Here is a 57,671-nt window from a genome sequence, read left to right on the forward strand (position 1 = left end):
ATCGCATTCAGCCGTTCTGCAAATTCATCAGCCGTCTCGGCCGTCACTTCATTTAACGGAATAATGCGGCTACTGTAATGTTTTGGCGCTTGCATGGGTAGCATAAATATCAGCCAAACAGCACTGATCAACCCGGCGGACCAGAAAATCCAGCTGATATCACCAACACTGTAAATGATTCCCCCCAGAATGCCGCCGAGAAATGCACCGATAAATTGCGCGCTGGAATAGATGCCCATTGCAGTGCCTTTATTTCTAATGGGACTGAGCTTGGACATCATCGAAGGCAGGCTGGCTTCAAGAATATTAAAGGCGGTAAAAAATAACCACAAGCACACCATCAATATGGCTAACGAGCTTGGCAGCAATGCCCAACCGACCTGGGCAATGGCCAATACGGCGATTGCGCCGGTAAAGACCATTTTCATTTTGCGTTGTTTTTCGGCCAGCAGAATAAACGGCACCATCGTGATAAATGCCAGTAGCAACACTGGCAAATAGGTGAGGGCTAAATCAGCTTTGGCCACGCCAGCAAAATCCTGCAAGGCAATCGGCAAGGCAAAAAAGCTTAAGGTCAGTAATAAATGCAGCACCAGAATACTGATGACCAGTCGCATAATAGAAGTATTTGCCAATACCTCACCAATCTGTGCGCGGGCAGGTTTCATATCCTGATGTTGCTTATGCTTAAATGGAGTGGGCACCCACCAATGCAAGATGATCATGCCGAAAACCGCCATTAATGCGGTGGCCCAGAAGATACCATCCAGTCCAATCCAGCTTTCCAATGCGGCACCACCAGCCAATGCCACAGAAAATGACAGGCCAATGCTGATGCCAATAGCTGCCATGGCTTTGGTGCGATGCTGGTCGCGAGTCAGGTCAGCCGTTAAGGCCATTACCACCGCAGCAATCGCGCCACTGCCTTGCAATAAACGCCCAAGAATCACGGTATAAATAGAATCTGCCATCGCGGCCAATAAGCTGCCAAAAGCAAATAAAATTAACCCCAGATAAATGACCTTCTTACGACCAATTCGATCGGAAAGCATGCCAAACGGAATTTGTAATACAGCCTGCGTTAAACCGTAGGCACCGATGGCCAGACCGATTAATAGCGGCGTGCTGTGTGAATACTGTTGAGCGGAGAGCGAAAATACCGGCAAAATCATAAATAACCCGAGCATTCGCAGGGCGAATATGAGTGATAAACCGGAAATAGTTCGTTTCTCCAGCGCACTGAGTGCGTCAGATGTGGCTTGCTTTTGCGTCATGATAGGGTGACAGAGTATATTGATCCGTTGGATTTTACTACGGAACAGGCATGAAAAAAATCAGTATCCGCGGCGCCCGTACGCACAACCTGAAAAATATTGATCTGGACCTGCCCAGAGATGCGCTGATTGTCATTACCGGCTTGTCCGGATCAGGCAAATCGTCACTGGCTTTTGACACCTTGTATGCAGAAGGGCAGCGCCGTTATGTGGAATCACTATCGGCCTATGCCAGACAGTTTTTATCGATGATGGAAAAGCCCGATGTTGATCATATTGAGGGACTTTCTCCAGCCATTTCCATTGAACAGAAATCGACATCGCATAATCCGCGCTCTACCGTCGGTACGATTACTGAAATCTATGATTATCTGAGATTATTACTGGCGCGAGCCGGTGAGCCACGCTGTCCGACCCATCATCTGCCTTTGGAAGCGCAGACAGTCAGCCAGATGGTGGATACCGTATTAGCGATGCCGGAAGGCAAACGGTTAATGTTGTTGGCTCCGGTCATTCAGGATCGCAAGGGCGAACATTTATCGGTATTTGAAGGTTTGCGAGCACAAGGTTTTGTGCGTGCAAGAGTCAACGGCGAAGTGGTTGAACTGGAACAGCCACCAGAGCTGGAGTTACGCAAAAAACATACTATTGAAGCTGTGGTAGACCGATTTAAGGTACGGGAAGATATTCAGCAGCGTCTGGCTGAATCATTTGAAACCGCTTTAAAGCTGGCGGACGGTGTGGCTAAAGTCGTATCAATGGATGATGACTCCGATCAAACCCTGTTTTCCGCACGCTTTGCCTGTTCCGAATGTGGTTATTCGATTGCCGAACTTGAACCACGCATGTTTTCGTTTAATAACCCGGCTGGAGCCTGCCCTACCTGTGATGGACTGGGAATAAAACAGTTTGTCGATCCTTCCCGCGTCGTTGCACACCCTGAACTGAGCCTGGCGGCCGGCGCGATTAGAGGCTGGGATCGTCGTAATGCTTATTATTACCAGATGATTCTGTCTCTGGCGAAGCATTATCAGTTTGATATTGATGCGGCGTTTGATTCATTACCGGAAAATGTCCGCCAGGTCATTTTGTATGGCAGCGGTCGCACTGATATTGATTTCAGTTATATCAGCGACCGCGGCAAACGGGTGACCCGTAAACATGCCTTTGAAGGCATTATTCCGAATCTGCAACGTCGCTATCATGAAACCGAATCCGGCAGTGTGCGTGATGAACTGGCGAAATTTCACTCCATCAGAGCCTGTCCGGATTGTCATGGCACCCGATTAAGAGAAGCCTCACGTAATGTCTTTATCAACGAAACCAATTTACCGGCGATAACGGCAATGCCGATAGGCGAGGCCACTCAGTTTTTCCAGGAATTACAATTGCCCGGCAAACGTGGCGAGATCGCCAGTAAGATCGTCAGTGAGATCAGTGCACGCCTTAGCTTTCTGGTGAATGTCGGACTGGATTACCTGTCTTTGGCGCGTAGTGCGGATACCTTATCTGGTGGTGAAGCCCAGCGTATTCGTCTTGCAAGTCAGATTGGCGCCGGTCTGGTGGGGGTGATGTACATACTTGATGAACCTTCCATTGGTTTGCATCAGCGTGATAATGATCGTTTGCTGGCAACGCTGACCCGATTACGCGATCTGGGTAATACGGTAATCGTAGTTGAGCATGATGAGGATGCGATCCGCAGTGCTGATTATGTGCTGGATATCGGGCCGGGCGCCGGTGTACACGGTGGTGAAATTGTGGCCCGTGGAACACCTCAGGATATTATGAAAAGTGAGCATTCGCTTACCGGCCAATACCTGTCAGGGCGGCGCAAAATTGAGATACCAGTTAAGCGAGAAGCTTATCATGCCGGTAAGGCGATTGGTCTTCGTGGTGCCTGCGGCAATAATCTGAAACATGTGGATGTGGATATTCCGATTGGTTTGATGACCTGTGTCACCGGTGTATCAGGGTCCGGTAAATCCACATTGATCAATGAAACATTGCTGAAACTGACATCCAAAACCCTCAACGGTGCTTCCGATGAACCGGCTCCGCATACGGAAATTCTGGGCTTGGAACAGCTGGATAAAGTGGTGGCGATTAATCAAAGTCCCATTGGTCGCACGCCACGCTCCAACCCTGCCACCTATACCGGCTTATTTACCCCGATTCGTGAATTATTTGCTGGGACTCAGGAAGCTCGGGCCCGGGGTTACGGCCCGGGGCGTTTCAGTTTTAATGTCAAAGGCGGCCGCTGTGAAGCCTGTCAGGGTGATGGTCTTATTAAAGTGGAAATGCACTTTTTACCGGATATCTATGTGCCGTGTGATGTCTGTAAAGGCAAGCGCTATAATCGCGAAACCCTGGATATTCGCTACAAAGGCAAGACCATTACTGAAGTGCTGGATATGACCATTGAAGACGCCAATGTGTTTTTCGAAAATATCCCGGTGGTTGCGAAAAAACTGCAAACCCTGATTGATGTTGGCTTGACATATATCAAGCTGGGACAAAATGCCACGACGCTTTCCGGCGGTGAAGCGCAACGGGTCAAACTGGCAAAAGAACTCTCCAAACGGGATACCGGTAAAACGCTTTATATCCTGGACGAGCCAACTACAGGCTTGCATTTTTATGATATTGAGCAGCTGCTGAAAGTGCTGCATCATTTGCGTGATCGTGGCAACACTATCGTAGTGATTGAGCATAATCTGGATGTGGTGAAAACCGCGGATTGGGTAATTGATATGGGGCCTGAAGGTGGTGCGGGAGGCGGCGAAGTGATTGCGGTCGGCACGCCAGAACAAATTGCTGAATATCCGAATTCACATACCGGCCATTATTTAAAGCCTTTACTGAAATGAGTCTTGAACAGGAAATCAAATTAGCCGTTGCAGGGTCTGACAAGCTGGATCTGTCAGAGCTTGACTGGTTGCAGGCCATCACCACGGAACAGCAGCAGCTGCATTTGCGTACCGAATATTTTGATACACCAGAGTTAAAGCTGAAAAATCAGGGTATTGCTTTACGTATGCGGCAAATTGGTGATCAGTGGGTGCAAACGGTAAAGAGCAGTGGCCAGGTCAAAGATGGCTTGCATCAGCGTGAAGAGTGGGAACATCCCATCATGAATAGCGAGTTTGATCTACCATTATTGCGGCAGACGCCATTAGCACCGATTGTTGATGACAGTGGCAGCTGGAGACAATTAACGTGTCTGTTTTATACCGAGTTTCAACGTGATGTGTATTTGCTGGAAGCACCGCAGGATACGCTGATAGAACTGGCATATGATTTTGGTGAGGCGGGTTCAGCTGACAACACGGCTGTCATCCACGAAATTGAGCTTGAGTTACGTCATGGGGCGCTTGAAGTGTTACGGCAAATTGCCGAAAGGTTGAGAGAAGAACTGAGTCTGACCTATAAAAACAGCAGTAAAGCAGAGACGGGCTATCAGCTCTATCAGCAAAACCAAAGTAAATAATACTGCTTAACGGGCCGACATGCCGCGGGCGCTTTCAAATTTCCAGGTACGGATAATGGTTAACATATCACTGCCCTGTAGAACATCCTCAGGGATGGCAGCATAGGGCGCACCCAAGCGAACAATGCGCACCGCCGCATCATCCAGTACTTTATGCCCGGAAGAGCGTGACACGACAATTCCATCGGGAGGCACGCTGCCATCTGGTTTAATATCAACGGATAACATCAAGCTGCCGTTAACACCCTTATCTTTGGCTTCCTGAGGGTAATTCATATTGCCGATGCGCTCGACTTTCATTGCCCACGCCCGCATATAGGCCGCAGCAGAATATTCTTTAGTGGCTGCCGAAATGCGGCGTTTTTTCGGTGTTTCACTCAGGGCTTTGCTGTTATTGTTCAGTGTGTTTTGCAGCGAACCGATTTCGGTTCTTGCCCGCGCAATCAATTCTGCGCCGGAAACGGTTGGTTGGAGGGCTTCTGTTTCCTCCGGTGCATCGACAATATCATCCGTCTTAATTTCACTGGTTTCGACTTTACGCTCTGCGTTTTCAGCAGTGATTTTCTTACTGGCGGTTTCAGGCTCTGGTTTGGACTCAACTGGCTCGGCAGGTGGCTCAACCACAGGTGGTTCTGGGGCTGCCTCAACCACGGCAGGCAACTCTTCTGCTGTTGGGGTTTCATCCAGAACGGGTTCTGGAGTCACGGATTCAACCGGAACAGGATCCCGTTCTGTGATTGGAGCAGGCAAAGGTGCTATAGCTGCTGGAGGTTCTTCAGCAATGGGTACCGACATATCCGGTGTCGGTTCTGGCGATTTTTCTTCTGTTTCCCCGCCGCCTTCATTGGTGACTTGAGCTAAATAGCTGGGCTCTTCCGGAGCCTGCTCAGTTTGTTGTTTCACCAGGGTAATATCAAGTTGATTTACCGGGGCATTGGTTGGTGGAGACGTCACATTAAAGCTGATAGCAAACACCACTATCGCATGCAGAATGACCGACCCGATAAGGGTCAGAATCATACGATCAGTGGCGCTCGAAGTGCTAATCATTCACTTACTCTTGCGGGATTTCACGAATCACAGGGTCACGATCATGTCCGGTTAATCTGACACGCTTTTGCATCGAAGGACTCATTTCGACTTCGCCATCTTCAGTCACTAACATTACCATATCAATTCCCATTTCAGCAGCGATGGTTGGCCAGTCGCTGCCGGCAACAAAAATAGCGGTGGCCGCAGCGTCCGCCATTGAGGCATTTTCGTGAATAACGGTTGAAGACATGGCTTGATCAGCAGGATATCCGTTACGAGGATCCAGAATATGCGGGTAACGTTTACCTTCATAGGTGAAAAAGCGTTCGTAATCTCCGGAACTGAAAACACTTTCATCACCACTCACCGCTACAGAAGCCAATACCCGGTCATGCCTTGGATGTCGAATACCAATAATCCAGGGACGTTCACCATGCGACCCTATGGCGCGTAAATCGCCGCCGATATTGATGACGGCATTTTCGATGCCTTGCTGTTTTAATACAGCTATGGCGTTATCTACGGCATAACCTTTGGCAAAACCACCGAAGCCTAACCGGACATTGGTGTTGTTGCTGCTCAAAACACCATTTTCAATCACAATATCTTCCATCGTCGGACTGTCTGCAAGCCATGCATCAATATCCTTTTGTGATGGTGGTGGACGGGATTCAAACCAGTTATCCTGTTCGTAACCCCATAGCTGAAACAGATTGCCGGCTGCCGGGTTGAATAACTGACCACTTTCACCGGCCAGTTTCTGTGCAAGAAGGATAACTTTGGCCACGTTGTCATCGACTTCAATGGATTCCCCGGCAGTAATTGCTTCATTGATTTTGGTTAACACACTGGGTTGCCAGGCGTGCCACAGATCATTTACCTCTGAAAAAGACTGCTCAAGTGTGTCTATGGTTTTAGACGCTGTTTCTTCATCAACGCCATATAGACTGACGTCAATTTCGGTTCCAAACGCATAAAACTTGGCTTGTAACGCCCGATCGCTATCTCCACAAGCACTCAATAAAGCTAAACCAATTAATAATAAAAGGCTGTGTACAACAGTCTTCATAAATGGGCCTCAATACAATTCATTAAATCACCGGCAATATTCAGATTGAACTGCCGATCAAGCTCACGGATACAGGTCGGACTGGTGACATTAATTTCGGTAAGGTAATCACCAATCACATCCAAACCGACAAATAACAGGCCTTTTTCGCGTAATTTCGGTCCGACTTGCTGGCAAATCCAGTGGTCTCTTTCAGTCAGCGGGCGACCTTCTCCGCGACCACCTGCTGCCAGGTTTCCGCGGGTTTCTCCGGCTGCCGGGATGCGGGCCAGGGCATAGGGCACCGGCTCACCATTGATCAGCAAAATGCGTTTATCACCGTCTTTAATTGCTGGCAGGTATTGCTGCACCATCACCGATTTTTTACCTAACTCAGTCAATGTTTCAACAATCACCGAAAAATTCGGATCGTCCTGACTGACTTTAAAAATTGAAGCACCGCCCATGCCGTCAAGCGGTTTGATAATAATATCGCCGTGTTGTTGCTGAAACTCACGCATCAGTGATTTTTTGCGAGTGACCAGAGTGGGGGGGCAACATTGGGGGAACCAGGCGGTAAACAGTTTCTCATTGGCATCCCGAAGGCTTTGTGGTGGGTTGACTACCAATACACCTTCTGACTGGGCCTGTTCAAGCAGGTAAGTGCTATAGATATATTCCATGTCAAATGGCGGGTCCTTGCGCATCAGAATCGCGTCAAGTTCACTCAGCCGACGTGTTTTCGGCTCGCCTAATTGATACCAGTTTTCAGCATCATCATTGACCTGCAAATCCCGCATGCTGGCCATGACTTTGCCCTGGCTCAGATAAAGATCCTGTTGTTCCATATACTGGAGCTTCCAACCTTTGGCCTGAGCCGCCAGAAGCATCGCAAAACTGCTGTCTTTTTTGATATTGATGGCCGAAATGGGGTCCATCACGATGCCGATAAGTCGCGACATAATTATGCTCTTTAACGATTAATGGGTGGCTGCATTGTACCGTATCTGTTTCTTTGCGGTGACAGTCGCACATGTCAACTTGGCAAGGCCATCAATTCATTACCGAGTTGTCTCTACATGCCACTGCTTTATTCGCTATAATCAGTGCATTTTTAGTGATGTGAAGACAATTTTCTCAATGAGTGATTCTGCGGCAACTGTGGCGGCCACGCCAAAAACCTTTCAGGAACTGATCCTGCGCCTGCAACAATACTGGGCGGAACAAGGCTGTGTATTACTGCAGCCCTACGATATGGAAGTAGGTGCAGGCACATTCCATCCGGCAACCTTCTTACGCGCCATTGGCCCGGAGCCATGGAGTGCGGCTTATGTGCAGCCCTCGCGTCGTCCGACGGATGGCCGTTATGGCGATAATCCCAATCGCTTGCAGCACTATTATCAGTTTCAGGTACTGATCAAACCGTCACCATTAAATATTCAGGAACTGTATCTTGGATCGCTGAGAATGCTGGGGATTGATACCAGTATTCACGATATTCGCTTTGTGGAAGATAACTGGGAATCACCGACATTAGGGGCCTGGGGGCTGGGCTGGGAAGTCTGGTTAAACGGTATGGAAGTAACACAGTTCACCTACTTCCAGCAGGTTGGCGGTCTCGAATGTAAACCGGTCAGCGGGGAAATTACTTATGGCCTGGAACGTATCGCCATGTATCTGCAAGGTGTAGCCAGTGTCTATGATCTGGTCTGGGCTGACGGTCCGTTAGGTAAAGTGACTTATGGTGATGTGTTCCATCAAAACGAAGTCGAAATGTCGACCTACAACTTTGAACATGCCAATACCGAACATCTGTTTCAGCAGTTTGATACCTGTGAAAAAGAGAGTGAGAGAATGATTGCAGCGGGCTTGCCGTTACCTGCTTATGAAATGGTGTTGAAAGCGTCACATACCTTTAACTTGCTGGATGCGCGTAAAGCCATTTCGGTTACTGAAAGACAGCGCTTTATTTTGCGGGTCAGAACGTTGGCCAGAGCGGTCGCTCAGGCTTATTACGACAGACGTGAATCCTTGGGTTTTCCGATGTTAAGCAAACAGGATGAGGTGCAGTCATGAGTGATGTACGAGATTTCCTGTTGGAGCTGGGTACTGAAGAATTGCCGCCCAAAGCGCTTTCGACATTGAGTGATGCTTTATTGGAAGGCATCGAAAAAGGTTTGGCGGCAGCAGAACTGAGCTATTCGGCTTCGAAGGCCTATGCCAGTCCACGCCGTTTGGCACTCGTGATTACTGGACTGCAAACCCATCAGGCTGATCGTAATGTCGAAAAGCGTGGTCCTGCGGTCACCGCTGGTTTTGATGAAGATGGCAACCCGACTAAAGCCTTACAGGGTTTTGCCCGTTCCTGTGGCGTTGAGGTTGATGCACTGGAGACACTGGAAACTGATAAAGGAGCCTGGCTGGTCTATCGTGAAAAACAGTCTGGACAGGCGGCTACAGAATTACTGCCGGAAATTGTCAAACAGGCGTTGGCGGCATTGCCCATTCCCAAACGTATGCGCTGGGGAAGTCTGTCAGAAGAGTTCGTCAGGCCGGTGCATTGGCTTATATTGATGCTGGGTGATGAGATTATTCCTGCCAATCTGCTTGGTGTGCAATCCAATCAGTTGAGCTACGGCCACCGTTTTCATCATCCTCAGGCAATTCGCATCAGCAGCCCTCAGACTTATGCACCGCAATTGCTCAGCGAAGGCCATGTCATGGTGGATTTTAAAGAGCGTCGTGAAGCCATCCGGGGACAGGTCAGTGAACTGGCCACGCAACTGGGCGGTCAGGCCATCATTGATGACGAATTACTCGACGAAGTGACGGGGCTGGTGGAGTGGCCAGTTGCCTTATCCGGTAAATTTGACAAGCGTTTTCTGGAATTACCATCACAGGCATTGATTTCCTCAATGCAGGGCCATCAAAAATATTTTCCGGTAGAAGACGCTGCAGGTAAGTTACTGCCCTATTTTATTACCGTTTGTAATATTGAAAGCCGTGATCCTGCACAGGTCATTGCGGGTAATGAACGAGTAATTCTGCCTCGTTTAAGTGATGCGGCATTTTTCTGGGATACCGATCGGAAACGGCCATTAGCCGATCGTCAGGAGCAGCTCAAAACTATTGTATTCCAGAAACAATTGGGGACGGTGCATGACAAATCACAGCGTGTGGCAAAACTGGCCAGCTTTATTGCGGTAAACATTGGTGGCGATACTGCTTTGGCGGCGCGCGCAGCAATGCTGGCTAAATGCGATTTGGTCACTGAAATGGTTGGTGAATTTCCTGAGCTGCAAGGCATTATGGGCAGCTTTTATGCACGCCTGGATGGTGAGCAGGAAGAACTCGCAATGGCAATGGATGAACAGTATCTGCCTCGCTTCGCTGGCGATGTATTGCCACAAGGTAAAACTGGTCAGGCACTGAGCCTGGCTGAAAAAATCGATACCCTATGTGGTCTGTTTGGTATTGGTCAACCACCATCAGGTGCCAAGGACCCGTTTGCCTTACGTCGCGCTGCGCTTGGTGTATTGCGAATCATTATTGAAAATGATCTGGATCTGGATCTGGCCGAGCTGTTACAGCAGTCGGTACAAAGTTACGACCAACAACTGACTGAAACCGATATTGTTGAACCGGTGATGCAATACCTGTTTGACCGATTACGCGGCTATGCCGCGGATGCAGGACATCATGGTGATGTATTTGAAGCTGTGCTGGCTTTGCAACCGACACGCCCTTTAGACTTTATGCATCGAATGCGGGCTGTATCGGCATTTCGGGAAATGGAGCAGGCTGAAGCGCTGGCGGCGGGGAATAAACGGATTGATAATATTCTTCGCAAAAATGCGGCATATGAAGCTGATCTGCAATTGAATCCGGATTTGCTTGAAGAAACGGCAGAGCAGCAGCTGGCTGAAACGTTAAAACGTGTTTCTGCAGATGTTGGTCCGATGATGCAAAACGCGGATTACACCGGCGTATTACGTCGACTGGCTGACATGCGCGACAGTATTGATGCCTTTTTTGACGAAGTCATGGTTATGGCAGAAGATGAAGCTATTCGTCATAATCGTCTGGCGCTGTTAAATCAGACACGGGCATTGTTTTTGGGTGTGGCGGATATTTCCCGATTACAAAATTAGGATGCATATATGTCGCTGATAATTCTTGATCGTGATGGTGTGATAAACCATGATTCCGATGAGTTTATTAAATCACCGTCTGAATGGGAGCCTATAGAGGGCAGCCTGGAAGCCATTGCGAGACTGAATTATGCTGGTTATCGGGTGGTGATTATTACGAACCAGTCCGGTATCGCAAGAGGTTTACTGGATGTAGAAACACTAAACCGTATCCACAGCAAAATGCGGCGCATGCTGGCACAGGTTGGCGGACGCATTGAAGCCATTTTTTTCTGTCCGCATGGACCGGATGATAATTGTGATTGCCGTAAACCTAAAGATGCTGCATTTAAAGATCTGGCTCATCGCCTAAGGGTTAATCTGGGTCATGTGCCTGCTGTGGGTGACTCACTTCGCGATATCCAGGCAGCGCAGTCTGCTGGTGCCAAACCCATTCTGGTGCGTACCGGAAAAGGTGAAAAAACTGTTAAAAAAGGTATTCCGAAAGGGGTGCCGGTCTATGACAATCTGGCTGCAGTTGCCGACGCCTTATTGGAAGCCGATATTTGATGCAGACTTTCCGTTCGTTCATTTTTCTGATTATTTATGCGACAACTGCCATACTTTTTTCAGTGGTAGGGGTGTTAATCTGGCCATTACCTTTTAAACAACGCTACTGGGTAGTCAGCCGCTGGGCGGTGATGAATATATGGCTGCTGAAAATTATTTGTGGTCTTAAGCTGGAAGTTGAGGGGCGAGAAAACATACCGAATGAACCTTGTGTGGTTTTATGTAAACATCAATCCGCTTGGGAAACGCTGGCATTGCAGGCCGTATTTCCACCACAGGTCTGGGTGTTGAAACGCGAATTATTGTGGATTCCGTTTTTTGGTTGGGGACTTGCTTCATTACGCCCCATCGCCATTGATCGTAATGCCGGTCGTCAAGCTCTGAATCAGGTGATTGAGCAGGGTAAGGAACGGTTACAATCCGGTGCCATGGTGGTGGTATTTCCTGAGGGTACCCGTTTACCTCCCGGAACCATTGGGCGGTTTGGCATCGGGGGAGCACGTTTAGCCGTAGATGCTGGGGTTCCAGTGGTGCCGGTAGCCCATAATGCCGGTAGTTTTTGGGCAAAAAGCGGCTTTCTGAAACGGCCGGGCGTGATCCGGATGGTGATTGGCGCTAAGATTGATACTCAGGTTTTGTCGGCGACTGCCGTTAACCAGCAAGTGTATGACTGGATGGCATTAACCATGACCCAACTGGAAGGGAGTGCACCGGTGCAATTCAATAAAGGTGAACAGCGTGGCGAGAGCTGAAGGTATTTTACGGCTATTAATTGTTGATGACTCGCTGACCGAAGCTGATGCCATCATTAACGTCTTACGAAGTGCTGGACATGCGGTCCGCGCCGGGAGAGAAGATGAGTATGATGCACTGGAACAGTGTTTAAGTAATCAAAGCTGGGATCTGGTTATCTGCCGTGATGCGCTTCCATCACTGGCACCCATCGAAATAGTGAACTTAATCAAACATCTTGGCAAAGATCTCCCCTGCATTGTGATAACCGAAAATAAAGCGGCTGAAAAAGAGTTATTTCGAACGGGCGTTCAGGATGTCATTTTGAAAGATGATGTTGAGCGCCTGAAATTTGTTGCCGAACGGGAGCTGGATAACTTATTCATGCGGCGTCTGGGGCGACGAAATGAACGGGCTTTACGTGAAAGTGAAAAACGTTCACGTGCATTGCTGGAAAGTTCACGGGATGCTGTGGCCTATATGCATGAGGGCATGCACATATATGTCAACGGGGCTTATCTCAATCTGTTTGGCTATGAAGAACAGGAAGATATTGATGGTTTGCCCATTCTGGATTTGATTGATAGTGAAGATCATGCCAAATTCAAAATGGTATTCCGCCAATTCACCGAAAAAGTTGATGCAAGTCCGGCAATACTGACAGCCCAGTGTCTGAGAAATGATGGTTATGCGTTTGATGCGGATATCGAATTCAGTCATGCACAAGTGGAAGGAGAAGACTGCACTCAGGTCGTTGTTCGCGAACGTAGTGAAGACATTACTGAAGATGATGAGCAATTAAAACAATTACGTGATTTTGATTTACTCACTGGAGTATACAGCCGCACTCGTTTTGTCGACGAGCTTCAACACGCGGTTAATCAGGCTGCTGAAAATCAAAGTGATTCAGCATTGCTTTACCTGGTGTTAGATGATTTTCAGCAAATAAAAGAATTAGTAGGACTGACTAACAGTGACATAGTAATTAAAAGTGTTGGTGAACAGTTACAAAAAACTGCCCAGGAGGGTGAAAAGCTTGGCCGTTATGGTGACCAGATCTTTACGATTATTGTGCCGAGTGCTGATGAAAGTACGGTGAACCAACGTGCTGAAGCCTTTCTGAAAAGTGTTGATGAATTTGTATCCCATGCCAACGGTAAAATCATTGATTTACATTGCAGTATTGGTATCGCACGCGTCAGTGAAAATGTAGCTTCCGCGCAAACAGCATTGGAAAATGCAGACAAGGCCTGCACTCTGGCGCAACATGCCGGTGGTAATCAAACGGCCCGATTCGAAGAAAAAATCACCCAACCGGATAAAGAAGATCTTTCTGCCTGGCAGTCGATGTTACAAAATGCCTTACAGAAAGATTTATTCAGTATTCACTTTCAGCCAATTGTGGGGTTACATGGTCCTCAACAAGAACTGTATGAAGTTTTGTTAAGACTACAAGACGGTGAAAAAACCTTACTTGCTGAACAGTTTATTCAGTATGCCGTTGATCTGCAGATGATGACGGAAATTGATAAATGGGTGATACGTACGGCCCTTAAAAAGCTTTCTGAGCACCGTAAAACATATCCGAAAACGCGGTTTTTTATTAAACTTTCTGAACAAACATTACATGATAAAGATTATGTAGACTGGTTATCGGTCAGCTTGTCAGCACACAATTTAACTGGTCAGGCTTTGATATTTGAAATCAGTGAAACAGCCGCGTTGGATAATATCGAAGACACAAAAAATACAATTGCCAAACTTAAGGCCATTGGCTGTGAATTTGGATTAGAACATTTTGGATCAGGTATTGGGTTTTCGCATAGTTTGAGTGTTCTGGATGTGGACTACCTGAAGATCAACGGTAATTTTGTTGAGAATATGGCGCATGATACTGAAAATCAGGCCGCTATTAAATCGATAATTGATATGGCAAAACAGGCTGGAAAACCCTGCATTGCCGAGTTTGTATCCGATGCTGTGAGCCTGGCTCTACTGTGGCGTCTGGGGGTGGATTACGCTCAGGGATTTTATATTCATAAACCTTCAGATAAGCTGGATTACAACTTTGAAGACGAAGATCTTTAGATTGAGAGATTAATGAACGGATAAAGGCCGGCTGTATTAAATGCAGCCGGCCTTTTTTTACAGGGTTAGATTCGGCCTGTACGCAAAGCTTCAATGCGTTTTTCAAGCGGAGGATGGGTCATAAATAAGGCGCTGATGCCACCACGACCACCGGAGATTCCCATTGCATGCAGTTGATCTGGTAGAGGTTGCTCAGAGGTTTTTGCAAGCCGCTGCAAGGCAGCAATCATTTTTCCTGAACCGACTAAACGGGCTGCACCGGCATCGGCGCGAAATTCCCTTTGGCGACTAAACCACATCACAATAATGCTGGCCAGAATACCCAGAACCAATTCGGCGATGATCGAGGTGATCCAGAAAGCCGGACCATGACCACGTTCCGTTTTAAATACTGTACGGTCAATCAGATGACCAATAATCCGTGATAGAAAGATAACGAATGTATTTACCACACCTTGAATTAATGCCATCGTCACCATGTCTCCATTGGCAACGTGGCTCACTTCATGCGCTAAAACCGCCTCAACTTCATCTTGTGTCATCGATTGCATCAGCCCAGTGCTTACCGCGACCAGGGCGTTGTTACGATTCATTCCGGTGGCAAAGGCGTTCGGTTGAGAGGATTGATAAATGGCCACTTCAGGCGAGCCTATTCCCGCTTGTTGAGCCTGGCGCTTTACAGTTTCAACCAGCCATTTTTCCGTTGGATTTTTAGGTGAAGTGATCACTTCTGCACCGGTCAGGCGTTTTGCTGTCCATTTGGATATAGCTAATGAAATTAATGAACCACTGAAGCCAATAACCGCAGCAAAAATCAGCAATGAAGTCATATTCAGGTCAGAGCCCTGTTCATCCAGCAGACTCTCAATACCCAATAACCGCATGGTTATACTTAAAACCGCCAGTACGGCAATATTGGTGGCGAGAAACAACATGATTCGTTTCATTTAACATTCCCTCAGGTTAACTTGCTTTTAATATGGGTAAGCCGAAGCCTGTTTTCAAGCTGCCGAAGATAAATTTTCAATCAATTTATTTGCAAACTGATGACCATCATTCAGCTCTGTTTTGTCCTGAGTTAGCAGTAAAGTGCAAATGATGCCTCCTGCTTGGATATAACTTCCATCAGCAGGCAGATCATAACAATAGTCAGGCCAGTTAAAGTCAGCCGGGATCGTAATGTTCTCTGGTGCAAAACAAAACCATAAGATTCGCTTTTTTGGCGGAAGTTCAGCATGAATTTCCGGCATAACACCCTTGGAACTCATCAGCTGCCAATCGATTAAAGGAGCGTCGCCTGGTAATAACTGACAAGAAGAAGTTGGACGTGGATTGATTTCCAGCAGAAATATTTCACCGGAGGGACTGATCTGAAAATCCAACGACATCAAACCTGATAATCCGAGTCGCAGTGTCAGTTGTTGTAGGATTTGCTTAAGAAACTGTTGTTGTTTTGAATCAAGTTGTAAGCCGCTGGTAATCGCTTGCAGGCAAAAATCATCCTTGCGGGTATCACGACTGTATTGCTGGTTGAACAGTAACAACTGACAATCAATACCGTTAGCCAGAAATACAACAGAAGCACTGATACCTTCAATGTACTGCTGATAATATATGTTCAATCGTCCAGCAGCCGATCCGGCATCGACAATATGGGTTCCACCCCAGGCCGCGGCAGATTTGGCTAACCATTTACCTTTAAAGCTCTGGTTGTTATCAAATACTGTTGGCGGATGAGGGAAAGAGAGTTGATCAAGTAAGGCTATCCAATTTACCGGTTCACAAAGTTGACTGAAACTGTTTATTGAAATACCGGCAAATTTGATATGAGAGGGTAATTGGGACAGTAGCGGATAGAAGCGTTCGATGCCTGTACCGCAAATTAATGAACAAGCCTGACCATCACTTAATGTCATAATGGTTTGCCGCCACTCATCGTTAAGTATTTTGTCGAGGGGAGGGAGCTTGAGATATTTATCAGCGACCCGAAGAGTATCAGTGTCTGCATAGCAGTCAGCAACACGGACGATGTAACCTTCCCGTGAAGCTGATTGCGCCAGCATTCTTCCACTTTGAGCGAGAATTAACAGGAGTTTTGGATGATCAGCCATGTCCTGTTTGATGACAATTGTATTCAGACCAGTTTACGGGCACCTTCAAAGGCATTACGGAAATCCAGATAAACAGGCACATCACTTTCCAGTGTTTCTCTGAGCAAGGCCTGTTGCAGTTTATATTTCACGTTGCCTACAGCCAGCGCACCGATGCCAACAGCATCAGGGCATTGTGGGGCAAACTTTAGCGGTTCACCGTTATGCATCAGCTCAACACCTTCAATACCTAAGGGTGAAACGGCATTCACATCGCCAGCGACTTTGAGCTTTTTGGCATCGCCAAGTACAGAAGCATTCAAAACCTGTACGCCGGCTTTTGCTGTACAGAAAACCACATCGGCATCACTTAACAGACGGGCCTTATCCGCATCAGATGCCGCAGTCGTTGCTCTTAAATTAACGCCATAACGTTTACGCGCTTCGTCAGAAAATTGTAAGGCAGTATCTAATGAAAAATGATCAACAATGGTTGTTTCAGCACCTTGCAGTGCCGCAATAACGGCTGTAGCCAGCCCCACCGGACCTGTACCACCAAATACGACTGCCTTGCAGCCTTTATAATCTTGATCGAAATGTTTCTTCAATTCGCGTTCGACGCAGGCAACCAGCGCTGCTGCTGTCGTAAATGCACCGCTGGGATCAGCAAATACCGGAATTTCAAAAGGAGGAACCATGGCTGACTTCGCGGCATCCAACATATCCATTGCCAGGCCTATATCCCTGCCACCGATAAACATGCCCGTTTTTTTTACGCCAGCCGGACCACGGGAAAAAATAGCGTCTTGAGTCAAACCGGCAACTTCATTCAATTCAACATTATTGTAAGGCATCAGAATATCGTAACCGGCATCCAATGCCATATTGATATCAAACGGACTGTTTTGTTTCATTGGGTTAATCATATGAATGATGGAACGTTTGGACATGTTAATCCCTCACTGTTTTATTAAAATGTAAAGTCTGGTTATCGATTGTAATGTCAGCACCCTGATTTACACCAGCAGCACTCAGTAATTCAATATCCTGCAACGGTAGATTAGAGTCAATCATGCCCCGTAGTCTGGCTATCAGGAGATCTGCCTGAGTTTGGCTCTCAGTAAATATACAAGCTGTTGGGCCCCATGAACTTTGTGCCATGCCGGTAAACCCCATTGCTTTTGCATGTTGTAATAACGTTGCTATTGGTTTGCTGGTGTATTGGCCACCTTGTGCCGGGGCAAAATGTTGTCCTATTAATGCCTGAATCTCAGTAACTGCGCTACCGAACAACTCAATATCCTGCTCAATTAACGCAGGTAATAGCTGCATTAAGGTCAGATGGCAAATGTGTTGACTATGGTTCAAAGGAAATTTTGGAAGCGTCCGGAATGCCTGGATTTCTGTCTGACCATGAATTCCCTGATGATTTTTATCCATTAGCATCACCAGCCGCCATTGAGATGGGAAGGCTTGCTGAAATAATCGGGCAGGAGTCAGTGAATTAGCCCCTAAACCAGCATCAACAACAAATCCGCCACTATCAAAAGTACTGATACCAATGCCTGAGCGTTTTCCCCGGTCCAGTGCCTGAGCAATTTTTGGCGTTGGGATATCGAGCTGATGGTAAGTTGCCAGTAACCGACCGATGACCAGCGCGAGTTGAGTTCCCGACCCCAGGCCGGCATGTTCTGGAATCAGGGAGTGAACCGTGACACTTGTTCGTCTTGAACTGGTCGGGATATGTGTTCCCAAAGAGAGATAAAACTGATTTATCAAATTCGAGATCTTGTGCTGGACTGAATCAGAAATCGAGATGCCCGCTGGTTGCTGGCTATCTGTGTCACTCAGGCTTAGCCTGGTGTGGTGGCTGTTTACTGCTAAGCCAATGCTGCCAAAATGGCGGCCTAAGCCACCATTCAGGTCCAGAAATCCAAGGTGGAGTCTTGCCGGCGCCTGTACGTTAATTGTTTTTAATCGGACAGGTGATACCGGTTGTTGCATTCTTATCACTAAGCGTTATCAATTTTGCAGGCAATATCGTAAATAGTGGTTTCATCCAGAAATAAATCATTGCTGTCAAACAGGGAGGCTACCGCACCACGATGCACTTTCATTTTGAAATTGCCAATGGCGATCGCACCGTAGAAACGCACACCTTGTTTTTCCGTGCCGTTATCCATCACTTCCATGCCTTCAACACCCAGTGGCGGTACCGCATTCACGTCAGCAATGACTTCCAGGGTTTTGCTGGCAGACCAGGTGATTTCAGGCACGATACAAACACCCGCTGGCCCTGCTGCTATAGCGACATGGGCATCTTTGAGTAAGGCTGCAACTGCTTCGTCGCTACGTGTTTCACCTGGGATGACGTCAACGCCATAAGCCTTTTTCATATGATCAACTGTCGACTTGCTGCGAGCCATACTACGGCAGGTTAGTACTACTTTAGCGGCGCCTTCTTTTAATAAATACAGTGCAGTACGTTGACCAACGGGGCCTGCACCCATAATCACGACATTTTTGCCCGTGATGTCATAGTTTGTCATCACTTTACGGGCAATGGCTGCGGCAGTTGTATTAGAGCCATTTGGATCCTGCATTACCGAGACACGAACAGGGCCGAAGAATGCTTTTTTTACGGCTTCTCCTACCAGTTCACTGGCTGCTACATTGGACCCACCTATGAATATTGCGCTGTTTTTAAGGTTTTTTCCGCCACGCGTAAAAATCATACCATGCACATGGGCGGTGACATTATCACGGGTTGCTCCACCATGAGCGATAATGTTGTCGACCCCGGAATCATAGGCAACGGCTTGGTCAAAAGTGCTTGCAACGGCATCTGTATCGAGATGAAGCAGTATTTTTTTCATTATGTTCTCCTGCGATGCGCATGGTTTTACGCGGATAAATAAACTCTGAATTTTACCCTAAGTTGCTTGACTGAGGAAATTTAACTGCCTGGGGCATTCATTAAAAATGCTTGAATGGTAACCTGCTTAAGTGGCAATATCCTTTTTTTCTGCAGGAACTTGTCTTGCAAGTTCTGAGTCATAGCGGAACCATAATTAAAATATTTGGAGTAGAGAATGAAGAAAAGCAGTCTGACAGTCCTTTTTGCCAGCATCACCATGTTAAGTGCCACTGCTATGGCAGATGACAAAATGGATTTTTCAACAGTCACCAAAGTGCAATACGTTAACGATTGCATGCAGGCTAATACAAAATTAAATATATATGAAGGTGTGCACAAATGTTCATGTGTGGTTGATAAGCTTGATGAAGCATTTACTCAGACTGATTTCGAAGACATCAGTACAGCTTATATGTATCGCAATATGCCAGCAGATAAAGGCGCACAGTTTCGTGATCATAAAGAATTAAAAGGCGGCATAAAACAATACGAAGAAGTCTCTTCATCAGCCTATAAAGAATGCCGTATTCAGTAATTTCTGGTATACATTTTTATTCAAAAAAAAAGGCCGTTAAACGGCCTTTTTTATTTCGGCTCTAATCTGAGTCAAATCTGTTTATCCATGCTGTAAGTCATGTCTTTACTGTCATTAACCATTGCTTTTAATACACCGTGTTTTAGCGGAGTGAAGTTAAAGCGAACGCTTGGATCTTCGCTGATAGATATACCAGCCTCAAGTTTAATCAAATTTTCGTCTGCAAAATTTATGATGATTTCTTTCACATAGTGTGGCGGGATATAGCCGCGAGTCTTTTGATCAAACTGTAAGCCGCTATTGTTCGGATGACTTACAACAACCTGTGCTTGAGTGGTTTCACCAATATTGGCATCACGCATACGAATCTGCATTTTGCCAAGACGAGCCATAGCGGCTTCCATATCCTTGCCCGCTGGTGCACTGCAACCGCCGGAAGCTTTCACATAACGTGAAACCATATGCAGGGAACCGTCATTCATCTCTGCGATGGCACGCATATCAGTGTATTGATCAATCCTCACGCGAGTGGCTATGTCAATTTCACCAAGCGATGGTGACAGGTGAAAATTGGCCGAATACGGCATGGGGTTTTTATCAATGATGATATGGATATTCTTAATATATCTTTCACTGGTTTGTGGTTGGAGTGACTTGACGCTGATTGGAACTATTGCCGCATCCTCGGCTCGTGTCGGTGCTTCAAGAACCAACAGGTCGTCCGCATTCTCACGAATTTCACGATCCCCAAAATAGGTTTGTTTTAGTCCTGCCCAGATATCTTCATCAGCCGTGGCTGAATGAGCTGTAAAGCTATGACTGATGAGCATGATGAACATGCCCAGAAAAATTGAATTTCGCCCCATCATTTTCTCTCTCCCGGTTATTATTATTCCCACTCTAATTCTACGAATGCAGCGGTAACATTTCGACGATGATATTCTTCAAAAAGTTTCCATTTTTCAGCTTCTTGTGTTCCTACGGCGGCGATGGCTTCTTCAATGGTTCCCATATCATTAATGATAAATCTTATTTCTTCGCGAATGGTGGTCAGATAACGAAGTAAATTTTGCCATGCCTCGGATTTCTGACCATCAAAAGCCGGTCCATGACCGGGAATAATCATCTCCGCATCAAGTTCTGTCAGCGTATTGATGGCATCAATCCAGCCATTGATACTGCCATCCAATGCCGGTATGCGCTCAACAAATAACAGATCGCCGGTCCATAAAGTACTGGTCTTAACATCGTAAACCGTTAAATCATGATCGGTATGTGCCGTGGTGTATGCGGTTAATAACAATGGGCGATTACCTAAATCAATACGCAGTGGTTTGCCGATACTGACCAGGTTGTCTGCCTCGATAAATTCAGTACCCTGATAAGCCTCTCCGAGAATCTCAGAGAACTGTTTGGCAAAATGTTGTTTTCGACTGGCCATGGCGGCCGGTAGTTTTTCATGACCTATAAATTTGGGATTATCGGCTTTAAACGCAGCATTGCCCAATATATGGTCGGGATGGACATGGGTATTAATGACATAACAGATCGGCAGATCGGTTTGCTGGCGGATGGCTTCACGCAATAATTCACCCTCACGAAAACTGCCGCCGCTATCAATAACTGCTACGCATTCATCACCAGTGATAAACCCAACATTGGCAATCGCGCCGAGATTTTCGTTATCGGCTTCTTCATGACTGCCCTGATGATAATAAACACCATCAGATACGTGCTGGAGCGGATAATTACCTGCAGCAGCATTTGAAGCTATTGCCTGCACTGGAAGAAAGCTGGAAAGCAGTAAAATCAATAAATGCATAACTCTGTCTCACTAAATGACATCTCATGAACTGTTACAATAGCGCACTTTATCGCAATCCATCTACACAGCTAGCAGAGAACTTTTGATTATGACAATTCGCACGCGTTTTGCACCCAGCCCAACCGGATATTTACATGTGGGCGGCGCTCGTACCGCTCTTTTTTCCTGGTTATATGCCAGAAAGCATGGCGGCCGCTTTGTTTTAAGGATTGAAGATACGGATCTGGAACGTTCCTCAGCAGAATCTGTTAATGCCATTCTGGAAGGTATGACCTGGATGGGATTGGATTATGACGAAGGCCCGTTTTATCAAACGCAGCGTTTTGAGCGTTACAAAGAGATTATTCAACAGTTAATGGATCAAGGCGACGCTTATTACTGTTATTGCAGTAAAGAAGAATTGGAAGCCATGCGCGAAGAGCAGCGAGCTAATAAGCAAAAACCTCGCTATGATGGACGTTGCCGTCACCTATCGACACCGCGTGAAGGGATACAGCCGGTCATTCGTTTTAAAAATCCTACTGTGGGGCAAGTTGTTGTCGAAGATGCCATTCGGGGTAATGTGGTTTTTGAGAACAGTGAGCTGGATGATTTGATTATTGCCCGTCCGGATGGCACGCCAACCTATAACCTGACAGTGGTCGTGGATGATTTGGATATGCAGATGACGCATGTCATTCGTGGGGATGATCATTTGAATAATTCACCACGACAAATCAACATTTTTAAAGCACTGGGTGCTAAACCGCCTGTCTTTGCTCATGTACCGATGATTTTAGGTGATGATGGCGCTCGTCTTTCGAAAAGACATGGAGCGGTCAGTGTGATGAGTTACCGTGATGCAGGATATCTTCCTGAAGCGTTATTGAATTATCTGGTCAGGTTGGGCTGGTCACATGGCGATCAGGAAATATTTTCGCTGGCTGAAATGACACAGTTATTTGATATTCAGGACGTTAACAAAGCAGCCTCGAGCTTTAATACCGATAAATTACTCTGGCTTAATCAGCATTACATCAAAACCAGTTCACCGGAACATGTTGCACAACATTTAAGCTGGCACATGGGCGAGTTGGGAATTGATCCAGCGAATGGGCCCTCACTGGTTGATGTTGTTGTATTGCTTCAGGAACGCGCCAAAACACTTAAAGAAATGGCGGAATCCAGTGTGTATTTTTATCGGGACGTAGATGCCTATGATGAAAAAGCCGCACAGAAAAATCTTAATGAAACCAGCTTGCCACTATTGGAAGCTGTACTGCAGGAGCTAAGCCAGCTGAATGAATGGCTGGCCGAACCGATCCATACCGTCATTAAAAATTGTGCTGAAAAACATGAGGTTGGTATGGGTAAGGTGGCTCAACCCATTCGTGTCGCCATTACCGGTAATACGGTCTCACCCTCTCTTGATGCCACGCTGCAACTCTACGGTCGTGAGCGCGCACTGGCGGCAATTGAGCGGTCGATACACTGGATCAAAGATCGTGCCTGATTTTTAGTAAAAATATAAAGTCCTTTATTTTCAATAGCTTAATTATTCGGGAAATTATTCCCGAAAACTAGATGGAAATACTCACAAAAAACTTGAGTAAAGTTCTTGACGAAGCCGGGAAGTGGGGTTAAGGTTCGTCATACGCATGAGGTTCATTCGAACAAGTCGTGACGTAAATACTAAAAAGCAATAGAGGACAACTTTATGAAGCTGAAAACATTATCAATCGCAATGATGGGGTTAGCCGCACCAGGTCTGGTCGCTGCTGATGAACTCCTTGAAATGCAAAAAAATGACAATAACTGGGTTATGCCAGCTGGTGACTACGCTAATACGCGTTACAGCGAACTGACTCAAATCACGAAAGACAACGTTAAAGATCTGAATATGGCGTGGTCTTTCTCAACAGGTGTTTTACGTGGCCACGAAGGTAATGCTTTGGTCATGGACGGCACCATGTACGTTCATACAGCGTTCCCAAACATCGTTTTCGCACTTGACCTGAACAACGATGGCGCCATCAAATGGAAATATGAGCCAAAACAAAACTACGATGAAACTGTACCAGTCATGTGCTGTGATACCGTTAACCGTGGTCTGTCTTATGGCGATGGCAAAATCTTCCTGAACCAGGCTGATACCACTCTGGTGGCATTAGATATGGAAACAGGTGAAGTGGTCTGGTCTGACAAACGTGATGATCCAAAAGTTGGTGCAACCAGCACCGCGGCGGCTCACGTATTCAAAGACAAAATCATCGTCGGTATTTCAGGTGGTGAATTTGGTGTCCGTGGTTATGTACAAGCTTACGATTTAGACGGTAACGTGCAGTACAAAGCTTACAGCGTCGGTCCTGATGATGAAATGCTGGTTGACCCGGAAAAAACCATGTCTATGCTGAAACCGGTTGGCAAGGATTCTTCATTGAAATCCTGGCAGGGCGACCAGTGGAAAATCGGTGGTGGTACCACTTGGGGTTGGTATTCTTATGACCCTGACCTGAACCAGTTCTACTATGGTACAGGTAACCCTTCTACCTGGAACCCGGTACAACGTCCAGGCGACAACAAATGGACAATGACGCTGTTTGGTCGTGATTTAGACACTGGTATGGCGAAATGGGTTTACCAAATGACCCCATACGATGAGTGGGATTATGACGGTGTAAACGAAAACATCCTGGTAGACCAGAAAATCAAAGGCAAAATGCGTAAAATGTTAGTGCATTTTGACCGTAACGGTTTTGCCTACACCATGGATCGTGAAACAGGTGAATTGCTGGTTGCTGAAAAATATGACCCAGCGGTTAACTGGGCAACTGGCGTTAACCTGAAAACCGGTCTGCCTGATCGTGTAGCGAAATACTCTACTGCACGTAACGGTGAAGACGTGAACACTACTGGTATCTGCCCTGCAGCATTGGGTACAAAAGATCAACAGCCAGCAGCGTTCTCACCACGTACCGGTCTGTTCTATGTACCAACCAACCATGTTTGCATGGACTACGAACCATTCGAAGTTGAATACGTAGCGGGTCAACCATACGTTGGTGCTACTCTGAGCATGTACCCACCAGAAGGTGATACACACTTGGGTAACTTCATTGCCTGGGATGCGCGTGAAGGTAAAATCGTCTGGTCAAACCCAGAGCGCTTCTCAGTCTGGTCAGGTGCTTTGGCAACTGCCTCTGATGTTGTGTTCTACGGCACACTGGAAGGTTACCTGAAAGCAGTTGATGCGCAATCTGGTCGTGAGCTGTGGAGATTCAAAACAGCGTCTGGCATCATCGGTAACGTCAACACCTACAAACACAACAACAAACAGTATATTTCAGTACTGTCTGGTGTAGGTGGTTGGGCTGGTATCGGTATGGCTATCCCAAGTTTGGAAAATGACTCAGACGGTCTTGGCGCAGTTGGTGCATATCGTGCACTGTCTAGCTGGACTAACCTGGGTGGTATTCTGAGCGTATTTAGCCTGTAAGACCAATAAGTGTATTAAAAATATACTTAAGTTAGACAAGAAAACCCGGTATCTTTAATAGATGCCGGGTTTTTTTTTGAACAAAAACGGCATATGAAGTGTCACACTTATTCCCATAAGAAATAAGGAAGAGAGAATGATTAAGCTACAGAAAATGGCAATCCTGGCATCGGCTTTACTGGGTGCCTCGTTTGCAGTCAATGCAGAAAATTTGAAACCTTTACCAGGTCAAGAAGTACTGAGAGTCTGCGCTGATCCAAACAACATGCCTTATTCAAATAAGAACAAGGAAGGTTTTGATAATAAAATTGCGGAGTTATTAGGTGAGCAACTGGGAATTCCAGTTGAGTATTACTGGTTTCCGCAACGAATTGGTTTTGCACGGAACACCATTAAAAAAGAACATCCAGAACGTGGTGGTTACATGTGTGACTTAGCCATGACTGTTCCAGAACATACAGATTTTATGCTGCCCACCAAACCGTATTTCAGTTCAATTGAAGCAATCGCCTATCGTAGCGGTGAAGGTTATGAAATTACGAAACTTGCCGATTTGAAAGAAGTAAATGAAAAACATGGACCACTAAAAATAGGTTTGTTTGACAGGGCTGTTTCAACTGAAGCACTTATCGAGATGGGATTGGGCGATCAGATATCTTATTATCAATTAATGAGTGGTGATGTGAATGCCAGTCCAGGAAGAGCAATTGAAGATCTAGCTGCAGGTAAAATTGATGTTATTCCAATGTGGGGACCTGTAGCAGGATACTATGCGAAGGTTTCTGATGTGCCGATTACAGTTAATCCATTAAATGAATTGGGTCAGCTGCATGTATTCAGTTTCAGCATGGCAACTCGCTACTCAAGCAGAGAATGGAATAAATTATTGAATACATTCATCGATCAGAACAAAGATAAGATTGATGCCATCATTGCTGAATATAATTTACCATCGCTTGAAAACGTCAGTCCTACACCAGCCAAAAAGCCGCGCAAGGATGACGATGATTAGTAGAACGTTCGATTAAAGTGATACCCGAAAATTAATGGTGGCTACAAAACTGTAGCCACCATTATTTTTTTCAGGTTGTCATTTATTCGTGCAGCAAACTCAGCCTGTTTTTTATCGGCAACGTTTTCGTCCATTAAACGGGTACCAATAATGACTCCATTACTACTTTCCCGAACCGTCATAATGCAGGGCATATCATTAATCAATTGTTCATTAATCAGCATCATTTCTTTTGCATAAGTAATATTGCAAAAACTGATGACAATGGATAAAGGAAAGTCTTCATCCCCGCGTTCGCGGATAGCAGAGCCTATGTCACTTTTATGAATAATTCGATAGTTGTGTTCCGATATCGCAATATTCAGGTTTTCCAAGGTTTCCTGGTAACTATAAGGGCTATTTATTTCAATTATTCGGTTAGTATTCGCAGGCTGACATGCGATAATAAAAAACAGACTGGAAATCAAAATTCCGGGAATCTTTAAGTGAGTAAATAGAGTCATAAGCAGATAAAAATAATAATTGAAATATAAGTTTAAGCATAACACCTATAAAAAATCGTGAGGTAACAAACAGTGAGAATAAATCAATACATCGTGTTTTCGCTCGGATTGATGCTGCTGTTAACTGGTAAAGCGTTTGCAGCTCCGGGTATGTCAGAGATTAATAATGAGTTATTTGATAAGTCCCACCTTAAAAACATCGACCAGCCAGGCGTGTTGGAATATAAATTTACTAAAACCAGCTTTGTTGATGGTGATTACACCGATACCATTGATGTCATTGTTAAAAATATTCGTAATACCGGCCGAGCGGATACCTACTTTGAATTTTTTACCGGTCAGAACAAACGTCCATATCAGGAACGGTTAGATCAACGTGGTAATAGTGTATTCGTTTTATTTCTGGAATATGACGTACATGAAATGAAGCGTTTAACAGGTGGTGAATGGCGGTATTTCCAACGTTTATTACGTTGGTCATTTGCGGAAGGTGCTGATAAAAAACAGGTTGAAGTAGATTACAACGGTGACAAAGTAAAAGCATGGCAATATACCGTGCAACCTTATATTAATGACCCCAAGAATGATCGTTATAAACTGTATTCTTCGAAGTATTATATTTTTACCTTATCAGAAGAAATTCCAGGTGAAATTTACGAGATAAAAACGGTCGTTCCTGATGGTAAAACCTGGAAGGAAGGTGAGGCGGTTTTAGTCGAAGAGAAAGTTACCTTTACTGGGTTTAAGCCTGAATAACGTGGCACTTCTATGAATATTCTTAAAACGGGCCATTGAGCCCGTTTTTTTAGATGAAAAGAATCTTTAAAAAGCTTCAATCCATACAAGGTGCTTTGCGGTTCCATGAACTGAGTTTTGTGGTGCTGATTGTCATGACGGCCCTCATGAGTTTTAACTGGGCTTTAGCCTGGCAAAAAAGTTCAGAAGAATCCCTTCGCTTGAGTTCAATGAACACGCATGTGCAACATTTGCGTGGCGATCTTTATCGTCAGCTCAAGGAAGTCTTTGATGTTGTCTTTCTTAACGATGTCCTGGCTATTGAAGAGTATTATCAATTTCGCAATCAGATAGATAGCTATTTGTTACGGTTGAAAGTATTAGCGCAGACACCCACGGAAGAAATTCTGATTGTCAGAATTGAGTATGCCTATAACAAGTTTTATCAGGAAACCAGCCGATTTCTAGATTTGGAAGAATTAAGCTCTGAAGACAAGGTTTGGCTTGATGAGCAGCTTGAAGAACAAACCTTCCGCCAGCTTGAAATGGTTTTCAGTGATATTGAGGACTATCTGAAACAACAGCAGTTGCAATTAACCGCTTCTGATGAACGTATGTTCGGCAAGATGATTCTCAGTGAAGCACTGCCAATCATATTGGCGCTGATTTTGCTCAGTATCTCCAAATGGTTTGTGCGTCGCAATATGCTGGCCCCGCTCAGAAATGTCACCAAAGGCGCTAAAATAATCAGTACGGGAGACTTTAAACATCATATCCCGTTAAAAGGCCTGGAAGAACTGCAGCGACTGTCGCAGGCTATTAATAGCATGGCAGATGAATTAGCCAGTAACAGAGATCAGTTAATTGAAACCAAAAAACAAGCTGCTTTAGGTGAGTTAGTACCGTTGGTTGCACATAATATTCGTAATCCCTTGGCGGGTATTCGTGCTGCTGCACAGGTATCGATTGACGAGGCGAATGAAGAAAGCCGCGCTGTTCTGAAAGACATCATCATTGCTGTCGACAGGTTGGAAAATTGGGTGACTTCCTTATTGATGTATTTACACCCCTTAAAGCCACATATGATCGAGGTTACCTTAACGGAACTGACAGATAATGCATTGTCCTTAATAGAGTTGCAGCTAACCGAGAAATCGATTCAATTAAATCGTCATGGGTGGCAGCAAGCAGCCAGGCAGATCAATATGGATAATAATCTGATGGAGCAGGCTATTTTTAATTTGATTCAGAATGCAATTGAAGCTGCTCCGGTTGATTCATCTATCAATATTCATTATTGGGAAACCCCTCAAATGATCGGTTTACATATTGATGATCAGGGGAGTGGTTTTTCTCATAAGCCGGATGAAAAAAACAGCCAATTACATAAAAAATTGAGTTATGGGCTGGGAATTCCATTCGCACAAAAAGTCATTAAACAACATCATGGCGATTTAGCATTTGAGACAAATTCTCATGGTGGTGCGAGAGTATCACTGACCTTGCACGTTAATGATAAACAGGCAAATAAATAGGATGTTCTATGCTTAATTTCTTATTGATAGAGGATGAAAGTCTGTTTGCCAAGTCTGTTAAGCGCAGACTTGAACGGGAAGGTCATCACGCCAAAATTGCAGATAACATCAGTACAGGCCAAAAATTATTACAGAGTGAATCTCCGGATATTTTACTGTTGGATGTCAGGCTCCCGGATGGTAATGGTCTGGATTTATTGACAGAAATTCGTGCTGAGGGGCATCCCATGGCAACGCTGCCTGTTATCGTGATGACGGCATACGGGGAGTTGGAAGATGCTGTCAGTGCTATGAAATTTGGCGCTTCTGATTATCTGAAAAAGCCAGTAGATCTCGATGAATTAATGCTGACAATCGATAAAGTAGTACATAACCATGCCATTCGCCGTCAGCTGGATTTTTCAGAGCAGCGCGCCCAAAAAACACAGCAGCTGATCAATCTCATTGGCAGCAGTCAACAGATTATGACTATTCGGAATCAGGCCAAGCAGCTTTCTGAACTGATGGACAAAAATAAAGATACCACTCCAGTGGTCTTAATCACTGGTGAGACGGGGAGTGGGAAAGGTGTATTAGCACGGTATTTTCATCAAATCAGTCATCGATATGACCGACCTTTCGTCAATGTGGATTGTGCTGCTTTGCCTGATGACGCTGTAGAGGCTGAGTTGTTTGGCCAGGAAAGCTATTATAGCCTTAATGAGGCATCAAAAGCTCGGCCTGGACTTATCGAAGTAGCTGAAGATGGTACGCTTTTTCTTGATGAAATTGCTGAGTTATCGTTGTCTGCCCAAACTAAGCTACTTAATGTAATTGAAAGGCGACAATTACGCAGACTGGGGTCAACAAGAGAAATACCGGTAAACTCGCATGTTATTGTTTCAACCAATCGTGATCTGCACCAGTTAGTTGCTTCCGGGGAATTCCGTGCAGACCTTTACTTCCGCCTGAATGTCGTTGAGATAACACTACCTCCTCTAAGGCATCGACAGCAGGATATAGCGGAGCTGGCACAGTTTTTCATCGAACAATTCGCTAAACGCTATGGCGTTGAACAGCCAAGATTGGCTTATGATGCCATGCGTCAAATGCAACAATATGACTGGCCGGGCAATATCAGGGAGTTGGAAAATGTGCTTGAACGAGCAGTTATGCTATGCAAGCAAAGTATCATTGAGTTTGACGATCTGCTATTGAGACCTTTCAGCCAGAATGATAATTCTGAAAAGGTCTTACCAGAGATAGAAAAAATGACGATGGATCAAGTTGAGAAATATTTACTTGAAAGTGCTCTGAACCGGAGCTCTGGTAATGTTTCGCGGGCGGCCAGGCAGCTTGGGCTGACTCGTATGGCCATGCGTTATCGTATGGAAAAATACAAACTATAAATTATTTGACCAGTTTCAAACTGGGTTTGCCGTTTGTCGTTTTAGTTGGTTCGACTGATGGTGGAGTCGGAGGAGTAGGGTTTTCTTCCTCAGGAAAGAACATGCCTTCATTATTTTCCTTGCCATAAATAGCCTGAATAGCAATTACCGGAATAAATAAGTCCATTGCCTTGCCAGAAAATCTGGCTGAAAAGCTCACCCACTCATTATCCATATTCAGACCACTAATTGCATCAGGGGCCAGATTCAATACAATGCGGGCATCTCGGATGTATTGTTCAGGAACGACCACACCTTCATGGTTTGTATTGACCAATAAATAAGGGGTAGATTGATTGTCGAGTAACCATTGGTAAATGGCCCTTATCAGATAAGGTTTTTGTGAAGACATGCTCATTAGCGCATTCCTCTCTCCGCTGTGCTCAGGCTCGCTTGAAATGTGGCTCTATCAAATATTTTCTGCGCATAACGTTCAACAGCGATGGCCGAATCAGGCAGTTTAATACCCAAATGAGGCAGACGCCATAATAATGGGGCTATATAGCAGTCTATCAACGAAAATTCATCGCTCATCAGATAGTCATATTGCTCAAATAGCGGAGCCAGAACAGTCAGATCTTCACGTAAAGTCTTTTTTGCTTTAGTGGCCGGGGATTTATCCCGCCCTGATAATTGTGGCCACATTGCAAGCCAGTCGGTTTCCAGGCGATGTAACATCAGTCGCATTTGAGCTCGGGCCCCAGGGTCATTGGGCATTAACGATGGGTGCGGGAAACGTTCGTCAAGATATTCCATAATGATTGGGGAATGAAATATCACAATGTCCCGATCAAACAATGTAGGACCCTGCCCGTAGGGATTCGCTGAAGCAACTTCTTCGGGCCAGTGGCCGTCAACAAGTTCTACAAGCTGGCATTCAATTTGTTTTTCTTGAACGACGATGCGGGTCTGGTGACTGAATGGACATTGTGCATCCGAGTACAATGTCATCAGTGGTTTACGATTACGTGTTGTCATTAGCAGTACTGCTTATTATTTCTGAATGTAGCGTTAGTGAACGTCTTTCCAGTAAGCTTTTTTCAGTGCCAATGCGATAACAAAGAAGATCGCAAGATAGAGTAAAACCCACTTACCTAACGCTAATCGCTGTAATTTGGATGGTTCACTGATATAGGCAAGAAAGTTGACCAGATCTCGACTCATCATATCGTATTGTCGAGGAGTCAGCGCACCTTCTTGTGCAACACTGAGATGACCGTCTTCACCCAATGCCTGATAACCCTGTTGTTCCCAGAGTACATGTGGCATGCCCACATCTTTAAACGCAAGGTTGTTGGTACCCATCGGACGACTGTTATCCAGATAGAAAGTACGTAAATAGGTATATAACCAATCTGTACCCCGCGCACGTGCAATGACAGATAAGTCTGGTGGTGCTACACCAAACCATTTTTTTGCATCTTCGGGGCGCATTGCAATTTGCATCGTTTCACCGATCTTATCAGTGGTAAACATTAGATTGTCGGTAACCTGCTCATCGGTTAAACCCAAATCTTTTGCCATACGGTTATAACGCATCAACGATGCTCCATGACAACTCAGGCAATAATTCATAAAGGTGTGAGCGCCACGCTGTAATGAGGCTTTATCGGTCAAATCAATATCTACTTGATCCAGTTTGGATGACGGACCGGCCGCAATGGCGAGTGTCGAGAACAGACTGAATATCGAAATGAAAGCTGCTAAAGTCAGATTTCTCATTTGGTCGTCACCCTTTCTGGTACAGGTTTATCTTTATCAAATGCCGTATAGATAGGCATCAGGAGAAAGAAAGCAAAATACAGAACCGTAAATATTTGTGCCAGCAAGGTGTAAAGCGATGTTGCTGGCTGAGTTCCCAGGTAACCTAAGGCTAAGAAGCTGATAACAAAAACTACCAGAGCCGTACGGAAATAAGGACCTCTATAGCGTATCGAACGGGTTTTGCTCCGATCCAGCCATGGCAACAGGAACAGCATGACAATTGCCAGGCCCATAGCAATAACACCAAACAGCTTATCCGGTACTGCACGCAAAATGGCATAAAACGGTGTGAAATACCATAAAGGCACAATATGTTCCGGGGTTTTTAAAGGATCTGCCGGAATAAAGTTATCCTTTTCAAGGAACCAGCCGCCGAATTCTGGCAGATAGAACAGCACCAGAGAGAATATAAACAGGAATACCACTACGCCCACCAGATCTTTTACCGTGTAATAAGGGTGGAACGGAATGCCATCTAAAGGTTTACCGTTTTCGTCTTTGTGTTTTTTGATTTCTACACCGTCAGGATTGTTTGAACCCACTTCATGCAGAGCGAGGATATGGGCAACAACCAAACCTAATAAGACGATAGGCAAGGCTATGACATGCATGGCAAAAAAGCGGTTTAATGTGGCATCAGCGACAACGTAATCACCACGAATCCATAAAGCAAGATCTTCACCAATAACCGGTAAAGCGCCAAACAAAGAGATAATAACCTGAGCACCCCAGTAAGACATTTGTCCCCAAGGTAACAAATACCCCATAAAAGCTTCGGCCATTAACACGACATACAGAAGCATGCCGAAGATCCATATTAATTCACGGGGTTGTTTATAGGAACCATACATCAATCCACGGAACATATGCAGGTAGATAACGACAAAGAATGCTGAAGCCCCGGTGGAATGCAGGTAACGAATTAACCAGCCCCACTCTACGTCTCGCATAATGTATTCAACCGAAGCAAAGGCGAGCTCTGCATCCGGTTTATAGTTCATGGTTAAAAATATGCCGGTAACAATCTGTAAAACCAGAATCAATAAAGCCAGAGAACCAAAGAAATACCAGAAATTAAAGTTTTTTGGTGCGTAATATTCTGAAAGGTGTTCCTTCCACATTTTGGTCGCAGGAAAGCGAGCATCAATCCAATCCATCATAGACATTATGCGGCTCCTTGGGCGTCTTCACCAACAATAACAACATTGTCACCCTGGAAATGATAAGGGGGCACTTCAAGATTGGTCGGTGCAGGAACACCCTGGTAAACACGGCCAGCCAAATCAAAACGAGAGCCATGACAAGGGCAGAAGAAACCGCCTTTCCAATTGGCACCCAGATCATTAGGGGCTATTTCTGGACGGTAGGTTGGTGAGCAACCCAAATGTGTACATATTCCCACCATGACCATAACTTCTTTTCGGATCGAGCGTGTTTCGTTCTGCGCATATTCAGGTTGCTGGGTTTGTTCACTCTGTGGATCGCGCAACTCATCGTTCAAGGTGACGAGAGTGTTTAACACTTCTTCGGTACGGCGGAAAATCCAAACCGGTTTGCCACGCCACTCGACAGTCAATAATTGACCGGGTTCAAGTTGGCTGATGTCAATTTGCACCGGGGCACCGGCAGCTTCTGCTTTAGCGCTTGGCGCAATGGAAGAAACAAAAGGAATGGCAACAGCCACCGCACCGGCACCGCCTACTACACTAGCTGCGGCGGTTAAAAACCGTCTTTTGCCAGTATCTATAGAGTCGCTCATCAGATGAATATCCCCTGATATGTTATTTAATGTGAATCCAGCAGAGCATCAATGTCTCGGGATTGCTGAGATAAAACCAGTAAATTCTAGCATAGCAAGGAAGTTTTTGGATCAAAAAAGCCCGCATTTTTATGCGGGCTTTTAGGAGTACTTCTAGAGGAGTATAGACTTACTCTGCAGTAGCCTGTTCTACTTTTTTAACTAAACGACGTAATGCGCCTTTAGGTTTTGAGTCTACAATGGCTTGCAAATTAGTCGGTTCGCCTACAATGATCGCGCCGCCCATACCGGCACCCCAGTGAGGGTCACACTTGTAAAGGTAAACACCTTCTACAGTCAATGGTTTGGTTTGGTAGTTTTCACCCATTTGTGACATGAAACCTTCAGCGCCTTCAGGAATGAATTCTTGCTCACCACTTGAATCAGTAAAAGTAGTATTTACCAGGTGACCATTCATTTGTTGCCAGGAAACAGTGTCACCCGGAGCGATTTTGACAACCAAAGGATCAAAAGCAGTCAAACTTGCGTTAACAACATGATTCTCAGCCATTGCAGCAGCAGAAAATAAAGATGCTGCGCCAATTGCTGCTGTCAAAAGTGATTTACCATATTTCATGAATATTTCCTCTCTTTATTGAGTTATTTGCCTCAGTGCGGTGCCAGTTTCCCATAGTGAACCTGAACCCACACTGAACACATTTAGCCACGTGTTTTAACACGTAATTTTCTTGGCAATACCAGCACAAAAACGTCCAACTATACTGACTGTTTGGGGGATATGTCCATGCTAAATCGAAAATTTGTGTCATATAACACAATGGTTATTCCATCTGTCAGTGCTGGGCAACTTCCTGAAATATATAGCGATGATTGCTAGGGTCTGTTGATCTTTCATAGCCGCCTCTGTTGTGACTGAAAATGCACCAATCAAGGCGCGAGGAATGTCGTTTGTGAGATACATCCGTGTATCTTACCCCTTCGGGGCTGACGCTCAAAAACGCTCCCGACGTTTTTGTAGTCGTTCTAAATAAATGACGAGTAACGCAGAGTGGTGGATTTTCAGCCACAACCCGAAGGGCTGGGACTATTTTTCCGCCCCACGGTGTTGGAAATGACTTATGTAGAACAACTACATCGCATCATTTCCGCCTTGTTGGACGAAAAAATAGCCTCCAGCAGTGGTGGCTCTGAAAGATCAACAGACCCTAGATAAGAATGGAGATTAATGGATGGTTTTCCTGTGTTTTTAACCTCAACATTATCAGCGTCGGGTACGAAGATCTGAAACCGATATTATGAAAACATATTGGGTGCCGGTAAGCGCTTAGAGGTTATAAAATAAGATGCATCATATAAGTTTAAGTGCTTTCAGAATTCTCTGTGAAAATGCCAGAGACTGAAAGAGTAATTTTTCGGTATAATCAAGCGCTTTGAAAGCTTGAAACAAATATTTCTTGCCGCATTTATAAGCAGCGCTGTTTGTTGATTCATTATTTAGGGAGTAAAACCTCATGCCGTTTTATGAATATCGCTGTGATGCCTGTAATCATAATTTTGAAGCATTGCAAAAGATCAGTGATGATGCGCTGGTGGATTGTCCGGCCTGTAATCAACCCAGCCTGAAAAAACTTATATCAGCGGCGGGTTTCCGTCTCAAAGGGCAGGGCTGGTATGAAACCGATTTTAAATCGGGTACTAAACGTAACCTTGCTGAAAGTGGTTCTTCAGAGAGTGCCTCTTCTGCGGGTCATACCTGCGGAACTGGATGCAGTCATTAAGTTTTAAATGCGAAAATACCTAATAGCAGGCCTGCTGGTCTGGATGCCGCTCGGCATTACCTTTCTGGTAGTCCGGGCCATTGTTGGTTTTTTAGATAAGAGTTTATTACTCTTGCCGGATGCTTTTCAGCCAGATAGGCTGCTGGGCTTTAATATTCCCGGATTGGGAGTCGTTCTGGCGGTGGTCATGGTATTAGTCACCGGCATGATAATGGCCAATTTATTAGGTCGCAGATTAGTCGTTTTCTGGGAGTCCCAGCTAGCGAGGATCCCGCTGGTCAGAACAATTTATTCTGCGATTAAACAAATTATGGAAGCGGTGTTGGCGACAGACGCCAAATCGTTTCGCAAAGTATTGCTGGTTGAATACCCGCGTAAAGGTGTCTGGAGTCTGGCATTTATGACTTCAAATGATTTAGGTGAAGTGCAGGATAAGACGATTGCCAATGTTATCAGCGTTTTTATTCCGACCACGCCAAATCCGACCTCCGGGTTTGTGTTGATGGTGCCGGAATCAGATGTGATTGAATTGGATATGTCTGTCGAAGAAGGTCTGAAAATGATTATTTCGATGGGCGTTGTGGTGCCAAATTCAGAGGCATATCGAAAAAAAGTTCAGCAACAGCACAGCGTAGAATAAAAATTTCGGACATCTTTCGTCTATATGAAAGGTGTAGTGTTAAACAGTATTTTTTGGAATGTTGGAATAATTATGCGTAGCCATTACTGCGGCGATGTAAACGAAACTTTGATTGAACAAACGGTAACGGTTGCAGGTTGGATGCATCGTCGCCGGGATCACGGCGGTGTGATCTTTATTGATTTACGGGATCGCGAAGGTCTGGTGCAAATCGTCTGTAATCCGGAAGATGCCGAAAGCTTTGCCGTTGCAGAGAAAGTCCGCAGTGAATATGTATTGCAGATTGAAGGTGTCGTAAATCCGCGTCCTGCTGGCAGTGAAAACACTGATCTGAAAAGTGGCAAAATCGAAATTATCGCCAAGCGGGTCACTATTCTGAATAGTTCTGAAACGCCACCTTTCCCGTTGACAGAACAGGCCGAAGTCAATGAAGACATTCGCCTGCGTCATCGTTATATTGATTTACGTCGCCCCGAAATGCTGCAAAAGCTGCGTTTCCGTTCGCAGATTATCCGTCAGTTGCGTCAGTATCTGGATAATCATGGCTTTATGGATATAGAAACACCGATCCTGACCAAAGCCACTCCCGAAGGTGCACGTGATTATCTGGTACCTAGCCGTACGCATCCGGGTGACTTTTTTGCATTGCCACAATCTCCACAGTTATTTAAACAACTACTGATGGTCGCTGGCATGGATCGTTATTATCAAGTCGTGCGTTGTTTCCGTGATGAAGATTTGCGCGCTGACCGTCAGCCCGAATTTACTCAGTTGGATATTGAAACCTCTTTTGTTGAAGAAGAGGACTTAATGCAGTTAATGGAAGACATGATCCGTGACCTGTTTGCCAATGTCCTGGAACAACCTCTTCCAAACCCTTTCCCCCGGATGACTTATGCGGAAGCCATGGATCGTTATGGCAGTGATAAACCGGACCTGCGAATTGATTTGGAACTGGTTGAAGTCAGTGATCTGATGCAAGCGGTTGATTTCAAAGTGTTCTCGGCACCGGCTAATGATGACAATGGGCGAGTTGCTGCATTACGCGTTCCCGGTGGTAATTCACTTAGCCGTAAAGAAATTGATGATTACACCAAGTTTGTCAGTATTTACGGAGCCAAAGGTCTGGCTTACATCAAGGTCAATGATATTGATGTGGGACGTGAAGGCTTGCAGTCACCGATTCTGAAATTCCTGCCGGATGACGTGGTAGAGGCGATTCTGCAAAGAACCGGTGCTGAATCAGGAGATTTAGTGTTTTTTGGTGCTGATAAAGCTTCCATTGTGAATGAATCTTTAGGTGCATTGCGTGTCAAAATCGGGCATGACCTGAATATGGTTGAACATGGCTGGCGCCCATTATGGGTGGTTGAGTTCCCGATGTTTGAATGGGATGAGAAAACCCAGCGCTGGTATGCCTTGCATCATCCGTTTACTGCGCCGCGTGAATCAGATATTGATTTATTAAGCAACGATCCGGGCAAGTGTCTGTCTCGTGCTTATGACATGGTGTTAAATGGTACAGAGTTGGGCGGTGGTTCAATTCGTATTCATAAAACTGATGTTCAGCAAAAAGTATTTGAAATGCTGGGGATACCGGCGGAAGAAGCAGAAGAGAAATTTGGCTTTTTACTGCAGGCATTAAAATACGGTTGCCCACCACATGGTGGTTTGGCCTTTGGCTTGGATCGTCTGGCGATGTTGATGACCGGTTCTGCCTCGATTCGTGATGTAATGGCCTTCCCTAAAACGCAATCAGCAGCCTGTCTGTTGACCAATGCACCAAGTGCTGTAAGCGATGAGCAACTGAAAGAGTTGAATATTCGTTTACGTAAAGTGCCGACAGTTGACTCCTGAGTTATCACTCAGATCAACTTGATTTTAAGAGGAAAGCGAAGTGGCTACAAAACTAGCAGCAACGGCAATCCCGTTTGAACACTATTTCTCAATAGATGATGAGGCCTGCGATCAACGTATCGCTGAGGCTAAACAAAAGTTGGGTGATGACCTTGTGATTTTAGGTCACCATTACCAACGCAATGAAGTCTTCAAACACGCAGATTATTCGGGTGACTCACTGAAATTATCCCGTAATGCCGCTGAGTCAGATGCTCAGTACATTGTTTTCTGTGGTGTGCATTTTATGGCGGAAGTAGCGGACATTCTTTCCCGTCCCGATCAAATTGCGATTTTGCCTGATATGGCGGCCGGTTGCTCAATGGCGGATATGGCGAATCGGGTTAATGTTGATCGGGCCTGGCAGGAAATGAGTGAAGTGCTGGATCCGGACGAAATGATCACGCCGATCACCTACATTAACTCGGCAGCAGACCTGAAATCCTTTTGCGGAAAACATGGTGGCATAGTTTGCACTTCTACCAATGCCCCACATGTTTTGGACTGGGCATTCGCCCAGCGTGAAAAAGTACTGTTTTTTCCTGATCAGCATTTAGGGCGTAATACCGGTTATAAAATGGGCATTCCACTTGAAGAGATGGTGGTGTGGGATTTTGATAAGCCACTGGGTGGTTTGACGCCGGAAGCATTGAAAAAAGCCAAGATCATATTGTGGAAAGGCTTCTGCTCAGTACACCAGATGTTCCAGCCGCAACAAATTGATAATTTTCTGGAAAAATATCCGGAAACCAAAGTGATTTCCCATCCGGAATGCAGTTTTGAAGTCTGCCAGAAATCGGATTATGTGGGATCAACCGAATATATTGTGAATACTATTGCCAATAGTGAACCCAATACCCGTTGGTTGGTGGGTACGGAATTGAATCTGGTGAATCGTTTACATGAACGTTTCCAGGATCAGGGTAAATCGGTACATTTCATGTCGCCAACGGTGTGCATGTGTTCAACCATGTTCCGCGTTGATCCTCAGCATTTATTATGGGTATTGGAAAATCTGGTAGAAGGTCATGTCGTCAATCAGGTATCAGTGGATCCGGTGACTGCTAAAGAAGCCAAACTGGCGCTGGACCGGATGCTCGCTTTACCGATTTAAAACAGGAGATAGCGCGTTATGTCAGAGACCAAACAAGCCTGTACACAGCGACGCTATGAAGTGACCAAACAAGATCTGCCCATCAGTTGTCCCATGCCGGATATGCCGGCATGGAATGCTCATCCTCGTGTTTACCTTGAAATAAAAAGCCATGGTGAAGTGCTGTGTCCATACTGCGGCACACTGTTTGTGCTGAAAAATTAACTGATGAAAAAACGTTTACAAGTTGCGGTTGCGATCATTCTTAATAATGATGAACAGGTATTAATTGCCCGTCGCCATGCACATCAGCATCAAGGTGATCTGTGGGAATTTCCGGGAGGCAAGCGTGAAGCCGATGAAACCCGGTTACAGGCTTTGCAGCGGGAAATTCAGGAAGAAGTCGGTTTACAGGTTGAGCAGGCTGACCCCTTAATGCAGATTGTTCATGATTATCCAGACCTGCAGGTCGAGCTTGATGTCTGGTTAGTGACCGACTTTGTTGGTGAAGCAACCGGTAAGGAAGGGCAGCCATTGCAATGGTGTGCTTTAGCAGATTTAAAAGAAAAAGAGTTTCCTGCTGCGAACGTGGAAATTATAGAGCGACTGCAAAGCCTTTACGTGGTTTAGTGAAACGAGTTGGGATCATCTTCCGGATCGATAACCGGTTCACCGGGAATGCGATGATTGCCCGCAGCCCACTCGCCCAGATCGATGAGTTTGCAACGTTCACAACAGAACGGTTTCCATTTGTTTTCGTCCGTCCATTCCACTTTACGTCCGCATTGTGGACAATTTACTTTCAAAACCATAATTACATCGTGCAACAGCTAAGCTGAAAATCCGCATCATCATTAATTTGTTGGGGACGCTGATTGATATCAAACGTCATAAAACGTACTGTAAAACGGTGTTTACCGCCGCTGATTTCAGGGTAGTAAGGTGTTGAGGCCGGTATACGAACCCGAATCAATTGTGTGGGTAAATTACTATCCAGACTGCGCTGATAAAAGCCTTTCTCTGCTTGAGCCGTAGAAAAACCAGAACTGCCACGAATCAGCTTGAGACTGATATTGATTGCTCCGCGAACAGCAACAAACTGTTCCAGCCAATAATTCAGCTGTTGTTGTCGCTGTTCAACTGAGCTGTGTTGTAACCAGTAGTGATAAGCTGGCAAATCAAAATCACAGGTGCCCCCGGCGATACTGGAACGCTGGCGGATGCTGTACAGAAATTCATTTTCTTTTAACACCTGGCCGATAGCCGATTTACGGATTTGCAACGCGTCAAGCGTCTGATCCAATTCAGCGAGCAGCGCATCCAGTGTCTCATTATCAACACCCGGCGAGTTTTCCAGCGCAGATAAATTGGTAATCAGCCGTTCAACTTCTTTGGTGACTTCGGATTTCATGTCTCCACGTTCAAACACCAGCAGCATATTCAGCATGGCATCAATTGCTTCACGATGACTCATTTCATCATCGTGTTGCATGGCATAGTCCACACGTGCCAGCAGAAATTCCAGGCGCAGGAAGGTTCTGATGCGTTCATTGAGAGGTTGTTCGTATGTAATTACGTCAGACATAGTGTGTTTTATGATTTCGCCATAAGGTCAGCATTTTGACCTGATTTAATGTTCTGCTGCCTCAGCCAACTGACAATATAACGCATGCAGTTGTGTGACCTGAAATTTCAATTTTTCAATTCCATCGCTATTGTCGATGATATCGTCAGCATATTGCAATCGCTCTGCACGATTTGATTGAGCCGCAAGATGTTGAATGGCCTCTTCAACGGAAAGCTGATCTCTGGTTTGCAGACGTGCCAGTTGGGTTTCGTGATCTACATCTACTAACAGAATTCTATCCACACAAGACTGCATATTCGCTTCAATCAATAAAGGAATACTCACTATACAGTAACTGCCCGTGGCGTCTGCAGCCTGTTGCAAAAGCTGTTGGCGGATTGATGGATGCAGAATTTGTTCTAAAGTCTGTTTGGCCCTGCGATCAGAGAATAACCGTTTGCGTAATGCGGCTCGATTTAACTGCCCATCTGCCAGCAGATAATCAGCACCAAACTGCTGAACAATGGATTGATATTCAGCCGTACCGGGTTGACTCAGCTGACGGGCAATATTATCGGCATCGATGACCTCAATACCCAGATTTTCGAATAACGTTGAGACCGTTGATTTGCCCGATGCGATGCCTCCGGTAAGGCCAACCCGAAATACCATTTCAGCTTAACCCGCTCCAGTTCAAATAACCGCTGGTCAGGCTTTCTCCCCACACCAGGGCTAACCAACCTGCTGCGGCAAGATAAGGCCCAAATGGAATCGGATTATCCCGATGCTGCTGTTTTAACAGAATCAGGCTGATACCGACCAATGCACCCACTAGAGAAGACAATAAAATAATCATTGGCAGTGCTTGCCAACCCATCCAGGCCCCCAGGGCTGCCAGCAGTTTGAAATCGCCATAGCCCATGCCTTCCTTACCGGTTACCAAGCGAAAGCCATGATAGACCAGCCAGAGGGCAAGATAGCCGACGATGGCACCAATCACGGCCGAACTGATATCGGTAAATGTACCAAATAGATTAAAGAAAAGCCCCAGCCACAATAATGGCAGGGTAATACTGTCCGGTAACAGCTGGTGATCCACATCAATAAATGTCAATGCCAGCAAAGCCCAGCTTATAAGTAACGCGCCACAGACTGCAATCCCAAACCCAAAATGCCATGCAACCAACGCTGAAATAATAGCGGTCAGCAACTCAATTAGTGGATAGCGTTTCGAAATCGGTGCTTTGCAGTCTTTGCAACGGCCTTTGAGTATCAGGTAACTGATAACCGGAATATTTTCTAATGCGGTAATGGCATGACCGCAATGCGGACAGCGAGAGCGGGGTTTACTTAATGTCAGCTCATCTGATTTAGGGGCCGCCGAACCAATTAAGTCATGGCATTGTTGTTCCCATTCGCGCTGCATTATAAGGGGCAGACGATGAATCACCACATTGAGAAAACTGCCGACTAATAAACCCAGAATAAAAGTACTGACAATAAAAAATGTGCTGGAGGTTTCCAGCAGATAAATAAGCGACATAGGATTAAACGACTGCGCCGAGTTTGAAAATCGGCAAGTACATGGCAATAACCAGCGTACCGATCAAAATACCCAGGAATGCCATAATAAAGGGCTCCATTAACGCCGTCATATTATCAACAGCATCATCCACTTCACGTTCAAAAAAATCGGCCACTTTGGCCAGCATCGCATCGAGTGAACCGGATTCTTCACCAATCGACACCATCTGAATCACCATATTGGGAAACAGTTCGGTGTCGGTCATGGCTTTATTTAACTGTGTACCCGTGGCGACATCATCGCGCATTTCCAAAGTAGCTTCGTTGTAAACAATATTACCAGTAGCCCCAGCTACCGAAGTCATTGCTTCCACCATCGGCACACCGGCTTTGAACATAACGGAAAAGGTTCTGGCAAAACGTGCAATAGCACCTTTGGTCAAGACATCACCGATGACGGGCAATTTTAATAGCATTCGATCCATAAAATGCTGGATTTTCCGGGAACGTCTGCGGGCTGCCATAAAGCCCATTACAGAACCGATAATGCTGCCGAAAATTAACCACCAGTAGTCCTGGAATACCTGAGAAATACTGATGACTATTTTGGTCAGGCCAGGCAAGTCCGCACCGAAACCGGTAAATAACGCCTGAAACTGCGGAATAACAAAGATCATTAAAATAGCCGTCACAATGAACGCCACCACCATAATGGCGGTAGGGTATACCAGCGCTTTTTTGATTTTGGATTTCAGTGCTTCGGTTTTTTCCTGGTAGGTTGCGATTTCGTGAAGCAGGGCTTCCAGCGTACCGGACTGTTCACCGGCATTGATCAAGCTGATATACAGATCATCAAAGTGTAATGGAAATTTTGCCAATGATTCTGCCAGGCTGGTACCTGATTCCACATCGGCTTTAATGGCCAGAATCATTTCCTGCATGCTGGCATTTTCGTGGCCTTCACCAATGATTTGCAATGATTGCATCATTGGCACACCGGATGACATCATCGTGGCCAGCATTCGACTGAAAATGGCGATATGAACCGGTTTGATTTTGGGTTTACGGGGAGCAAATAAATCTTTGGGTTTACGGCGCACTTTACCGGGAGTTATGCCCTGACGTCGTAAATCTGCTCGGACAGCCTGCACACTCTCACCAGCTTGCTGGCCTTTAACCTTGCGGCCAGATTTATTTGTGCCCTGCCATAAATATAACGTCGGCAGCTCGGCTTTTTTAGGTTTACTTGCTGTAGCCACGATTTATTCCTTAATGACGCGGTTAATTTCTTCCAGACTGGTTGCTCCGGCCATGACCTTTTTAAGACCGGATGCACGCAAATCATCAATACCTTCAGCTTTTGCCTGATCTGCAAGTTGAATCGAATTTCCACCTTCCATGATCATACGTCCCATTGCTTCGGATACGGGCATGACTTGATAGATACCAACCCGTCCTTTATACCCTTCGGTGCAATGTTCGCAACCGACAGCATGGTAAACTTTGAAATCTGTCGCAATTTGTTCCGGGCTGAACCCCTCTTCAATCAGGGTTTCTTTTGGCAATGTTTCTCCCTTTTTACAGTGCTGACAAAGACGACGTGCCAGACGCTGCGCAATAATCAACGTCACCGCAGAGGCAATATTAAAGGCTGGAACCCCCATATTAGCAAGGCGGGTCAGCGTTTGTGGTGCATCATTGGTATGCAAAGTAGAAAACACCATATGGCCGGTTTGTGCGGCTTTAATGGCAATTTCAGCAGTTTCCAGATCGCGGATCTCACCCACCATGATAACGTCAGGATCCTGACGTAAGAATGCTCTCAGGCACTCGGTAAATCCCAAACCAATCTGCGGATGCACATTGACCTGATTGATACCCGGAAGGTTTATCTCAGCTGGATCTTCGGCGGTGGAGATATTGCGGTCATCGGTATTAAGGATATTCAATGCGGTATATAACGAAACGGTTTTACCGCTACCGGTCGGACCCGTAACCAGCACCATCCCATAGGGTTTGTGCATGGTTTCCATAAAGATTTTTTTCTGATCTTCTTCATATCCCAATGCATCAATACCCAGCTGTGCACTGGTCGGATCCAGAATACGCAAAACGATTTTTTCGCCAAATAAGGTCGGACAGGTACTGACACGAAAATCAATGGCTTTGGATTTGGAAATTTTCAATCGCATCCGGCCATCCTGCGGTACCCTGCGTTCCGCAATATTCATTCTTGAAAGTACTTTCAGACGGGCTGCTATACGTCCCCCTAAGGCGACAGGAGCTGTTTTGGTTTCATGCAGAATACCGTCAATACGCACTCGAACACGGTATTTTTTTTCATAGGGTTCAAAGTGAATATCTGAAGCACCTGCTTTAATTGCCTGAGTCAGAATACCGTTGATAAATCTGACAACAGGCGTGTCATCAATATTTTTCTCACTCAGCTCAGCGCCGCGATCCGCTTCATCATCTGGTCCCAGATCAATGTCGTCCAGTTCGGCATCATCAAAATCATCTAAAACCTGATTTTTGTTATCCAGCGCTTTTTCGATGGTGACCGATAATTTTTGTTCATCAACCAGAACGGGGTAGGTATTCAGCGCAGTATTAAATTGAAATTCGTCAAGAGCTTGCAGGTTGGTCGGGTCTGACACCGCGACATATAAACGTTTGCCCCGTTGGAACAGTGGTAAGGCATTATGCTGACGAATAAGTTTTTCCTGAAACAGGCTGGTCGGTGCCAGTTCCATGTTCATGCTGTCGAGATCGAATAATGGCACGCCAAATTCTTGTGAGGCAATGGCACCAATAACATCACTATTAAGTAATTTATTATTGACCAGATAGGTTACAAAGGACTGAGAAGCCTGTTTGGCGGTGACCTGGGCTGTCTGGGCCTGCTCCTCACTCAGCAAGCCTTCACTTACAAGTCGCCTGGCGAGACCGCTTAGCCGGATAGGTGCTGTTGTATTTGCCATTACGGGACGCGATTCCTTAATATAATGCCTACATTCAATGCGCTGGGGCCTGTTTGTATTTCATCATCATCACTGCTGGCTGTGAAAGATAAACAGACCCTAATAGTATGTAACTTAAATAATAAATTCTAGTTTCCAATGTGGGCCTGTCACGGAATTTCCTGTGTATACTGCCTGCCATTAAAGCATCGGGGAAGACATCATGCGGAAAATACCTGGCTGGAAAGTTCTGGCTTTAGTTCTTAGTACCGTGGCAATACTCACTTCATGCGGTCTGAAGGGCGATTTATACCTGCCGGAAGGCCAGGCCAATACTGTGAAGGTTTCCTAAAAACATGCAAGATTATTTCGTACAAAAACACGGTGAATTATACGCTGAGCAGCAATCCCTGACCGAATTAGCGGCGGAGTTTGGCACACCTGCCTATGTCTATTCCAGAGCGGCACTAGAACAGCACTGGAAAGCGTTTGACGATGCGTTTAAAGCCTATCCGCACCTGGTCTGCTATGCCGTCAAAGCCAATTCAAATCTTGCCGTGCTCAATGTGCTTGCCAGATTGGGATCCGGCTTTGATATTGTTTCTGCCGGTGAATTGGCACGAGTGATTGCCGCTGGCGGTAAAGCAGAAAAAACGGTTTTTTCCGGTGTCGGCAAAACGGTTGAAGAAATCAGCTACGCCCTGAACATCGGCATCCGTTGTTTTAATGTGGAATCGGTTCCTGAGCTGCAACGTATCAGCGACGTCGCCGTCAGCCTTGGAAAAACGGCTCCAATTTCTATTCGTGTCAATCCGGATGTTGATGCACAAACCCATCCGTATATTTCGACCGGACTGAAAGAAAACAAATTTGGCATTGCGATTGATGATGCGTTAGATGTTTATCAGCAGGCAGTATCATTACCTAACCTGCAGATAATCGGCGTGGATTGCCATATTGGCTCGCAGCTGACCTCTGTTTCCCCGTTTGTTGATGCATTGCAGCGAGTTTTAGCGCTGATTGACGCGTTGGCAGAACAGGGCATTATGATCAAGCATCTCGACATTGGTGGTGGACTGGGTATTTGCTATCGCGACGAAACACCGCCGACGCCGGCTGAATATGCTCACGCGATGCATGGTTTATTAAATGGACGTGAATTGGAAATTATGCTGGAGCCAGGAAGGGCAATTGCTGGCAATGCCGGAATTTTGCTGACCAAAGTGGAATATATCAAAGCCACAGAAGCCAAAAACTTCGCAATTGTTGATGCGGCTATGAATGATTTACTCAGACCGGCCTTATACCAATCATGGATGGCGATTGAAGCGGTTAAACCTCGCTCAGATGAAGCAGAACAAGACTTTGATATAGTCGGCCCGGTTTGTGAAACAGGCGACTTTTTAGGCAAAGATCGAAGTCTGGCAATCCAAAGCGGAGATTTATTGGCGATTCGTTCTGCTGGAGCGTATGGTTTTACCATGAGTTCAAATTACAACTCACGTCCACGCGCAGCAGAGATAATGGTTGACGGCGAAACCATGCATGTGGCGCGTCAACGGGAAACTGTTGAAAGCCTTTATGCTGGTGAGCAGATATTGCAGGATTAACCCTATGTTGAAATTCAGCAAAATGCATGGTCTGGGAAATGATTTTGTGGTCATTGATGCCATCAATCAGTCTGTGCAGCTGACCACTGAGCAAATTCGCTTTATGGCCGATCGGCATATTGGTATCGGCTGTGATCAGCTATTGCTGGTGGAAAAATCAGAGCGACCTGATGTGGATTTCCGTTACCGGATTTTTAATGCAGATGGCGGGGAAGTTTCCCAATGCGGCAATGGTGCGCGATGTTTTGCCAGATATGTACGTGATAACGGCCTGACCGACAAAGATTCGATTGCCGTAGAGACTGCCTCTGGCGTGATTTATCCGACTTTACAGAGCGATGGTCAGGTTTGTGTTGATATGGGAAAACCACGCTTTTCACCTGAACAGATCCCCTTTAAAACACCTGAAGCCAGCAATACCTATATGCTGGTGGTTGAACCAGGCCATCAGGTTGAAATCGCTGCACTGTCAATGGGTAACCCGCATGCTGTTTTGTTGGTAGACGATGTCGCAAAAGCGCCAGTCGGTGAGCTGGGTCCGAAAATAGAAAGCCATGCCCAATTTCCGGAACGGGTGAATGTCGGCTTTATGCAGCTGGTAGATCATGAACATATTAAATTACGCGTTTATGAGCGTGGCTCTGCTGAAACAACAGCTTGTGGTACTGGGGCTTGCGCGGCAGTAGTAAGCGGCATTCGTCGTGGAATACTTGGGCGGCAGGTCAGTGTTTTATTACCGGGCGGCACATTAGAAATCAGCTGGCCTGATGAGGATTCCTCAGTATGGATGACCGGACCGGCACAACATGTATTTGATGGAGAAATTGCGTGGGCAACACTCAACAATCTGTAAACGCTGAACAGGTCAGTGAATTTTTACGACAGCACACAGATTTTCTGATCGAGCAGCCTGACTTATTGTCTGAACTTGAGTTCGATAAATCACCTGAAGGCACGATTTCGCTGGCGCAACGACAGCGGCAGCAATTACGCCAGAAAAATCAGCATCTGCATGATCAATTGCATGCGTTAATTGATAATGCTCATAGCAATGCCGCGTTGCAACAACGTGTGCATCAGCTCTGCCTGCGGTTGATGGATTGTCAGGATCTGCATAGCCTGCTGGCGACATTGATGCAACAGTTGCAGGAAGAGTTTTCGGCAGATGAAGTGTCGTTAAGATTGTTTTATAGTGGCGATCAACAACCAAAATTACCGCCGGTTGTAGGTAATATTGCTGAACTGCATGCCGATGACAGCCAACTGAAAGCCTTTGATCATATTCTGGCCAAACAGCAACCGGTTTGTGGCCGACTGACCAAAGCGCAGAAACAATTATTGTTCGGTGAAAAGGCCGATGTAGTCCATTCGGTCGCCTGTTTACCGTTAGGCCACACGCCTTGCGCCGGTTTGCTCGCCATTGCCAGTAGTGATGCCAATCGCTTCCATGCCGATATGGGCACTGAATATTTAAGTTTTCTCGGCGAAGTATTTATGCGGTTAATGCGTCGTTTCTGTCACGGCCAGAATGACAGCTGAGCTGCAAACACCGCTGCAGGATTTTCTGCAGTATCTGGAGCAGCAGCGCCGGGTTTCTCCGCATACCGTACTCAATTATCAGCGCGATTGTCAGCAGTTAGTTGATTACTGCCAACAGCAGTCATTTAACGATTGGCAACAACTTAAACCGGCAGATATTCGTTTATTTATTGCCCGCCTGCATCGAAAAGGTCTGGGCGCTCGCAGTATTCATCGTTTACTTTCAGCTGTTCGCAGCTTTTATCGCTATCTGCTCAAAGAAGGTCTGGTGGATCATAATCCGGCGCAATCAGTACAGGCACCCAAAGCTGAAAAACGTTTACCGAAAACCCTTGATGTCGATCAGATGAATTCCTTACTTGATAGCACAACCGCGGATACCTTCGTCGCCTGCAGGGATCGGGCGATTATGGAATTATTTTATTCCTCCGGCCTGCGACTGGCAGAGCTGGCGGCATTGGATCTACGTGATGTCGATTTCGGCCAGCAGCTGGTGCATGTTATAGCCGGTAAGGGTAATAAAGGACGGATTCTGCCGATTGGCCGCACCGCGATTGAGGCATTGAAAGTCTGGCTCGATAAACGAGATCAGAACGGCCTTTATCAACAACCCGCATTATTCACCAGCCAACAAGGCAAACGACTTGGGGTTCGTTCCATCCAGCAGCGTCTGGCTTTCTGGGGTAAAAAACACGGTATCTCCGAACATGTGCATCCGCATCGGCTGCGTCATGCATTTGCCTCGCATATGCTGGAATCCAGTAGCGACTTGAGAGCCGTTCAGGAATTATTGGGGCATTCGGATATCAGCACGACTCAGGTCTATACTCATCTGGATTTTCAGCACCTGGCAAAGGTTTATGATGCTGCGCATCCTCGGGCTAAGAAACGTTCTTAGGATATTAACCACAGAGGCACAGAGGGCACGGAAGTTCTTAAAAATCTATCCGCAGATTACGCAGATGGACGCAGATTTTTAGAGAGAAACATAAAAAATATATATTGATACAGGTACAGAGCTCAATGGTTATGCCCTAAATCCCCTTTTGAACTGACGAGTAGCGGCTTTTTGTCAGGAAATTGAGGCTTACCTGTTTGAGCGCGGCGAGTTTGGTAAGACTCCCTGACAAAAAACGCAACGCAGTGGAGCCGCAGGCCAGTTAAGGGGGGCCCTTGGGTTGTTAGGGGCTTGGGCACGCAAGCCCCTGACTCGCGAGAGCGACATAAATCTTAATTTGAGGAATGAAACTAAGAGCATAATTTCGCCTTTGGGCGCCTCCGGCGTCCAAATTTGTTCCAGACAAATTTGTCGCTTCGCTCAAACATTCCGATTTCTAATCCTGCGATAACCATTTTATCCCCCAACACAAAAGGGGATTCAAGGAAAGCCTTTGGGAGCTGCGCCTATCTGCGTAATCTGCGGATAAAATCTTTTAAAGTCTCAGTGTCCTCTGTGTCTCTGTGGTTAATAATCCAACTAATGCGCCTGTTCCCAATTATCCCCAACTCCAATACCAACTTCTAACGGTACGGCAAGTTCAGCAGCTTTAATCATAAACTGCTCGATTTCAGTTTTAGCCAAATCAAGCTGATCCTCGGGTACTTCAAATACCAATTCATCATGTACCTGCATAATCATGCGGATGCCGGTATCGGCTTCGAGCAGCCAGTCATGAATGGAAATCATTGCGCGCTTGATAATGTCTGCAGCACTGCCCTGCATTGGGGCGTTAATGGCGGTGCGTTCCGCGTACTGGCGACGCAGGCCGTTGCTGGAGTTGATTTCTGGTAGATATAAACGCCGGCCGAAAATGGTTTCAACGTAACCGTCTTTTTTGGCCTGTTCGCGGGTATTGTCCATGTAGTTTCTGACGCCGGGATAGCGTTCGAAATAGGTCTCCATATATTTGGCGGCCTGATGACGTTCAATGCCGAGTTGTTTCGACAGACCATGGGCTGACATACCGTAAATCAGACCAAAGTTGATGGCTTTGGCGCTACGGCGTTGATCGCCGGTGACGTTTTCTGGCTCTACGCCAAAAATTTCAGAAGCGGTATGACGATGAATATCTTCACCTTCGGCGAATGCGGTTAGCAGGCTTTTATCGCCGGATAAATGCGCCATGATGCGTAATTCAATTTGTGAATAATCGGCTGCCAGGATCTTGGCACCTTTCCCAGCCACAAACGCTTCACGGATTTTACGACCGGTTTCAGTGCGAATCGGAATATTCTGTAAATTCGGATCGGAAGAAGATAATCTTCCGGTCGCAGTCACCGCCTGATGATAGGAGGTATGTACGCGGCCAGTCTGCTGATTGACCTGCTGCGGCAGTTTGTCGGTGTAGGTGGATTTGAGCTTACTTAAACTGCGGTAATTCATAATGATTTGCGGCAATTCATAACCATCATCCGCCAATTCTTGCAGCACATTTTCTGCAGTCGATGGTTGGCCTTTGGGCGTTTTTTTACGAACAGGCAATTGTTGCTGGTCGTAGAGAATTTCCTGTAATTGCTTGGGCGATCCCAGATTGAATTTGGTGCCAGCAGAAACATGCGCTTCTTTTTCCAGCCGGTCGATATCATGTGCCAAGGCATCGCTTTGCTGTTGCAGCATAAAGATATCGATATGCACACCATTGCGTTCCAGCGTGTTTAACACTGGCAGTAATGGCATTTCCAGTTCACGATACACTTTTTCCAAAGACGGAATCGCCTGCACTTTTGGCCATAAAATATGATGCAATTGAAGCGTGATATCGGCATCTTCACAGGCATACGGCGCGGCTTCTTCCAGGCCGATTTCATTGAAGGTCAGTTGTTTTTTGCCTTTACCGGCAATGTCTTCAAAATGAATAGTGCTGCGCCCCAGATATTTTTCGGCCAGTGAATCCATATCATGACGAGTGGCGGTGCTGTCGAGCACATACGATTGCAACATGGTGTCATGGGCGATGCCCTGCAAATCAATGCCATGATTGAGCAGAATATGCCGATCGTATTTCAGATTCTGACCAACTTTTAGCGCTTTGGGATCTTCGAGTAATGGTTTCATCAACGCCAGTGTGGCATCAAAATCCAATTGATCGGGTGCGCCTGGATAATCATGTGCCAATGGCAGATAAGCGGCTTCACCCGCTTGAATGGCAAATGACATACCGACGATACGTGCCTGCAGATAATTGAGGCTGGTGGTCTCAGTATCAAAAGCAAACAGCTCGGCTTTTTTGAGTCTTGCCAGCCATTTATCCAGCTGCTGCTGAGTCAGAATAGTTTCGTAATGGGTTTCATTGCTGGTGGCAGGTTCATCTTTTTTTGTCGAAGTCGCAGCAACAGGCGCAGAGTCTAATTCCTGTAACCAGCTTTTAAATTCGTAACGACGATACAGTTCAGCCAGTTTCTGGTTATCCGCTGCCTGCATATCCAGTGTTTCCGGGGTGAAATCCAGCTCGACATCCATCTTGATGGTAGCCAGTTGATACGATAACGGCAGAGCATCAACAGCTGCTCGTAACTTCTCACCCAGTTTGCCTTTCACTTCATCAGCATGTTCGATAACACCCTGCAAACTGCCATATTGCTGCAGCAGTTTAGTCGCGGTTTTCGGACCAACACTGTCAACGCCGGGAATGTTATCTACCTTATCGCCCATCAACGCCAGATAATCGACGATTTGTTGTGGTGTCAGACCAAACTTTTCTTTTACGGCGGCGATATCGGTTTTGCTGTTATTCATGGTGTTGACCAGCGTCACATGCTCGCTGACCAGCTGCGCCATATCCTTGTCGCCGGTGGAAATCACCGTTTCAATTCCGGCGGCAGTGGCCTGTTTTGCCAGTGTGCCAATCACGTCGTCAGCTTCAACATTATCAATGCACAGCAGCGGCAAACCCATGGCTTTAACAATTTCGTGAATAGGCGCTATCTGTTCGCGTAAATCGTCCGGCATTGGCGGCCGGGTGGCTTTATACTCGGCATACAGATCATTTCGAAACGTTTTGCCCTTGGCGTCAAATACCACGGCCATATGTTCAGGGTTATAGTCACGGATTAATTTACGCAGCATATTGATGACGCCATAAATTGTGCCGGTTGATTCGCCGTCGCTGTTGGTCAGTGGCGGCATCGCATGATAAGCGCGATACAGGTAGGATGAGCCATCAACGAGTATAAGTGGTGCAGTTTGAGTCATAGTTCACAAGGCCTGAAATTAGTGGCAAACAGATTGCTTTTATCATCGTAGCGGAAATGCTATCTTTATCGGAAATTTAGTGGAGCTAAGTCATGTTAAAACCGTTCGCCATTGTATGCGCAATCAGCGCGATGATCACTGGAAGTGCCTGGGCAGGTGCTGCCGGTCCTGATTTGACTGAACCTCCAGTATTGCCGCCACCTTTGCAGGATGGCGAAAGCATCGAACCTGAAATTACCATTATTCAGGAAGAAGATCGCACCATCGAAGAATACCGCGTCAATGGTCAGCTCTATATGATCAAAATCACCCCGGATATCGGTCCTTCATATTACCTGATGGATACTGACGGCGATGGTTCATTGGAAACGACCAAACATAACCTTGCCAATCCGGAAGTGCCGAACTGGATCCTGTTGGAATGGTAACAAAAACTCCCGTTAGCTGAGATTTTCATGTCTGTTTATACCGAAGTCGGGCGCGATGAATTAATTGCGTTTATCGGCGAGTATGCCGTTGGTAATCTGATTGATTACCAGGGCATTTCTGCCGGAATCGAAAACACCAATTATTTTGTGACCACTGACCAGGGGGAATTTGTGCTTACCCTGTTCGAGCAGCATGAATTTGCCGAATTGGATTATTTCCTCGAAGTCATGACGTTTTTCTTCAAGCATGGCATTCCCTCGGCACATCCCGCTGAAGATAAACAGGGGAATTACCTCAAGTCCTTATGCGGTCGTCCAGCAGCGCTTGTTATGCGTTTGGCGGGGCATACTGTCGATGAACTTGCCACGCTGGGCCAATGCGAAGCCATCGGCGATATGCTGGCACAGATGCATCTGGTCGGTGAGAAATTTAAACATCGTCGGGCAACGCAACGGGGTGCCGACTGGCGCGAATCGATGGCCGAAACCTTATTGCCACATATGTCCGCTGAGCAGGCACAAATGCTCAAGGCAGAACTCGATTTTCAGCAACATTACAGCGATCTGGAATTACCGTGGGGTGTCACCCATTCGGATTTATTCCGCGATAATGCCCTGTTTGTCGACAATGAACTGCAAGGCATTATTGATTTTTACTATGCCTGCGATGAGTTTCTGATATATGATCTGGCCGTGGCGGTTAATGACTGGTGTGTTAATGAACAGGGCCTGATTGATAACGAGCGCTATCAGCGTTTGATGGATGCCTATCTGCAACGCCGTCAACTCAACGAAGCCGAACAATCCAACTGGAATCTGGTTTGTCGTGCCGCAGCATTACGTTTCTGGCTGTCACGTCTGCAGGATCAGCTTTTCCCGCGTGAAGGTGAAATGACACAGATTAAAAATCCCGATGCATTTTTGAAAATCCTGCAGCAGCATCGGCACAACCCATTGTCTTTAAATACTTTGCAAAACGCTTGATGTTATTTCATCAGGCGTTTTTCCGTTTATGAAAGTATTAATCATCAAGCTCACCTCCATGGGCGATTTAATGCATGCCTTACCGGCGTTGACCGATGCGGCCAAAGCCTTTCCTGGCATTGAATTTGATTGGGTAGTGGATGAAGCGTTTGCTGAAGTGCCCAAATGGCACCCAAATGTTCGTAAAGTCATCACCACCTCACATCGTCGCTGGAAGAAATCCGCCTGGCAAACGCTGACCGGTGGTGAATTACGTCAGTTTTATCGTGATTTGAATCTGGATGATTATGATGCTGTCGTTGATATGCAGAATAATCTGAAAAGCGCACTTGTCAGTAAATTACGTCGCGGTCCGGTCTATGGATTGGATAAGGAATCCTGTCGTGAACGTCCGGCACATCTGGCCTATCAATATCCAATAACGGTTAATCCACAACAACATGCCGTGGATCGGATGCGGCAGATCCTCTCAAAGGCGCTGGACTATCCGCTGCCTAAAACGCCCGCAAAATACGCGGCGAATTTCAGTAAATATCCGTTACCGGAGCTCGAGTTTGCCTTACCCGAGCATTATCTGATGTTTGTTCACAATGCCAGCTGGCTGACCAAACTCTGGCCGATTAATTTCTGGCAGCAACTGGTGTTTCAGGCGCGAGCCGAAGGTTACGCGGTGCTATTGCCTTGCGGCGATAATGAAGAATATCTGCGTGCTCAACAGATTGCCTCGGTCGATCCAATGGCGTTTGCCTTACCGCGTTTAGGCTTAAACGATATCGCAGCGATTATGCACCATGCGGCAGGTGCGGTATGCAGTGATACCGGATTGGCCCATCTTGCTGCCGTGGCCGGAACCCCTGCAATAACCTTATACGGTGCGACAGACACAGCGCTGATTGGCACCTATGGCAAACATCAGCAGCATCTGGTCAGCGATTTTAACTGCGCCCCATGTTACAAACGCAAATGCCCTTTACCCGCCTCACGCAATGGCGAACCCGTCTGCATGACCGAAATGACACCGGAAATGGTTTGGCATGGACTGCAACCGCTTTTAGCCGCACAATAACCGCTTTCCCTAATCAATAATTCAAACGTTATGAAAAATGCATTCCCGGATTTTCGGCAGGCCAATGTTGTTGTCGTTGGTGATTTGATGCTGGACCGTTTCTATTTCGGCAAAACCAAACGCATCTCACCCGAAGCGCCGGTGCCGGTGGTCAATATTGAACGTTTGGAAGATATTCCGGGCGGGGCCGCCAATGTCGCAATGAATATTGCTTCGCTGGGTGCTAAATGCAGCCTGTCAGGCATTACCGGTCAGGATGAAGCCGCTCAGGTGTTAGAAGAACGACTGCGTTCTGTCAGTATCGAATGTGCGTTTCATCAAACCACACAGCATCCCACCATCATAAAATCCCGCATTATCAGTGCGCATCAGCAACTGTTGCGGATGGATTTTGAAAGCCGATTTACCGTCGAAAGCTGTGAAGGTATGGCCGACAGAGTCGCATCATTGCTGGTTAATGGCGGGGTGATGATCCTGTCGGATTACGATAAAGGCACGCTGCATGATCCACAGCAATGGATTAACTTGGCGAAAGCCAATGCGATGACCGTGCTGGTGGATCCGAAAGGCAATGATTTCAGTAAATACCGTGGCGCGGATTTAATCACGCCTAATCTCACCGAATTTGAAGCGGTAGCAGGCGAAATTCAGTCAGAAGCTGACCTGATTGAAAAAACCAAAAAACTGATTGCCGACTTTGATATTAAAGCCGTATTAATCACCCGTAGTGAACAGGGCATGTCGCTGATAACCAATGACAATACCGAATTCCATTTACCCGCCATTGCCAAAGAAGTCGCCGATGTCACCGGAGCAGGAGACACCGTGATTGCCACGCTGGCAGCCGCACTGGCAGCCGGACAATCTTTGCAGCAAGCAGTAATCTTAGCCAATGTTGCCGCCAGTATTGTGGTCAGCAAATTGGGCACCTCGACCGTCAGTGAACCCGAACTGTTTGCCGAATACCAACGCCATCAGGGCACCCATCAAAGCGATCATTCCTTTGCCGGTGCGGTGACGGTTGAACAATTAAAAATTGCCGTCGACCAAGCCAAAAAACGTGGCGAGAAAATTGTCTTTACCAATGGCTGTTTCGATATTCTGCATGCCGGTCATGTCAGCTATCTGCATCAGGCGCGCGCTCAGGGCGATAGATTGATTGTTGCCATTAACTCTGATGAATCCGTCACCAAACTCAAAGGCAAAGGCCGTCCGATTAACACTGCGGATCGTCGTCAGATCGTATTGGCAGGCCTGGCAGATGTGGATTGGGTCAGCGTCTTTGAAGGTGATACCCCGGAAACACTGCTCAAAGAAATTCAGCCGGATATCCTGGTGAAAGGCGGCGACTACGATAAAAAAGGCGTGGTTGGCTGGGAAATTGTCGAAGGCTATGGCGGTGAAGTCAGAGTGATGGGCTTAACCGAAAACTGCTCCACCACGGCGATTGTGAATAAGATTCATCAGGATAGATAAACAATATTTATCCGCAGATTACGCAGATGGACGCAGATTATTTATTAATATAAATAGATCACAGAGACACAGAGGGCACAGAGAAAGATTAGATTTTCATTTAATTATTCTTTACCGTAATTTTTTCTAACCTAGCTGTTGGCAATATGATGAACTCTGATGATTTGTTCCCTCTTAAACAAGAAAAATTGGCTCAATTCAATACTGAAAAATGGGCCGAAGAAAATAAAAATGCCATTCAAGCTTACAATGAGTTTGTTGATGAGCATGGCTGTTTTGGAGATGAATTCAGAGAGTTTTAATGGCGCAATTTGAAGTTTATCAAACCCAACTGTAATGCATTTCTTTTTAGAGTTGATATTCAAAGCTTCGTTATCTCAGAAATCGTCACCAGAATCGTTATTCCGCTTGGAAGACGGAAAAACTTCAAAAATCTGGCTAATCTAACGCCAGAAATTGAATATGAAGGTGAGAAACTTCTACTACTCACACCGCAATTCGCCTCTATCCCTGCCTATTTACTAAAAGATCCTATTGGTTCTTTAAATCACTTTCGTGATGAAATGATCATGGCATTAGACTTTGCGATCAAGGGTATTTGAGTTGAATCAAATTTGCTGACCACTGGATTGCGAAGCCCAACAAGGATAAAAGAATCCGTCGGAATCTGAGATTTCAAAGTTTTGCAGATTTTTCAGCAGGAAGTTGAGGTATTGCGAGCGATATAGAATTCGCCTGTATTAGGTCTGGAGAGTGTATAACTTAGCACTTGAGCTGGTTCCGGACACCACTGCCCGCCAAACGTGCCTTTTGGTGGCAGACTACCCGGAGGATTTGGGATTACAGGGAAGATGGGGTCGATGAGTTCCGCTGCCTCTTCTCGGCTAAAAGCAGGCTTTGCAATGATCTTACAGGGGCCCCATAACCCGTTACGTTGACTTTGCTCGGGAGGTCGCATACTGAGCACTCGCTGATCT

Annotated in this window: 57 protein-coding genes (2 of these 57 cut by a window edge); 31 read left to right on the top strand and 26 right to left on the bottom strand. The window is 46.0% G+C overall.

Translation table 11 applies throughout. The annotated features are described in order from the left end of the window. Positions 1–1,274, bottom strand: partial view of an MFS transporter gene (locus tag B2337_RS00630; protein ID WP_292360541.1) — the 5' portion only. 112 nt of this gene lie to the left of the window's left edge; only the first 1,274 of its 1,386 coding nucleotides appear in the window; the start codon lies at positions 1,272–1,274; its stop codon lies beyond the left edge, outside the window. Positions 1,275–1,324: 50 nt separating this feature from the next. On the opposite strand from B2337_RS00630, the gene uvrA reads away from it, so the two are divergent. Then, positions 1,325–4,144 (top strand): excinuclease ABC subunit UvrA, encoded by a 2,820-nt coding sequence (uvrA, locus tag B2337_RS00635; RefSeq protein WP_292360539.1) that lies wholly within the window; start codon positions 1,325–1,327, stop codon positions 4,142–4,144. Then, the gene (locus tag B2337_RS00640; RefSeq protein WP_292360537.1) at positions 4,141–4,764 is read left to right on the top strand and encodes an inorganic triphosphatase; all 624 of its coding nucleotides are present in this window, start codon (positions 4,141–4,143) and stop codon (positions 4,762–4,764) included. The genes uvrA and B2337_RS00640 overlap by 4 nt, the downstream gene beginning before the upstream one ends. Before the next feature lie 6 nt (positions 4,765–4,770). Here B2337_RS00640 and B2337_RS00645 read toward each other — a convergent pair whose 3' ends face one another. Genes B2337_RS00645 through gshB form a run of 3 tightly spaced genes read right to left on the bottom strand, consistent with a single transcriptional unit; the run spans position 4,771 to position 7,806 of the window. Then, positions 4,771–5,814 carry an energy transducer TonB gene (locus B2337_RS00645; RefSeq protein ID WP_292360536.1) on the bottom strand — a complete coding sequence of 348 codons (1,044 nt, stop codon included), beginning with the start codon at positions 5,812–5,814 and terminating at the stop codon, positions 4,771–4,773. A gap of 4 nt (positions 5,815–5,818) precedes the next feature. Continuing rightward, entirely contained in the window at positions 5,819–6,865 is a 1,047-nt protein-coding gene (locus tag B2337_RS00650) for an FAD:protein FMN transferase (protein WP_292360534.1), read from the bottom strand. Continuing rightward, positions 6,862–7,806: a glutathione synthase gene (gene gshB, locus B2337_RS00655; protein ID WP_292360532.1), complete on the bottom strand. Its 945-nt coding sequence runs from the start codon at positions 7,804–7,806 to the stop codon at positions 6,862–6,864. The genes B2337_RS00650 and gshB overlap by 4 nt, the downstream gene beginning before the upstream one ends. A gap of 178 nt (positions 7,807–7,984) precedes the next feature. Here gshB and glyQ point away from each other — a divergent pair, with 178 nt between their 5' ends. From glyQ to B2337_RS00680, 5 genes are read left to right on the top strand one after another with little or no spacing between them, the layout of a single operon-like run. Beyond that, positions 7,985–8,920: a glycine--tRNA ligase subunit alpha gene (glyQ, locus tag B2337_RS00660; protein ID WP_292360530.1), complete on the top strand. Its 936-nt coding sequence runs from the start codon at positions 7,985–7,987 to the stop codon at positions 8,918–8,920. Next, positions 8,917–10,995 carry a glycine--tRNA ligase subunit beta gene (gene glyS, locus B2337_RS00665; protein ID WP_292414917.1) on the top strand — a complete coding sequence of 693 codons (2,079 nt, stop codon included), beginning with the start codon at positions 8,917–8,919 and terminating at the stop codon, positions 10,993–10,995. Before glyQ ends, glyS begins: the two co-directional genes overlap by 4 nt. A gap of 9 nt (positions 10,996–11,004) precedes the next feature. Continuing rightward, positions 11,005–11,544: a D-glycero-beta-D-manno-heptose 1,7-bisphosphate 7-phosphatase gene (gmhB, locus tag B2337_RS00670; RefSeq protein ID WP_292360526.1), complete on the top strand. Its 540-nt coding sequence runs from the start codon at positions 11,005–11,007 to the stop codon at positions 11,542–11,544. Further along, entirely contained in the window at positions 11,544–12,296 is a 753-nt protein-coding gene (locus tag B2337_RS00675; RefSeq protein ID WP_292360524.1) for a lysophospholipid acyltransferase family protein, read from the top strand. The genes gmhB and B2337_RS00675 overlap by 1 nt, the downstream gene beginning before the upstream one ends. Beyond that, on the top strand, positions 12,283–14,364 hold the full coding sequence (locus B2337_RS00680) for an EAL domain-containing protein (RefSeq protein WP_292360522.1): 2,082 nt from the start codon (positions 12,283–12,285) through the stop codon (positions 14,362–14,364). The genes B2337_RS00675 and B2337_RS00680 overlap by 14 nt, the downstream gene beginning before the upstream one ends. A 65-nt stretch (positions 14,365–14,429) precedes the next feature. Here B2337_RS00680 and htpX read toward each other — a convergent pair whose 3' ends face one another. Genes htpX through B2337_RS00705 form a run of 5 tightly spaced genes read right to left on the bottom strand, consistent with a single transcriptional unit; the run spans position 14,430 to position 19,330 of the window. Beyond that, on the bottom strand, positions 14,430–15,311 hold the full coding sequence (gene htpX / locus B2337_RS00685; protein ID WP_292360520.1) for a protease HtpX: 882 nt from the start codon (positions 15,309–15,311) through the stop codon (positions 14,430–14,432). Between the two features lie 54 nt (positions 15,312–15,365). Next, positions 15,366–16,475, bottom strand: a complete 1,110-nt coding sequence (locus B2337_RS00690) for an ATP-grasp domain-containing protein (protein WP_292360519.1) — start codon at positions 16,473–16,475, stop codon at positions 15,366–15,368. A gap of 23 nt (positions 16,476–16,498) precedes the next feature. Beyond that, positions 16,499–17,404, bottom strand: coding sequence for an NAD(P)-dependent methylenetetrahydromethanopterin dehydrogenase (locus B2337_RS00695; RefSeq protein WP_292360517.1), 906 nt, complete (start codon positions 17,402–17,404; stop codon positions 16,499–16,501). A 1-nt stretch (position 17,405) separates the two neighbouring features. Then, positions 17,406–18,458, bottom strand: a complete 1,053-nt coding sequence (locus B2337_RS00700) for a beta-ribofuranosylaminobenzene 5'-phosphate synthase family protein (RefSeq protein WP_292414918.1) — start codon at positions 18,456–18,458, stop codon at positions 17,406–17,408. Between the two features lie 8 nt (positions 18,459–18,466). Beyond that, on the bottom strand, positions 18,467–19,330 hold the full coding sequence (locus B2337_RS00705) for an NAD(P)-dependent methylenetetrahydromethanopterin dehydrogenase (protein ID WP_292360513.1): 864 nt from the start codon (positions 19,328–19,330) through the stop codon (positions 18,467–18,469). Positions 19,331–19,546: 216 nt separating this feature from the next. Here B2337_RS00705 and B2337_RS00710 point away from each other — a divergent pair, with 216 nt between their 5' ends. Next, positions 19,547–19,906 (top strand): hypothetical protein, encoded by a 360-nt coding sequence (locus B2337_RS00710; RefSeq protein WP_292360511.1) that lies wholly within the window; start codon positions 19,547–19,549, stop codon positions 19,904–19,906. Positions 19,907–19,977: 71 nt separating this feature from the next. On the opposite strand, the gene B2337_RS00715 is transcribed toward B2337_RS00710, so the two are convergent. Together B2337_RS00715 and B2337_RS00720 are read right to left on the bottom strand one after the other, a co-directional pair. Next, positions 19,978–20,775, bottom strand: a complete 798-nt coding sequence (locus B2337_RS00715) for a quinoprotein dehydrogenase-associated SoxYZ-like carrier (protein ID WP_292414919.1) — start codon at positions 20,773–20,775, stop codon at positions 19,978–19,980. A gap of 20 nt (positions 20,776–20,795) precedes the next feature. Next, entirely contained in the window at positions 20,796–21,728 is a 933-nt protein-coding gene (locus B2337_RS00720) for a quinoprotein relay system zinc metallohydrolase 2 (RefSeq protein WP_292360507.1), read from the bottom strand. Between the two features lie 91 nt (positions 21,729–21,819). Here B2337_RS00720 and gltX point away from each other — a divergent pair, with 91 nt between their 5' ends. The 3 genes from gltX (at position 21,820) to B2337_RS00735 (ending at position 26,218) form a co-directional block, all read left to right on the top strand. Continuing rightward, positions 21,820–23,223, top strand: a complete 1,404-nt coding sequence (gene gltX / locus B2337_RS00725) for a glutamate--tRNA ligase (RefSeq protein ID WP_292360505.1) — start codon at positions 21,820–21,822, stop codon at positions 23,221–23,223. A 204-nt stretch (positions 23,224–23,427) separates the two neighbouring features. Further along, positions 23,428–25,206 (top strand): methanol/ethanol family PQQ-dependent dehydrogenase, encoded by a 1,779-nt coding sequence (locus B2337_RS00730; RefSeq protein WP_292742472.1) that lies wholly within the window; start codon positions 23,428–23,430, stop codon positions 25,204–25,206. A gap of 136 nt (positions 25,207–25,342) precedes the next feature. After that, positions 25,343–26,218 (top strand): quinoprotein dehydrogenase-associated putative ABC transporter substrate-binding protein, encoded by an 876-nt coding sequence (locus B2337_RS00735; RefSeq protein WP_292360501.1) that lies wholly within the window; start codon positions 25,343–25,345, stop codon positions 26,216–26,218. Positions 26,219–26,259: 41 nt separating this feature from the next. Here the strand turns inward: B2337_RS00735 and B2337_RS00740 are convergent, their stop codons facing one another. Continuing rightward, positions 26,260–26,592 (bottom strand): DUF302 domain-containing protein, encoded by a 333-nt coding sequence (locus B2337_RS00740; RefSeq protein ID WP_292742473.1) that lies wholly within the window; start codon positions 26,590–26,592, stop codon positions 26,260–26,262. Positions 26,593–26,793: 201 nt separating this feature from the next. On the opposite strand from B2337_RS00740, the gene B2337_RS00745 reads away from it, so the two are divergent. Genes B2337_RS00745 through B2337_RS00755 form a run of 3 tightly spaced genes read left to right on the top strand, consistent with a single transcriptional unit; the run spans position 26,794 to position 30,379 of the window. Further along, the gene (locus B2337_RS00745) at positions 26,794–27,477 is read left to right on the top strand and encodes a hypothetical protein (protein WP_292742474.1); all 684 of its coding nucleotides are present in this window, start codon (positions 26,794–26,796) and stop codon (positions 27,475–27,477) included. A 53-nt stretch (positions 27,478–27,530) separates the two neighbouring features. Further along, positions 27,531–28,991, top strand: coding sequence for a sensor histidine kinase (locus tag B2337_RS00750; RefSeq protein WP_292742475.1), 1,461 nt, complete (start codon positions 27,531–27,533; stop codon positions 28,989–28,991). A gap of 8 nt (positions 28,992–28,999) precedes the next feature. Beyond that, positions 29,000–30,379: a sigma-54-dependent transcriptional regulator gene (locus tag B2337_RS00755; RefSeq protein WP_292360493.1), complete on the top strand. Its 1,380-nt coding sequence runs from the start codon at positions 29,000–29,002 to the stop codon at positions 30,377–30,379. A gap of 1 nt (position 30,380) precedes the next feature. On the opposite strand, the gene B2337_RS00760 is transcribed toward B2337_RS00755, so the two are convergent. The 6 genes from B2337_RS00760 to B2337_RS00785 all read right to left on the bottom strand — a co-directional run bounded on the left by B2337_RS00760 (position 30,381) and on the right by B2337_RS00785 (position 34,557). After that, a complete protein-coding gene (locus B2337_RS00760) occupies positions 30,381–30,776 on the bottom strand; it encodes a ClpXP protease specificity-enhancing factor (RefSeq protein WP_292360490.1) in 396 nt (131 codons plus the stop codon). Continuing rightward, the gene (locus B2337_RS00765) at positions 30,776–31,396 is read right to left on the bottom strand and encodes a glutathione S-transferase N-terminal domain-containing protein (RefSeq protein WP_292360489.1); all 621 of its coding nucleotides are present in this window, start codon (positions 31,394–31,396) and stop codon (positions 30,776–30,778) included. Before B2337_RS00765 ends, B2337_RS00760 begins: the two co-directional genes overlap by 1 nt. Before the next feature lie 33 nt (positions 31,397–31,429). Then, positions 31,430–32,140, bottom strand: a complete 711-nt coding sequence (locus B2337_RS00770; RefSeq protein ID WP_292360487.1) for a cytochrome c1 — start codon at positions 32,138–32,140, stop codon at positions 31,430–31,432. Beyond that, on the bottom strand, positions 32,137–33,342 hold the full coding sequence (locus B2337_RS00775) for a cytochrome b (RefSeq protein ID WP_292742481.1): 1,206 nt from the start codon (positions 33,340–33,342) through the stop codon (positions 32,137–32,139). Before B2337_RS00775 ends, B2337_RS00770 begins: the two co-directional genes overlap by 4 nt. Before the next feature lie 5 nt (positions 33,343–33,347). Beyond that, complete coding sequence (gene petA, locus B2337_RS00780) at positions 33,348–33,944, bottom strand: ubiquinol-cytochrome c reductase iron-sulfur subunit (protein ID WP_339612411.1); 597 nt, start codon at positions 33,942–33,944, stop codon at positions 33,348–33,350. A 166-nt stretch (positions 33,945–34,110) separates the two neighbouring features. Then, positions 34,111–34,557: a plastocyanin/azurin family copper-binding protein gene (locus tag B2337_RS00785; protein ID WP_292360483.1), complete on the bottom strand. Its 447-nt coding sequence runs from the start codon at positions 34,555–34,557 to the stop codon at positions 34,111–34,113. A gap of 895 nt (positions 34,558–35,452) precedes the next feature. On the opposite strand from B2337_RS00785, the gene B2337_RS00790 reads away from it, so the two are divergent. The 6 genes from B2337_RS00790 (at position 35,453) to mutT (ending at position 39,978) form a co-directional block, all read left to right on the top strand. Further along, entirely contained in the window at positions 35,453–35,719 is a 267-nt protein-coding gene (locus B2337_RS00790) for an FmdB family zinc ribbon protein (protein ID WP_292360481.1), read from the top strand. Between the two features lie 7 nt (positions 35,720–35,726). Next, positions 35,727–36,359 (top strand): DUF502 domain-containing protein, encoded by a 633-nt coding sequence (locus tag B2337_RS00795; RefSeq protein ID WP_292360480.1) that lies wholly within the window; start codon positions 35,727–35,729, stop codon positions 36,357–36,359. Positions 36,360–36,431: 72 nt separating this feature from the next. Continuing rightward, positions 36,432–38,216, top strand: a complete 1,785-nt coding sequence (aspS, locus tag B2337_RS00800) for an aspartate--tRNA ligase (RefSeq protein ID WP_292360478.1) — start codon at positions 36,432–36,434, stop codon at positions 38,214–38,216. A 40-nt stretch (positions 38,217–38,256) separates the two neighbouring features. Further along, positions 38,257–39,369 carry a quinolinate synthase NadA gene (gene nadA / locus B2337_RS00805; RefSeq protein ID WP_292360477.1) on the top strand — a complete coding sequence of 371 codons (1,113 nt, stop codon included), beginning with the start codon at positions 38,257–38,259 and terminating at the stop codon, positions 39,367–39,369. 18 nt (positions 39,370–39,387) lie between these two features. After that, a complete protein-coding gene (locus tag B2337_RS00810; protein WP_292414424.1) occupies positions 39,388–39,573 on the top strand; it encodes a zinc-finger domain-containing protein in 186 nt (61 codons plus the stop codon). A 3-nt stretch (positions 39,574–39,576) separates the two neighbouring features. Continuing rightward, positions 39,577–39,978 carry an 8-oxo-dGTP diphosphatase MutT gene (gene mutT, locus B2337_RS00815; protein WP_292414423.1) on the top strand — a complete coding sequence of 134 codons (402 nt, stop codon included), beginning with the start codon at positions 39,577–39,579 and terminating at the stop codon, positions 39,976–39,978. On the opposite strand, the gene yacG is transcribed toward mutT, so the two are convergent. From yacG to pilB, 6 genes are read right to left on the bottom strand one after another with little or no spacing between them, the layout of a single operon-like run. Next, the gene (gene yacG, locus B2337_RS00820) at positions 39,975–40,160 is read right to left on the bottom strand and encodes a DNA gyrase inhibitor YacG (RefSeq protein ID WP_292360471.1); all 186 of its coding nucleotides are present in this window, start codon (positions 40,158–40,160) and stop codon (positions 39,975–39,977) included. The genes mutT and yacG overlap by 4 nt on opposite strands. A 2-nt stretch (positions 40,161–40,162) precedes the next feature. Beyond that, positions 40,163–40,933 carry a cell division protein ZapD gene (zapD, locus tag B2337_RS00825; RefSeq protein WP_292360469.1) on the bottom strand — a complete coding sequence of 257 codons (771 nt, stop codon included), beginning with the start codon at positions 40,931–40,933 and terminating at the stop codon, positions 40,163–40,165. Between the two features lie 45 nt (positions 40,934–40,978). Continuing rightward, complete coding sequence (gene coaE, locus B2337_RS00830; protein WP_292360467.1) at positions 40,979–41,587, bottom strand: dephospho-CoA kinase; 609 nt, start codon at positions 41,585–41,587, stop codon at positions 40,979–40,981. A gap of 1 nt (position 41,588) precedes the next feature. After that, a complete protein-coding gene (locus B2337_RS00835) occupies positions 41,589–42,458 on the bottom strand; it encodes a prepilin peptidase (protein ID WP_292414422.1) in 870 nt (289 codons plus the stop codon). Between the two features lie 4 nt (positions 42,459–42,462). Further along, positions 42,463–43,698 carry a type II secretion system F family protein gene (locus B2337_RS00840; RefSeq protein ID WP_292360463.1) on the bottom strand — a complete coding sequence of 412 codons (1,236 nt, stop codon included), beginning with the start codon at positions 43,696–43,698 and terminating at the stop codon, positions 42,463–42,465. Positions 43,699–43,701: 3 nt separating this feature from the next. Continuing rightward, entirely contained in the window at positions 43,702–45,420 is a 1,719-nt protein-coding gene (pilB, locus tag B2337_RS00845; protein WP_292360462.1) for a type IV-A pilus assembly ATPase PilB, read from the bottom strand. A gap of 202 nt (positions 45,421–45,622) precedes the next feature. Between pilB and lptM the strand changes: the two genes are divergently transcribed. Genes lptM through xerC form a run of 5 tightly spaced genes read left to right on the top strand, consistent with a single transcriptional unit; the run spans position 45,623 to position 49,446 of the window. Next, entirely contained in the window at positions 45,623–45,751 is a 129-nt protein-coding gene (gene lptM / locus B2337_RS00850) for an LPS translocon maturation chaperone LptM (protein ID WP_292414421.1), read from the top strand. A gap of 4 nt (positions 45,752–45,755) precedes the next feature. Then, positions 45,756–47,009: a diaminopimelate decarboxylase gene (gene lysA, locus B2337_RS00855; RefSeq protein WP_292360458.1), complete on the top strand. Its 1,254-nt coding sequence runs from the start codon at positions 45,756–45,758 to the stop codon at positions 47,007–47,009. 4 nt (positions 47,010–47,013) lie between these two features. After that, positions 47,014–47,862, top strand: a complete 849-nt coding sequence (dapF, locus tag B2337_RS00860) for a diaminopimelate epimerase (RefSeq protein WP_349677061.1) — start codon at positions 47,014–47,016, stop codon at positions 47,860–47,862. Further along, a complete protein-coding gene (locus B2337_RS00865; protein WP_292414420.1) occupies positions 47,838–48,548 on the top strand; it encodes a DUF484 family protein in 711 nt (236 codons plus the stop codon). The genes dapF and B2337_RS00865 overlap by 25 nt, the downstream gene beginning before the upstream one ends. Before the next feature lies 1 nt (position 48,549). Then, on the top strand, positions 48,550–49,446 hold the full coding sequence (gene xerC / locus B2337_RS00870) for a tyrosine recombinase XerC (RefSeq protein WP_414673654.1): 897 nt from the start codon (positions 48,550–48,552) through the stop codon (positions 49,444–49,446). Between the two features lie 579 nt (positions 49,447–50,025). On the opposite strand, the gene polA is transcribed toward xerC, so the two are convergent. Then, complete coding sequence (polA, locus tag B2337_RS00875; protein WP_292414418.1) at positions 50,026–52,740, bottom strand: DNA polymerase I; 2,715 nt, start codon at positions 52,738–52,740, stop codon at positions 50,026–50,028. 92 nt (positions 52,741–52,832) lie between these two features. Here polA and B2337_RS00880 point away from each other — a divergent pair, with 92 nt between their 5' ends. The 6 genes from B2337_RS00880 to B2337_RS00905 all read left to right on the top strand — a co-directional run bounded on the left by B2337_RS00880 (position 52,833) and on the right by B2337_RS00905 (position 57,296). Beyond that, the gene (locus B2337_RS00880; RefSeq protein WP_292360451.1) at positions 52,833–53,168 is read left to right on the top strand and encodes a DUF2782 domain-containing protein; all 336 of its coding nucleotides are present in this window, start codon (positions 52,833–52,835) and stop codon (positions 53,166–53,168) included. A 27-nt stretch (positions 53,169–53,195) separates the two neighbouring features. Continuing rightward, positions 53,196–54,152, top strand: a complete 957-nt coding sequence (locus B2337_RS00885) for a homoserine kinase (RefSeq protein WP_292414417.1) — start codon at positions 53,196–53,198, stop codon at positions 54,150–54,152. Between the two features lie 28 nt (positions 54,153–54,180). After that, positions 54,181–55,218, top strand: coding sequence for a lipopolysaccharide heptosyltransferase I (gene waaC / locus B2337_RS00890; RefSeq protein ID WP_292414416.1), 1,038 nt, complete (start codon positions 54,181–54,183; stop codon positions 55,216–55,218). A gap of 30 nt (positions 55,219–55,248) precedes the next feature. After that, positions 55,249–56,694 carry a bifunctional D-glycero-beta-D-manno-heptose-7-phosphate kinase/D-glycero-beta-D-manno-heptose 1-phosphate adenylyltransferase HldE gene (gene hldE / locus B2337_RS00895; RefSeq protein WP_292414415.1) on the top strand — a complete coding sequence of 482 codons (1,446 nt, stop codon included), beginning with the start codon at positions 55,249–55,251 and terminating at the stop codon, positions 56,692–56,694. Positions 56,695–56,840: 146 nt separating this feature from the next. Then, positions 56,841–56,996 (top strand): type II toxin-antitoxin system CcdA family antitoxin, encoded by a 156-nt coding sequence (locus B2337_RS00900; protein ID WP_292360444.1) that lies wholly within the window; start codon positions 56,841–56,843, stop codon positions 56,994–56,996. 9 nt (positions 56,997–57,005) lie between these two features. After that, positions 57,006–57,296 (top strand): CcdB family protein, encoded by a 291-nt coding sequence (locus tag B2337_RS00905; RefSeq protein ID WP_292414414.1) that lies wholly within the window; start codon positions 57,006–57,008, stop codon positions 57,294–57,296. Positions 57,297–57,388: 92 nt separating this feature from the next. Here the strand turns inward: B2337_RS00905 and B2337_RS00910 are convergent, their stop codons facing one another. Continuing rightward, a protein-coding gene (locus tag B2337_RS00910; RefSeq protein WP_292360440.1) for a hypothetical protein crosses the window boundary here: on the bottom strand, positions 57,389–57,671 show its 3' portion. 224 nt of this gene lie beyond the right edge of the window; 283 of the gene's 507 nt are visible here — the last part of the coding sequence; its start codon lies off the right edge, out of view; it ends in the stop codon at positions 57,389–57,391.

This window comes from Methylophaga sp. UBA3192, from assembly GCA_002363955.1.
Taxonomy (GTDB): Bacteria; Pseudomonadota; Gammaproteobacteria; order Nitrosococcales; family Methylophagaceae; genus Methylophaga.

Bases quoted from the DNA above. Each gene is read 5' to 3' on its own strand.
- uvrA (WP_292360539.1), top strand. From the start codon at position 1,325: ATGAAAAAAATCAGTATCCGCGGCGCCCGTACGCACAACCTGAAAAAT.
- B2337_RS00640 (WP_292360537.1), top strand. From the start codon at position 4,141: ATGAGTCTTGAACAGGAAATCAAATTAGCCGTTGCAGGGTCTGACAAG.
- B2337_RS00645 (WP_292360536.1), bottom strand. From the start codon at position 5,814: ATGATTAGCACTTCGAGCGCCACTGATCGTATGATTCTGACCCTTATC.
- B2337_RS00650 (WP_292360534.1), bottom strand. From the start codon at position 6,865: ATGAAGACTGTTGTACACAGCCTTTTATTATTAATTGGTTTAGCTTTA.
- gshB (WP_292360532.1), bottom strand. From the start codon at position 7,806: ATGTCGCGACTTATCGGCATCGTGATGGACCCCATTTCGGCCATCAAT.
- glyQ (WP_292360530.1), top strand. From the start codon at position 7,985: ATGAGTGATTCTGCGGCAACTGTGGCGGCCACGCCAAAAACCTTTCAG.
- glyS (WP_292414917.1), top strand. From the start codon at position 8,917: ATGAGTGATGTACGAGATTTCCTGTTGGAGCTGGGTACTGAAGAATTG.
- gmhB (WP_292360526.1), top strand. From the start codon at position 11,005: ATGTCGCTGATAATTCTTGATCGTGATGGTGTGATAAACCATGATTCC.
- B2337_RS00675 (WP_292360524.1), top strand. From the start codon at position 11,544: ATGCAGACTTTCCGTTCGTTCATTTTTCTGATTATTTATGCGACAACT.
- htpX (WP_292360520.1), bottom strand. From the start codon at position 15,311: ATGAAACGAATCATGTTGTTTCTCGCCACCAATATTGCCGTACTGGCG.
- B2337_RS00690 (WP_292360519.1), bottom strand. From the start codon at position 16,475: ATGGCTGATCATCCAAAACTCCTGTTAATTCTCGCTCAAAGTGGAAGA.
- B2337_RS00695 (WP_292360517.1), bottom strand. From the start codon at position 17,404: ATGTCCAAACGTTCCATCATTCATATGATTAACCCAATGAAACAAAAC.
- B2337_RS00700 (WP_292414918.1), bottom strand. From the start codon at position 18,458: ATGCAACAACCGGTATCACCTGTCCGATTAAAAACAATTAACGTACAG.
- B2337_RS00705 (WP_292360513.1), bottom strand. From the start codon at position 19,330: ATGAAAAAAATACTGCTTCATCTCGATACAGATGCCGTTGCAAGCACT.
- B2337_RS00710 (WP_292360511.1), top strand. From the start codon at position 19,547: ATGAAGAAAAGCAGTCTGACAGTCCTTTTTGCCAGCATCACCATGTTA.
- B2337_RS00715 (WP_292414919.1), bottom strand. From the start codon at position 20,775: ATGATGGGGCGAAATTCAATTTTTCTGGGCATGTTCATCATGCTCATC.
- B2337_RS00720 (WP_292360507.1), bottom strand. From the start codon at position 21,728: ATGCATTTATTGATTTTACTGCTTTCCAGCTTTCTTCCAGTGCAGGCA.
- gltX (WP_292360505.1), top strand. From the start codon at position 21,820: ATGACAATTCGCACGCGTTTTGCACCCAGCCCAACCGGATATTTACAT.
- B2337_RS00730 (WP_292742472.1), top strand. From the start codon at position 23,428: ATGAAGCTGAAAACATTATCAATCGCAATGATGGGGTTAGCCGCACCA.
- B2337_RS00735 (WP_292360501.1), top strand. From the start codon at position 25,343: ATGATTAAGCTACAGAAAATGGCAATCCTGGCATCGGCTTTACTGGGT.
- B2337_RS00750 (WP_292742475.1), top strand. From the start codon at position 27,531: ATGAAAAGAATCTTTAAAAAGCTTCAATCCATACAAGGTGCTTTGCGG.
- B2337_RS00755 (WP_292360493.1), top strand. From the start codon at position 29,000: ATGCTTAATTTCTTATTGATAGAGGATGAAAGTCTGTTTGCCAAGTCT.
- B2337_RS00760 (WP_292360490.1), bottom strand. From the start codon at position 30,776: ATGAGCATGTCTTCACAAAAACCTTATCTGATAAGGGCCATTTACCAA.
- B2337_RS00765 (WP_292360489.1), bottom strand. From the start codon at position 31,396: ATGACAACACGTAATCGTAAACCACTGATGACATTGTACTCGGATGCA.
- B2337_RS00770 (WP_292360487.1), bottom strand. From the start codon at position 32,140: ATGAGAAATCTGACTTTAGCAGCTTTCATTTCGATATTCAGTCTGTTC.
- B2337_RS00775 (WP_292742481.1), bottom strand. From the start codon at position 33,342: ATGATGGATTGGATTGATGCTCGCTTTCCTGCGACCAAAATGTGGAAG.
- B2337_RS00785 (WP_292360483.1), bottom strand. From the start codon at position 34,557: ATGAAATATGGTAAATCACTTTTGACAGCAGCAATTGGCGCAGCATCT.
- B2337_RS00790 (WP_292360481.1), top strand. From the start codon at position 35,453: ATGCCGTTTTATGAATATCGCTGTGATGCCTGTAATCATAATTTTGAA.
- B2337_RS00795 (WP_292360480.1), top strand. From the start codon at position 35,727: ATGCGAAAATACCTAATAGCAGGCCTGCTGGTCTGGATGCCGCTCGGC.
- aspS (WP_292360478.1), top strand. From the start codon at position 36,432: ATGCGTAGCCATTACTGCGGCGATGTAAACGAAACTTTGATTGAACAA.
- B2337_RS00810 (WP_292414424.1), top strand. From the start codon at position 39,388: ATGTCAGAGACCAAACAAGCCTGTACACAGCGACGCTATGAAGTGACC.
- mutT (WP_292414423.1), top strand. From the start codon at position 39,577: ATGAAAAAACGTTTACAAGTTGCGGTTGCGATCATTCTTAATAATGAT.
- yacG (WP_292360471.1), bottom strand. From the start codon at position 40,160: ATGGTTTTGAAAGTAAATTGTCCACAATGCGGACGTAAAGTGGAATGG.
- zapD (WP_292360469.1), bottom strand. From the start codon at position 40,933: ATGTCTGACGTAATTACATACGAACAACCTCTCAATGAACGCATCAGA.
- coaE (WP_292360467.1), bottom strand. From the start codon at position 41,587: ATGGTATTTCGGGTTGGCCTTACCGGAGGCATCGCATCGGGCAAATCA.
- B2337_RS00835 (WP_292414422.1), bottom strand. From the start codon at position 42,458: ATGTCGCTTATTTATCTGCTGGAAACCTCCAGCACATTTTTTATTGTC.
- pilB (WP_292360462.1), bottom strand. From the start codon at position 45,420: ATGGCAAATACAACAGCACCTATCCGGCTAAGCGGTCTCGCCAGGCGA.
- lptM (WP_292414421.1), top strand. From the start codon at position 45,623: ATGCGGAAAATACCTGGCTGGAAAGTTCTGGCTTTAGTTCTTAGTACC.
- lysA (WP_292360458.1), top strand. From the start codon at position 45,756: ATGCAAGATTATTTCGTACAAAAACACGGTGAATTATACGCTGAGCAG.
- dapF (WP_349677061.1), top strand. From the start codon at position 47,014: ATGTTGAAATTCAGCAAAATGCATGGTCTGGGAAATGATTTTGTGGTC.
- polA (WP_292414418.1), bottom strand. From the start codon at position 52,740: ATGACTCAAACTGCACCACTTATACTCGTTGATGGCTCATCCTACCTG.
- B2337_RS00880 (WP_292360451.1), top strand. From the start codon at position 52,833: ATGTTAAAACCGTTCGCCATTGTATGCGCAATCAGCGCGATGATCACT.
- B2337_RS00885 (WP_292414417.1), top strand. From the start codon at position 53,196: ATGTCTGTTTATACCGAAGTCGGGCGCGATGAATTAATTGCGTTTATC.
- waaC (WP_292414416.1), top strand. From the start codon at position 54,181: ATGAAAGTATTAATCATCAAGCTCACCTCCATGGGCGATTTAATGCAT.
- hldE (WP_292414415.1), top strand. From the start codon at position 55,249: ATGAAAAATGCATTCCCGGATTTTCGGCAGGCCAATGTTGTTGTCGTT.
- B2337_RS00900 (WP_292360444.1), top strand. From the start codon at position 56,841: ATGATGAACTCTGATGATTTGTTCCCTCTTAAACAAGAAAAATTGGCT.